The 57,671-nt window shown below is 60.8% G+C and carries 42 protein-coding genes (1 of these 42 only partly in view); 24 read left to right on the top strand and 18 right to left on the bottom strand.

Annotated features, from left to right (window positions below):
- The 7 genes from KZ772_RS12555 to KZ772_RS12525 all read left to right on the top strand — a co-directional run.
- Positions 1-1,526: the 3' portion of a DUF262 domain-containing protein gene (locus tag KZ772_RS12555; RefSeq protein ID WP_290536885.1), read on the top strand. The gene continues 409 nt to the left of window position 1, outside the view; only the last 1,526 of its 1,935 coding nucleotides appear in the window; its start codon lies beyond the left edge, outside the window; the stop codon is at positions 1,524-1,526.
- Between the two features lie 10 nt (positions 1,527-1,536).
- Positions 1,537-2,295, top strand: coding sequence for an ATP-binding protein (locus KZ772_RS12550; protein ID WP_290536884.1), 759 nt, complete (start codon positions 1,537-1,539; stop codon positions 2,293-2,295).
- Positions 2,296-2,533: 238 nt separating this feature from the next.
- Positions 2,534-3,280 carry a carotenoid oxygenase family protein gene (locus tag KZ772_RS12545; protein WP_290536883.1) on the top strand — a complete coding sequence of 249 codons (747 nt, stop codon included), beginning with the start codon at positions 2,534-2,536 and terminating at the stop codon, positions 3,278-3,280.
- A gap of 97 nt (positions 3,281-3,377) precedes the next feature.
- Positions 3,378-4,103 (top strand): hypothetical protein, encoded by a 726-nt coding sequence (locus KZ772_RS12540; protein ID WP_290536882.1) that lies wholly within the window; start codon positions 3,378-3,380, stop codon positions 4,101-4,103.
- Between the two features lie 481 nt (positions 4,104-4,584).
- Positions 4,585-7,875 (top strand): carboxyl transferase domain-containing protein, encoded by a 3,291-nt coding sequence (locus KZ772_RS12535; RefSeq protein ID WP_290536881.1) that lies wholly within the window; start codon positions 4,585-4,587, stop codon positions 7,873-7,875.
- A 323-nt stretch (positions 7,876-8,198) separates the two neighbouring features.
- On the top strand, positions 8,199-8,621 hold the full coding sequence (locus KZ772_RS12530) for a hypothetical protein (protein ID WP_290536880.1): 423 nt from the start codon (positions 8,199-8,201) through the stop codon (positions 8,619-8,621).
- 255 nt (positions 8,622-8,876) lie between these two features.
- On the top strand, positions 8,877-10,202 hold the full coding sequence (locus tag KZ772_RS12525; RefSeq protein ID WP_290536879.1) for a Na+/H+ antiporter NhaC family protein: 1,326 nt from the start codon (positions 8,877-8,879) through the stop codon (positions 10,200-10,202).
- On the opposite strand, the gene msrB is transcribed toward KZ772_RS12525, so the two are convergent.
- Positions 10,185-11,246 (bottom strand): peptide-methionine (R)-S-oxide reductase MsrB, encoded by a 1,062-nt coding sequence (msrB, locus tag KZ772_RS12520; protein WP_290536878.1) that lies wholly within the window; start codon positions 11,244-11,246, stop codon positions 10,185-10,187. The two genes, KZ772_RS12525 and msrB, sit on opposite strands and share 18 nt — an antisense overlap.
- A gap of 151 nt (positions 11,247-11,397) precedes the next feature.
- On the opposite strand from msrB, the gene KZ772_RS12515 reads away from it, so the two are divergent.
- Complete coding sequence (locus KZ772_RS12515; protein WP_290536877.1) at positions 11,398-12,288, top strand: DNA ligase; 891 nt, start codon at positions 11,398-11,400, stop codon at positions 12,286-12,288.
- Here the strand turns inward: KZ772_RS12515 and KZ772_RS12510 are convergent, their stop codons facing one another.
- Positions 12,289-14,289: a bifunctional 2',3'-cyclic-nucleotide 2'-phosphodiesterase/3'-nucleotidase gene (locus KZ772_RS12510; RefSeq protein WP_290536876.1), complete on the bottom strand. Its 2,001-nt coding sequence runs from the start codon at positions 14,287-14,289 to the stop codon at positions 12,289-12,291.
- A 66-nt stretch (positions 14,290-14,355) separates the two neighbouring features.
- The gene (locus KZ772_RS12505; protein WP_290536875.1) at positions 14,356-16,221 is read right to left on the bottom strand and encodes a hypothetical protein; all 1,866 of its coding nucleotides are present in this window, start codon (positions 16,219-16,221) and stop codon (positions 14,356-14,358) included.
- Positions 16,222-16,434: 213 nt separating this feature from the next.
- Between KZ772_RS12505 and KZ772_RS12500 the strand changes: the two genes are divergently transcribed.
- Both KZ772_RS12500 and KZ772_RS12495 read left to right on the top strand, forming a co-directional pair.
- A complete protein-coding gene (locus tag KZ772_RS12500; protein WP_290536874.1) occupies positions 16,435-17,829 on the top strand; it encodes a phospholipase D family protein in 1,395 nt (464 codons plus the stop codon).
- Positions 17,830-17,991: 162 nt separating this feature from the next.
- A complete protein-coding gene (locus KZ772_RS12495) occupies positions 17,992-18,435 on the top strand; it encodes a thioesterase family protein (protein ID WP_290536873.1) in 444 nt (147 codons plus the stop codon).
- Positions 18,436-18,703: 268 nt separating this feature from the next.
- On the opposite strand, the gene pta is transcribed toward KZ772_RS12495, so the two are convergent.
- From pta to KZ772_RS12475, 4 genes are all read right to left on the bottom strand, one after another.
- The gene (gene pta, locus KZ772_RS12490; RefSeq protein WP_290536872.1) at positions 18,704-20,779 is read right to left on the bottom strand and encodes a phosphate acetyltransferase; all 2,076 of its coding nucleotides are present in this window, start codon (positions 20,777-20,779) and stop codon (positions 18,704-18,706) included.
- Entirely contained in the window at positions 20,779-21,984 is a 1,206-nt protein-coding gene (locus KZ772_RS12485; RefSeq protein WP_290536871.1) for an acetate kinase, read from the bottom strand. Before KZ772_RS12485 ends, pta begins: the two co-directional genes overlap by 1 nt.
- 177 nt (positions 21,985-22,161) lie before the next feature.
- Positions 22,162-23,142 (bottom strand): NADPH:quinone oxidoreductase family protein, encoded by a 981-nt coding sequence (locus KZ772_RS12480; RefSeq protein WP_290536870.1) that lies wholly within the window; start codon positions 23,140-23,142, stop codon positions 22,162-22,164.
- A 243-nt stretch (positions 23,143-23,385) separates the two neighbouring features.
- Positions 23,386-26,475 carry a penicillin acylase family protein gene (locus KZ772_RS12475; RefSeq protein WP_290536869.1) on the bottom strand — a complete coding sequence of 1,030 codons (3,090 nt, stop codon included), beginning with the start codon at positions 26,473-26,475 and terminating at the stop codon, positions 23,386-23,388.
- Positions 26,476-26,683: 208 nt separating this feature from the next.
- On the opposite strand from KZ772_RS12475, the gene KZ772_RS12470 reads away from it, so the two are divergent.
- On the top strand, positions 26,684-27,625 hold the full coding sequence (locus tag KZ772_RS12470) for an IS5 family transposase (RefSeq protein WP_290536472.1): 942 nt from the start codon (positions 26,684-26,686) through the stop codon (positions 27,623-27,625).
- 365 nt (positions 27,626-27,990) lie between these two features.
- On the opposite strand, the gene KZ772_RS12465 is transcribed toward KZ772_RS12470, so the two are convergent.
- The 3 genes from KZ772_RS12465 to KZ772_RS12455 form a co-directional block, all read right to left on the bottom strand.
- Entirely contained in the window at positions 27,991-28,836 is an 846-nt protein-coding gene (locus tag KZ772_RS12465; protein WP_290536868.1) for a MerR family transcriptional regulator, read from the bottom strand.
- 395 nt (positions 28,837-29,231) lie between these two features.
- Positions 29,232-30,977 carry an SDR family oxidoreductase gene (locus KZ772_RS12460; RefSeq protein ID WP_290536867.1) on the bottom strand — a complete coding sequence of 582 codons (1,746 nt, stop codon included), beginning with the start codon at positions 30,975-30,977 and terminating at the stop codon, positions 29,232-29,234.
- Positions 30,977-31,663, bottom strand: a complete 687-nt coding sequence (locus KZ772_RS12455) for a hypothetical protein (RefSeq protein WP_290536866.1) — start codon at positions 31,661-31,663, stop codon at positions 30,977-30,979. Before KZ772_RS12455 ends, KZ772_RS12460 begins: the two co-directional genes overlap by 1 nt.
- A gap of 242 nt (positions 31,664-31,905) precedes the next feature.
- Here KZ772_RS12455 and KZ772_RS12450 point away from each other — a divergent pair, with 242 nt between their 5' ends.
- Entirely contained in the window at positions 31,906-34,203 is a 2,298-nt protein-coding gene (locus KZ772_RS12450; RefSeq protein ID WP_290536865.1) for a mechanosensitive ion channel domain-containing protein, read from the top strand.
- Between the two features lie 206 nt (positions 34,204-34,409).
- Here the strand turns inward: KZ772_RS12450 and KZ772_RS12445 are convergent, their stop codons facing one another.
- Positions 34,410-35,255, bottom strand: coding sequence for a metal-dependent hydrolase (locus tag KZ772_RS12445; RefSeq protein ID WP_290536864.1), 846 nt, complete (start codon positions 35,253-35,255; stop codon positions 34,410-34,412).
- Positions 35,256-35,341: 86 nt separating this feature from the next.
- Here KZ772_RS12445 and KZ772_RS12440 point away from each other — a divergent pair, with 86 nt between their 5' ends.
- The gene (locus KZ772_RS12440; protein ID WP_290536863.1) at positions 35,342-36,322 is read left to right on the top strand and encodes a hypothetical protein; all 981 of its coding nucleotides are present in this window, start codon (positions 35,342-35,344) and stop codon (positions 36,320-36,322) included.
- A 154-nt stretch (positions 36,323-36,476) separates the two neighbouring features.
- Here KZ772_RS12440 and KZ772_RS12435 read toward each other — a convergent pair whose 3' ends face one another.
- Positions 36,477-39,356 carry a GGDEF domain-containing phosphodiesterase gene (locus tag KZ772_RS12435; protein WP_290536862.1) on the bottom strand — a complete coding sequence of 960 codons (2,880 nt, stop codon included), beginning with the start codon at positions 39,354-39,356 and terminating at the stop codon, positions 36,477-36,479.
- A gap of 183 nt (positions 39,357-39,539) precedes the next feature.
- Between KZ772_RS12435 and uvrD the strand changes: the two genes are divergently transcribed.
- Positions 39,540-41,702 carry a DNA helicase II gene (gene uvrD, locus KZ772_RS12430; protein ID WP_290539479.1) on the top strand — a complete coding sequence of 721 codons (2,163 nt, stop codon included), beginning with the start codon at positions 39,540-39,542 and terminating at the stop codon, positions 41,700-41,702.
- 155 nt (positions 41,703-41,857) lie between these two features.
- On the top strand, positions 41,858-43,003 hold the full coding sequence (locus tag KZ772_RS12425) for a TRAP transporter substrate-binding protein (protein WP_290536861.1): 1,146 nt from the start codon (positions 41,858-41,860) through the stop codon (positions 43,001-43,003).
- 234 nt (positions 43,004-43,237) lie between these two features.
- Here the strand turns inward: KZ772_RS12425 and KZ772_RS12420 are convergent, their stop codons facing one another.
- The 3 genes from KZ772_RS12420 to KZ772_RS12410 all read right to left on the bottom strand — a co-directional run bounded on the left by KZ772_RS12420 (position 43,238) and on the right by KZ772_RS12410 (position 45,621).
- On the bottom strand, positions 43,238-43,633 hold the full coding sequence (locus KZ772_RS12420) for an acyl-CoA thioesterase (RefSeq protein WP_035249705.1): 396 nt from the start codon (positions 43,631-43,633) through the stop codon (positions 43,238-43,240).
- 72 nt (positions 43,634-43,705) lie between these two features.
- Positions 43,706-45,076 carry a TRAP transporter large permease subunit gene (locus KZ772_RS12415; protein ID WP_290536860.1) on the bottom strand — a complete coding sequence of 457 codons (1,371 nt, stop codon included), beginning with the start codon at positions 45,074-45,076 and terminating at the stop codon, positions 43,706-43,708.
- The gene (locus KZ772_RS12410) at positions 45,076-45,621 is read right to left on the bottom strand and encodes a TRAP transporter small permease subunit (RefSeq protein WP_290536859.1); all 546 of its coding nucleotides are present in this window, start codon (positions 45,619-45,621) and stop codon (positions 45,076-45,078) included. Before KZ772_RS12410 ends, KZ772_RS12415 begins: the two co-directional genes overlap by 1 nt.
- Positions 45,622-45,918: 297 nt before the next feature.
- Between KZ772_RS12410 and KZ772_RS12405 the strand changes: the two genes are divergently transcribed.
- From KZ772_RS12405 to arsH, 9 genes are all read left to right on the top strand, one after another.
- Entirely contained in the window at positions 45,919-46,965 is a 1,047-nt protein-coding gene (locus tag KZ772_RS12405) for a substrate-binding domain-containing protein (protein WP_290536849.1), read from the top strand.
- A gap of 138 nt (positions 46,966-47,103) precedes the next feature.
- Positions 47,104-48,492, top strand: coding sequence for a phosphate ABC transporter permease subunit PstC (pstC, locus tag KZ772_RS12400; RefSeq protein ID WP_290536858.1), 1,389 nt, complete (start codon positions 47,104-47,106; stop codon positions 48,490-48,492).
- Positions 48,493-48,508: 16 nt separating this feature from the next.
- The gene (pstA, locus tag KZ772_RS12395) at positions 48,509-49,777 is read left to right on the top strand and encodes a phosphate ABC transporter permease PstA (protein ID WP_290536848.1); all 1,269 of its coding nucleotides are present in this window, start codon (positions 48,509-48,511) and stop codon (positions 49,775-49,777) included.
- Between the two features lie 25 nt (positions 49,778-49,802).
- Complete coding sequence (gene pstB, locus KZ772_RS12390) at positions 49,803-50,696, top strand: phosphate ABC transporter ATP-binding protein PstB (RefSeq protein ID WP_290536847.1); 894 nt, start codon at positions 49,803-49,805, stop codon at positions 50,694-50,696.
- 15 nt (positions 50,697-50,711) lie between these two features.
- Positions 50,712-51,425, top strand: coding sequence for a phosphate signaling complex protein PhoU (gene phoU, locus KZ772_RS12385; RefSeq protein WP_290536846.1), 714 nt, complete (start codon positions 50,712-50,714; stop codon positions 51,423-51,425).
- A 367-nt stretch (positions 51,426-51,792) separates the two neighbouring features.
- The gene (locus tag KZ772_RS12380; RefSeq protein WP_290536857.1) at positions 51,793-52,113 is read left to right on the top strand and encodes a metalloregulator ArsR/SmtB family transcription factor; all 321 of its coding nucleotides are present in this window, start codon (positions 51,793-51,795) and stop codon (positions 52,111-52,113) included.
- A gap of 1 nt (position 52,114) precedes the next feature.
- Complete coding sequence (locus KZ772_RS12375) at positions 52,115-52,612, top strand: arsenate reductase ArsC (protein ID WP_063508446.1); 498 nt, start codon at positions 52,115-52,117, stop codon at positions 52,610-52,612.
- A complete protein-coding gene (arsB, locus tag KZ772_RS12370; RefSeq protein WP_290536856.1) occupies positions 52,612-53,640 on the top strand; it encodes an ACR3 family arsenite efflux transporter in 1,029 nt (342 codons plus the stop codon). Before KZ772_RS12375 ends, arsB begins: the two co-directional genes overlap by 1 nt.
- 143 nt (positions 53,641-53,783) lie before the next feature.
- The gene (gene arsH / locus KZ772_RS12365) at positions 53,784-54,494 is read left to right on the top strand and encodes an arsenical resistance protein ArsH (RefSeq protein WP_063508448.1); all 711 of its coding nucleotides are present in this window, start codon (positions 53,784-53,786) and stop codon (positions 54,492-54,494) included.
- A 129-nt stretch (positions 54,495-54,623) separates the two neighbouring features.
- Here arsH and KZ772_RS12360 read toward each other — a convergent pair whose 3' ends face one another.
- The 3 genes from KZ772_RS12360 to KZ772_RS12350 form a co-directional block, all read right to left on the bottom strand.
- Positions 54,624-55,544 carry a glutathione S-transferase family protein gene (locus KZ772_RS12360; protein WP_290536855.1) on the bottom strand — a complete coding sequence of 307 codons (921 nt, stop codon included), beginning with the start codon at positions 55,542-55,544 and terminating at the stop codon, positions 54,624-54,626.
- Positions 55,545-55,613: 69 nt separating this feature from the next.
- Positions 55,614-56,168 carry a YaeQ family protein gene (locus KZ772_RS12355; protein ID WP_063508450.1) on the bottom strand — a complete coding sequence of 185 codons (555 nt, stop codon included), beginning with the start codon at positions 56,166-56,168 and terminating at the stop codon, positions 55,614-55,616.
- Between the two features lie 187 nt (positions 56,169-56,355).
- A complete protein-coding gene (locus KZ772_RS12350) occupies positions 56,356-56,910 on the bottom strand; it encodes a TMEM165/GDT1 family protein (protein ID WP_290536854.1) in 555 nt (184 codons plus the stop codon).
- Positions 56,911-57,671 lie beyond the last annotated feature (761 nt).

Raw genomic sequence — 57,671 nt, 5'->3', positions numbered from 1 at the left:
CGGAGAAAGAACCGACGAAGCGAATTCTTTTTAAGAAACGAAGAGAGATAGTTGAGGAGAACCTGAGCACACCGAGCGTCTGTATCGGTAAGGGGCTTTTCCCTCTCGCGCTTGATCCTAATGTGGACGGTCTTTTCGCACAATGGCTAAATTATACGGAGGCTGTGAGTGACCCCAAAAACTATCCCGGTAATGAGTTGCCGAATGCAGAGGAGCTAGCAAACAGAAAGACTGTTCTTCGCGAGGCATTTAACGGCATCAACTCTACTAAAATGGCTGTATATGTCGTACCAAGCTCATATAGGCTTGATGAAATTTGTGAAATATTTGAAACACTAAACACAACGGGCACGAAGGTATCAACTGTAGATTTGATACATTCCACGTTATATGCAGAAACTCAGGCTGCAGGGGGTGGTGGCATTGACCTCAGGGATTGGATTGACGACTTGGGTCAGCATGATGGAGCCACAGGTTGGGCGAGTCGTAACAAGCGGCCCGAGTTGATAGCTCAAATGGTAACCGCCTGCTATGTCGCACTTGATGAAAAGCCCGAGCCACGAAAAAGGTCTGGCTCTCCAGTGAAAGGGAGCGCTTCAATCTCCTCGGTTAAGTCTGCTGACCTCTTAGCAACTCCAGCTACTCACTGGCGCAATGTTATTCAAAACGAAGAAAGGCTGGCCGAATTTCTAGGCGATTTCCAGAAGTGCGTTGCCGAGGGTTACTTCCCAATGGAAGCATGCCCTTATCCAATCTCCAGCTCAATTTATGTGGGGCTGCGTTGGAGAAAAGCATTTGAGCCGCAAGCTTGTCGTTGGAGTATTGATGATCTTGATGCTCTGTACAGAGCTTTCTTTTGGCGAAATGCACTCACTAATCGTTATGACCAGGGCTTTCTCACGCAGCTTGGAACAGACCTGAAGAGCCTTAGAGGGATACTTGACGAGCGAGAGAACTACCCTTCTGCGATGAGCTGGGTGGATTTTGCACAGGGAAAACTAACCGATTTGATGGAAACTAAAGGCCCTAGCAATGAAGATTTGAAAGCGTTGGCTTTGAAAGGGCGATTGTCTGGAGCATTGCAGAAAGCACTTCAGCTACCGTTCATTGGACGTGCAACAAAAGATATTTTGAGCGCTCAAACCATAATCTCATTTCCAGAATCCGACAACTTCGAAATGCATCATATATATCCTCGGGCCTGGTGTGCTAGTAATAAATCGGGAGACTTGAAAGATGTGCTTGACCCACAGGTTGCTGAATACGATTACAAAGAATCTATCGCAAATTTAACTCCACTTTCCCGAGTTTCCAACAACAAATGGAAGGCAAAGGTACCGGGTCAGGCGATATTAGATGCCGGTTTGAAATTTGACCACCTTTCAAAGACGCTGGAGCGTTACTTTATTGACAAGGAAAGCTTTGAAATTCTTGTGGCCAGACAGCCTGATCCCCTTTCTTTCTGGGATCATAGGGCTACGCTGATTGCAAATTACTTTGAGCGAAACCTTGTTATTACCTTATAGGACGCCTCTCATGGACGAGAAGGCTAAACTAATTCATACCGCATATAGAGGTATAGAAAAATCGATCCCCGAGCTGGCGGAGATTTTTCAGATCGAAGATGGTCATCCGTTTGATGTGGCACCTGCCGTCGGAAAAGAGCTGGCTTTGCTCGGATTAATAATATCTCCGCCGATTAATGCAGGAGAATTTGAGCAGAAAAGAGTTGTTTCAGTCTCGGATAAGGTGCCGGATTCTTATGTTAGGGATGAGATATTAAAGGGTGAGGGCGCTCATTTAGAGTTTAAATCTACGTTGCTGCACGATATTAAGCAAAGCAAATCAAGGCCAGATACGCCTATTGGCCAGATCAGCCCAGAAAAAGTGGTTCATTCATGTCTGAAAACGGTCTGTGGTTTTCTTAATGCTGAAGGAGGGGTTCTTTATGTTGGCATTGAAGATAACCTAAATATTTTTGGCCTTGATAAAGATTTTGAGTTTCTTGGTCCTGGTGGGGACTTTGACAAATGGGAGCTTCGTTTTCGATCTCTAGTTGAGGGAAGATTCTTGGATGGGAAAGTCGTACTTCATCATCTAAAAATAACATCCCACACGATAGACTGTAAGTTGGTAGCAAGGGTCGAAGTGGCTAGGCGTGAAAAAGAAAGCTTTCTAAAAGATGGTAAAAACTACCGTTTTTATATTCGCACGGGCAATCGAACAGATCATATTTCCATTGAGAATTTGCCGAGTATAGTTCGCCGGCGCGATCAAAACAGGCCTGACTTCTGAAAAATGCAGAAGATGCGGGATCAGATCTTGTCCCGTGAGGTTTCGAAACCAGAAGGCGACTAACCGGAGCATAACGAACTCCAACTTTCCTTGTGTCCAAAAACAGAGCCGCTTATCTCCAAGCCCCATCATCCACATAGTGAAACACCAAACAATTAGCTGTTTAACCCTCCTTGCACGCCACCACACCAAGGCTTAGAAAGGGATCTCTGACAAGAACAAATGCAGGGGTTATCCCATGGCTGCAGAAGTGATTTCGCTGCGGACGTATCCCGGTAAGCCGGTAACGCATCACGGTGGTTTTGAAGCGCTCAACGAAGGGCTGGAATACCTTGTTCCTTTCAACGCAGTGAAAGGGACGATCCCGGATGCCGTCAGCGGCACCTTTTTCCGTATCGGTCCGGGGCGCAACAAGATCGGTGGGCAGGAGTTCGGTCACTGGTTTGATGGCGATGGCATGCTGCATTCCGTGTCCTTTACGAGTGACGGTGTGGTCTACCGCAACCGTTATGTGCGCACGCCCAAGTACCTGGCGGAAACCAGGGCCAACAAAATCGTCATGCGCAGCTTCGGCCACAATGCGCCCGGTGGCATCCGCAAAAACATCGGCCGCCTGCCGGCAAACTGCGCCAATACCAACCTGATCTATCACGGCGGCAAGCTGCTGGCGTTATGGGAAGGGGGCCGCCCCTGGCAACTGGACTCGGCCACCCTGGATACCATTGGCGAGTACGATTACGACGGCAAGCTGGGCAAGTTCAATACCTTCAGTGCCCACGGTAAGGTGAATCCACGCACCGGGATTTATTACAACTTCGGCATTCGTCCGTCGTTCAATCCGAAGGGAGCGCTGACAGGCAAAGGCGCCATTGATCTCTACAAGATCGCTCCCTCCGGGCATCTGGTGGAGAAGGGGTCCTTTGTAATGAGATCCTGGGTCAGGTCTCCCATTTCCCAGGCAAGATTATATGGTGTGAGAATTTAGAGACCTGACTCTCTAAAGTTGCGCATATCTCATGTTGTATGACCTGTTTTTAATGTTCACATTATTCCTGCGGGAATTGTTCGCCACCTGAGGCTGTATGGACAAACGCTTGCACAAAATCGATTACACTGGCTGGGGTTCCAATATTTTTGGAGCTTCAAGTTACCCAAAATTTGGAGTTCGACCTAGTGAACCAGCCAGCTTTTGGATACATATTGTTGATCGCAGTTTCGTCAGCAAGCCCTGCTGGGAAGCATTGGTGGAGTCAAGCACCCAACATACACTGATTGAAACCATATTTTGCCGAGACACGCACTTTGACGATGAGACTTGCGAGGTCACGGAGCTGTTAGAACATGTTGAATGCCACCGTTTTGTCTTTGAGGATCCCCAGCAAGCGAAGAAGCTTGCAATGCGCGTCATGAAAAGCGCCAAGGACAAAAGAAGAGAGAAAGAGAGGAAGGCCCGTGAAGCACAAGCCGAGGGGTTCCACACCAATGCCTGTATTGACCGAATTTTCGAAATTCAGCAAGGCCGATGCTATTACTCCGGCGAGCCATTGATCCGTGATCCCATTAACTTTTCCAGGGACCACATAATGCCGATCCGGTTCGGCGGCACGGATTGGCCCGGAAATATCGTATTAGCCCTGAAAGGCATTAATAGCTGGAAGGGCGCCACGAAGACCAAAGAGATGACTCTAAATTGGCTGGCCGGCGAGAGGGGGACAAATTGGATGTTCGATCAGATCGATTTTTGTGATGAAGTTGACCGATTGCGCGCTGAATATGATCAGCAGTTTAGGCGCCAACTCGAAGAGTGAGACTTATAGTCAAACAACTAATCGGGGACATGCATGAATTGGGCAGGAGTCAACTTTGAGACAATATACATATTGTTGGCTGTTATCTTCTTCAGGCTGACAATTTATGCGGGCCTTGAGCATGCGTTACAAAGAGGCAGAAAGTGGGCGTGGCAGCTGCTTTTCTTGGCAAACGCTTTGTTTGCTGGATTTTTAATATCTCTTCTTAGAAGCGAGGCTGTTGAGCACAACTGGTTTAATCTGTTCGCGGTTTACGGCGCTGTTCTGTATCTGGGATTTAAGCTGACTCGGACTGGCAGTAACCAGGGACACGCATGAATTACCAAGGATCACGGGGGTCAGGTCTTTCCCCGTGGCCTTTATCCCGACAAACCAGCATTAACCCAATGCATATCCCTCCATGCACCCCGATCAATGCCATCGATAACCCCAACTGGCTACACTGTGGTCTTTGCCGTCGAATCTAAGACTGGAGTGCGCCGTGCCCGTCCCGTTTTCTGCCGTCCTGATTGCCAACCGTGGCGAGATTGCCATTCGTATTGCCAATGCCTGTGCGGATCTGGGGATTCGTTCCGTGGGGGTGTTTGCGGAGGATGACCAGCACTCTCTGCACACCCGCCAGGTGGATGAGGCGGTGGCGTTGCCGGGGCGGGGGGTGCCGGCGTATCTGGATGGGGCGCAGTTGATCGCGGTTGCCAGGGAGCAGGGTTGTGAGGCGATTCATCCCGGGTACGGTTTTCTGGCCGAGAATGCGGACTTTGCCGAGCAGTGTGCCCGGGCCGGGCTGACGTTGATCGGGCCGGGGGCGGAGACGTTGCGGTTGTTTGGCGACAAGGCCTCGGCCCGGGCGTTGGCGGCCCGGTGCCAGGTGCCGTTGGTGCAGGGTACCGAGCAGGCGGTGACGCTGGAGGAAGCCCGGGCCTTTATGGCGTCGCTGGAGGTTGCGGGAAGCGGGGTGATGATCAAGGCCTTGAGCGGCGGTGGCGGGCGCGGTATGCGAGCGGTTACTGACCTAGCAGAGCTGGAGGCGGCCTTTCAGCGTTGTCAGTCGGAGGCGAAGGCCGCCTTTGGCAACGAGGCGGTGTATGTGGAGCAGCTGGTGCCCGCCGCCCGCCATATCGAGGTGCAGGTGCTGGGTGATGGCAGCGGGGCGGTGAGCCATCTGTGGGAACGGGACTGCACCCTGCAGCGTCGCCACCAGAAGCTGGTGGAGTTTGCCCCGGCGCCGGGGCTCGACGCCGACCTGCGCGACCGCATCATCGACAGCGCCCTGACGCTGGCCAGGTCAGTGAACTATCTGGGCATCGGCACCTTCGAGTTTCTGGTGGAGCCGGAACAGAACCGTTTCTACTTTATGGAAGCCAACCCCCGGGTGCAGGTGGAGCACACGGTCACCGAGCAGGTCACCGGGCTGGATCTGGTGCAGAGCCAGATCTGGCTGGCGGCCGGGGCGAGCCTGGCCGACCTGAACCTTGAAACCGCACCGGCCTGTGAGGGCATGGCGGTGCAACTGCGCCTCAACCTGGAGACCCTCAAGGCCGATGGCAGCACCGCGCCGTCGGCAGGCACCCTCACCGCCTATGAGCCCGCCAGCGGGCCGGGGATTCGGGTGGATGGTTATGGCTATGCTGGTTACCCGGTCAGCCCGGCCTATGATTCCCTGCTGGCCAAATTGATCGTCACTGGGGCGGACTATGACACGGTGCTGCAGCGTGCCCGCCGGGCCCTGAAGCAGACTCGTATTGAGGGCGTGCAAAGCAACCTGCCGCTGCTGCAGGCCTTGCTGGCCAGTGACGCGGTGCAGGCCAACGCGGTGACCACCCGCTATGTGGAAACCCACCTGCCAGAGCTGTTGCGGGCGCTGCCCACTGACGTGACCCCGGACTTGCCGTCTGCCGATTCATCACCACAGGCTCAAACCCTTGCCACTCCAACTGGATGCGAGGCGCTGACCAGTCCCACCACCGGCGTGCTGGTGTCCCTGCTGGTGCAGCAGGGCGACACGGTGCAGGTGGGCCAGGTGGTGGCAGTGCTGGAAGCCATGAAGATGGAATTCGAGGTGCGCGCCGCCATTGCCGGCCGGGTGCACAGCTTGGCCGCGCAGGAAGGCGATGCCCTGAACGAGGCCTCGCCGCTGTTGTTTGTGGAGCCCGGTGAGGTGGCAGGGGATGCCATCGCCACGGAAGAAAGCGTGGACCTGGATCATATCCGCCAGGATCTGGCGGAAGTGCTGGATCGCCATCAGGCCATCAGCGATGCCGGTCGCCCCCAGGCGGTGGAAAAACGCCACAGCAAGGGCAAGCGCACCGCCCGGGAAAATCTCGATGATCTGCTTGATGCGGACAGCTTCCAGGAATACGGCGCCATGGCCTTGGCCGCCCAGCGCCGTCGCCGCAGTGCCGAAGAGTTGCAGGCCATGAGCCCGGCGGACGGCCTGATCGGTGGCACCGGCACCGTCAATGCCGAACAGTTCGGTGACGAGGCCGCCCGAGTGCTGGCCATGAGCTACGACTACACCGTGTTCGCCGGTACCCAGGGGATGATGAACCACAAGAAGACTGATCGCCTGCTGCAGCTGGCCGGCCAGTGGAAGATGCCGCTGGTGCTGTTTGCCGAAGGTGGTGGTGGGCGACCCGGCGATACCGACTTTGTTGGCGTGGCCGGGCTGGATTGCCATACCTTTGCCGCCATGGCCCGGTTGTCCGGGCAGGTGCCGCTGGTGGGTATCGGTTCCGGTAGGTGCTTTGCCGGCAACGCGGCCTTGCTGGGTTGCTGCGATGTGATCATCGCCACGAAAGACGCCAGCATCGGCATGGCCGGCCCGGCCATGATCGAAGGCGGCGGCCTGGGCCGGTTCACCCCGGAGCAGGTGGGGCCGGTGACGGTGCAGGGGCCCAATGGGGTGGTGGATGTGGTCGTGGAGGACGAGAGGGAAGCGGTGGCGGTGGCCAAGCAGTACCTGTCCTATTTTCAGGGTCAGCTGTCCCATACCCGGGTCAGCGACTGGCAGGCTGCCGACCAGCGCGAACTGCGCCACCAGATTCCGGAAAAACGCACCCGGGTTTATGACATCCGCCAGGTCATCGACACCCTGTCGGACCGCGACTCGGTACTGGAACTGCGCCGTGAATTTGCCCCGGGGATGATCACTGCGCTGGTACGGATCGAAGGGCACCCCTTTGGGTTGATTGCCAACAACCCGGGCCACCTGGGCGGCGCCATCGATGCGGTGGGCGGCGACAAGGCCGCTCGGTTTATGCAGCTGTGCGAGGCCTTCGGCCTGCCCATGGTGTCCCTGTGCGATACCCCCGGTTTCATGGTGGGGCCGGAGGCGGAGCAGCAGGCCACGGTGCGCCATGTGTCACGGATGTTCGTCACCGCCGCCAGCCTGACGGTGCCGTTCTTCACCCTGGTGCTGCGCAAGGGCTACGGCCTGGGCGCCCAGGCCATGGCGGCGGGCAGTTTCCATTCGCCGCTGTTCACCGCCGCCTGGCCCAGCGCCGAGTTCGGCGCCATGGGGCTGGAAGGGGCGGTGCGCCTTGGCTTCGCCAAGGAGTTGGCGGCTCAGCCCAGCGCGGAGAAACGGCAACGCCTGTTCGACAAACTGGTGGCCAAGGCCTACCAGCAGGGCAAGGCCCTGAACATGGCCAGCTTCCTGGAGATCGATGCGGTGATCGATCCCATGGAGAGCCGGCAGTGGTTGCTGCGCGGGTTGAATGCGTCCGGGCACCGGGGCGGGAATGGCGGTCGGCCGTTTGTGGATACGTTCTGAACCAGCTACTAGCTACGAGTGTCGAGCTGGCGGCGCGATAACCCAACGTCGATAAGAATGACGCTTACCACAACCGAGCACAGAGATCACTGAGGAAAAGAAAGCAGCAATCTTTTCGGTGTGCTCTGAGCCCTCTCCCTGATCGCCCTGCGGTCGATTCTTTTACACAAGCGGTTCGGAATCGCGCCGCCAGCGACGCTCCTACAGCGGCTTCGAGACACCTTCTGGCTTTCGCTTGCAGGTAAGCTCCTACAGGTGCGGCAGGTACCGCCTCCGGCCGGGAATCTCTACACTGTCCGAAATTACTGCTGATCCGGACATCCATGACTCAAGCCCCTGCCCGCGCCTGGCCTTTGCTGCCGCTGCTGCTGTTTTTATGGCGGTGTTTTTCGGTAGCGGGATCTACTTACAGCCTGCAGGGCACCGAGTTCGCCTTTTACCAGATCAAGGCGCCGGTGGTGGCCGTGGCGGCGATCGTGCTGGCTTTTGTGCTGGCGCGGCAGACGCTGAACCGCAGTGTGGAACGCCTGCTGGTGGGGATCGGCCACCCCAACATCATCCTCATGTGCCTGGTGTTCCTGCTGGCCAAGGCCTACCAGCAGGGCAAGGCCCTGAACATGGCCAGCTTCCTGGAGATCGATGCGGTGATCGATCCCATGGAGAGCCGGCAGTGGTTGCTGCGCGGGTTGAATGCGTCCGGGCACCGGGGTGGGAGTGGCGGTCGGCCGTTTGTGGATACGTTCTGAACTAGCCGTAGGAGCGTCGCTGGCGGCGCGATAACCCAACGTCGATAAAGAATGTATTACCACAGAGGGCACAGAGATCACTGAGGAAAAGAAAGGGTTTGCTCGGTGTGCTCTGTGCCCTCTGTGGTGAGAATGCTTTTAAACAAGGGTGGGAATCGCGCCGCCAGCGACGCTCCTACGGCTAGGGGGGATAGGTACCGCCTCCGGCCGGGAATCTCTACACTGTCCGAAATTACTGCTGATCCGGACTGATCCATGACTCAAGCCCCTGCCCGCGCCTGGCCTTTGCTGCCGCTGCTGTTTTTTATGGCGGTGTTTTTCGGTAGCGGGATCTACTACAGCCTGCAGGGCACCGAGTTCGCCTTTTACCAGATCAAGGCGCCGGTGGTGGCCGTGGCGGCGATCGTGCTGGCTTTTGTGCTGGCGCGGCAGACGCTGAACCGCAGTGTGGAACGCCTGCTGGTGGGGATCGGCCACCCCAACATCATCCTCATGTGCCTGGTGTTCCTGCTGGCCGGGGCCTTTGCCAGTGTCAGCGACAGCATCGGCAGTGTGGATGCGACGGTACAGTTTGGTCTGCGCATCATTCCCTCTGACTGGGTGCTGCCTGCCCTGTTTCTGATCGCCGGTTTTATTGCCACGGCCATGGGCACCTCCATGGGAACCGTCGCTGCCACCGCGCCGATTGCTGCCGGGTTTGCCCAGGCCACCGGGCTGCCCTTGCCGCTGGCCGTGGGGGCCGTGGTGGGCGGTGCCATGTTCGGCGACAACCTGTCGATGATTTCCGATACCACCATCGCTGCCACCCGCAGCCAGGGCGTCTCGTTGAAGGACAAGTTCCGGGTGAATATCTGGATTGCCCTGCCGGCGGCGTTGGTCACCGTGGCGGTGCTGGTGATGCTGGGCGGGGGTGACCATCAGGTGCAGGCGGAGCCGTTGCAGCCCTGGTTGGTGCTGCCTTACCTGCTGGTCTTTGCTTTGGCCCTGAGCGGGCTGAACGTGTTGGCGGTGCTGATCATCGGCATTGCCGTGGCAGGGGTCACCGGTATGGTGCAGGGGGCGGACTATGGGCTGGCCCAGGTGAACGGGGCGGTCTACAGCGGTTTCGAAAGCATGTTCGAGATCATGCTGTTGTCCATGTTGATCGGTGGTCTGTCGCAACTGATGACCGACCAGGGTGGCACCCGCTGGTTGATCGAACGGATCCACGGCCTGACCCGCTGGCTGAAACTGCCGCTGCAACGGGCCGGGGAAATGGGCATTGCCTTGCTGGTGGTGGTGGCCAATGTGTTCGTGGCCAACAACACCGTGGCCATCGTGCTTACCGGGGAGATGGCCAGAGACATCGCCGAAGACCATGGTGTGGACCTGCGTCGCTCGGCCAGTGTGCTGGATATCTTTTCCTGCGTGGTGCAGGGGCTGATTCCCTACGGCGCCCAGGTGTTGCTGGCCTGTTCCATCGCCGGGCTGTCGCCGCTGGCGCTGATCGGTGCCATCCATTACTGCTGGGCGCTGGCGGTGGCCGGGGTGATCGCCATTGTCATCAACCGGCCACGGCTGCCATTACTCAAACAGGGATAAATACTCCCCGTAACCCTGTTTTTCCATCTCGGCCTTGGGCACAAAGCGCAGCGCGGCGGAGTTCATGCACCAGCGCTGGCCGGTGGGCTCGGGGCCGTCGCTGAACACATGCCCCAGGTGGGAATCCGCGTAGCGGCTGCGCACTTCCGTGCGGGTGGCCCACAGTTTGTTGTCTTCGTGCAGGGTCACGAATTCCTTGTCGATGGGCCGGGTAAAGCTGGGCCAGCCGGTGCCGGACTTGTACTTGTCCGTGGAGGAAAACAACGGCTCGCCGCTGATCACATCCACGTAGATGCCTTCGGCCTTGTGGTCGAAGTATTCGTTCTGGAAGGCCCGCTCGGTGGCGTCTTCCCGGGTCACCTGGTAGACCAGTTTGGGCAAGGATTTTTTCAGCACCGCATCGCTGGGCCGTTGGAACTGCTCCGGGCCCTGCCAGCGCTGGGTGACCTGGTCGGTCAGCCAGGGACGATGCTTCGGGTCGTCCCAGTGTTCCTGCAGAAACTGGTCGCGACCGGAGCGATAGCGGTAGTACTTGTACTTGAGGCTGTGGGTCTTGTAGTAATCCTGGTGGTAGTCCTCCGCCGGGTAGAAGGCATCCAGCTCGGTGATTTCGGTCACCACTGGCTTGTCGAAACGGCCACTTTCCTCCAGTGCCTTGCGTGACGCCAGGGCAGCGCTTTTCTCTGCCTCGGTCTGATAGAAAATGGCGCTGCGGTATTGCTGGCCGCGATCCACGAACTGGCCGTTGGGGTCAGTGGGATCCACGTGCTGCCAGAACCAGGTGAGCAGGTTGTCATAGCTCACCACCGCCGGGTCATAGATTACCTTGACGGTTTCCGTATGGCCGGTGCGGCCATGGGCCACATCCTCGTAGCTGGGGTTCTTTTCGTCTCCGCCGGCAAAGCCGCTGATGGCCTCACTGACGCCATCCAGCTCTTCAAAGTCCGATTCGGTACACCAGAAACAGCCGCCGGCAAAGTAGGCCTCTGCGGCCAGTACCGGGGCGCTCAGGGTGAGAGCGGCTAGCAATAATAGTGTGCGCATGGTTGTTACCTCCTGAAGCTTGGATGCCCGACAAACGGATTTGTTGCAAAACCGGTGATCTCTTACGCACTGGCGCTGCGATTGCGCACAGAGCCGGGTCAGTCCTTCAGGCACAGTCTGGGGCCGTGAGCGAGAATAAAGGGAGAAGACCGTGAAAATACCGGCAAGACAAGGATGTCTGCGGGTTGGCCTGATGGCGTTCATCTGCCTGTTGGTGGCCGTCACCCGGGCCAGCGAGCCCCCTTTGCAGCTGGCCAGGGTGTATCAGCCGGGCATGGATCTGCAGGGCTACTGGGTCAGCGAAAAGCTGGACGGGGTGCGGGCCTACTGGGACGGGCAGCAGTTGCTGTCCCGGGGCGGCAATATTATCGCCGCGCCGGACTGGTTCCTGCGCGATTTTCCCGACCAGCCCCTGGACGGTGAGCTGTGGATGGGGCGCGGCCGCTTTGCCGCGGTGTCGGCGGCGATCCGGCGGCTGCAACCGAAGGCGGAGGAATGGCGGCAGATCCGCTTTATGGTGTTCGACCTGCCGGCCAGTGGCGTGCCATTCAGTGAACGGATGAAAAAGATGCGTGAGCTGGTGGGCAAGACCTCCTCCTATCACCTGGCCATGGTGGAGCAGCGACGGGCCACGGACCACGGTGCCCTGCTGGCACGCCTGGATCGGGTGCTGGCGGTTGGCGGAGAGGGCTTGATGCTGCATCACGGTGACAGCTTCTACAAAGCCGGCCGCACGGCGGCTCTGCTCAAGGTGAAAACCTTTCAGGATGCGGAAGCAACGGTGGTGGGTTACAGCAACGGGAAAGGCAAATACCAGGGCCAGGTGGGCGCCCTGGTGGTGGAGACCGGGGATGGTCGCCGCTTCAAGCTGGGCAGTGGGCTCAGCGATGACGAGCGGGTGGACCCGCCGCCGCTGGGCAGTACCGTGACCTATAAATATTACGGCCTGACGTCTACCGGGTTGCCACGCTTTGCCAGCTTTCTGCGGGTCAGAAACGACGAGCCGGCGGCGCCGACCCGTCGGGTGTCGCAGTCCGATTGATCAGGGCTGCAGGTTCAGCTCGTAGATGGCTTCGTTGCCACTGTCATCCAGCAGGGTGGCCATGAAGTTGCCACCGGCACCGGCTACCGCATCGGCCACGAAGTTTTTGGCGCGGTCGGTGTTGGGTACCCGGAAGACGATTTCAAGATTGCTGGTGTAGCCCAGGATCGGAGCGAAGGACCAGTTGTTGTCGGCGGTAGGCGTTACCGGGCTGTTGGCCTGGATGTAGTTGCCGACCACCTGGCGATTTTCGTCCGGAGATTCGATCACCACATGGTCACCGCCGGTGCCGGCGAACTTGCCGCCCGCGGCGCGGTAGTTGTTGCTGGCGATGAGGAATTCCTGGGCCGGGTCGATGGCGGCGCCTGCAAACTGCAGGTCAACAATCCGGCTACCGTCGCTGACCTTGACGCAGTCGCGGTCATAGCGGGCTGGCTCGGTCACATCGATCTGGTAGGTCACGCCGTCGATCACATCGAAGTTGTAGGTGGGGAAGCCACTGAAATCCACCAGCTCCTGGCGGTCAGTGGTATCGGTGATCTGGAAGAATTGCGAGGCGGAACATTCCAGCCACTGTTCCAGTTCGGCTCCGGTCACCTTCACTGCCATCAGGGTGTTCGGGTAGAGGTACAGGTCGGCGATATTCTTCACTTGCAGCTCGCCAGCAGGGACCACAGTAAAGCTGCTTTCCTCGGCGCAGACCCCGTCACGGTCACAGGCCTTGAACGGGGCCGCAGCAGATAGCACCGGCAGGCCATCCAGCTCGGTGCCGACAATGGCCTCTTCCACATAGGCCTTCTGGGCATCGCTAACGATCTGGATGGAAGGATCGTCCTTCACCACGGCCAGGAAACTGAAGATGTCATCGGTGGACTCGCCGATCACCTGGCCCATGTAGTCCAGGGTGGCGTCGTGGTCGGGTTTGACCAGTGCAGTCAGGGCCGCATCGGCCTCGCCGTCCGGGTCCAGGGCCCGGGCTTCCACCTTGCTGTCCACCACGGTCCAGGTCTCGCCGTCGTCAGCCAGCGCCAGGGTCAGATCGATGATGCCCAGGTGGCTGCCCCAGTAGCCGGGCATGACCGAAGGCACCCCTTTGATAGTGCCTTTATCCAGATCCACGTTGGCGGTGTTGGCAAAGCTGTCCGAGGGGAAAGTCAGGTGGCTGTGGCCGAACATGATGGCGTCGATGCCGTCCACGTCTGCCAGGTACCAGCTGCTGTTTTCCGCCTTGGCCTTTTCCGAGTAGGCGGTGGTATCGATGCCGGAATGGGGAATGGCAACGATGATGTCCGCGCCTTCCGCTTTCATCTGTGGCACCAGCAACTCTGCCGTGGCCTTGATGTCTTTGGCGGTGACCTTGCCCTCCAGGTTTTTCTTGTCCCACTGCATGATTTGCGGTGGCAGGAAGCCGATAAAGCCCAGGGTCAGGTCATGGGGATTGCCGTCCCGGTCGAAGACCGTTTTGGTGATCAGCGTGTACTGGTCAAAATACGGGGTACTGCCGTCGGCGCTGAACACGTTGGCGCTGATGTAGGGAAAGGCGGCGTCATTGACGCTCTCGGCGAGGAAATCCAGGCCGTAGTTGAATTCGTGGTTGCCGTAGTTGCCCACGTCGTAGGCCATTTCATTCATGACCTTGTAGACCGGGTGCACCTCGGCACTGGTGAGCCCCTGCGCCTGGCGCCAGTCGCCCATGGGGCTGCCCTGGATCAGGTCGCCGTTATCGACTAACGCAGAGTTTTCCGGGTAGGTGATTTCGGCACGGGCCTGCTTGACCAGCATGGCGGTGCGTACCAGGCCGTGGCCACGGTCCACGCTGTCGCTGTAGTAGTTGTAGTCCATCACGTTGGCGTGGATATCGGTGGTTTCCATCAAACGCAGATCCACCCGTGGGGTGGTGTCCTGTTGGACGGGGGTATTGTCGTCATCGCCGCCGCAGCCGCTGAGCAGGGCGCCGCCGGCCAGAGACAGGGCCAGCAGGGATCGCAGTGAAGCCTTCATGGTGTTTCCTGTGTTTGGGTTGAAAGAAGGGCGGCGCGAACGCCGCCGGGAAATTTTTAAAAAGAATCAGGGGCAGTTGCTGATCACGGTGAGTGAGCTCACCGATTCCAGGCTGGGGTGACTCATGTACAGGTCGCGCACGCCGTCCACTTCCAGGGTCTGGCCGACCATGGCCGGGTTGTTGGCGGGGCTGTATTCGGCGCGCTGATCGGATTCCAGCTTCACGTAGACGCTGGTGCTGTTGTTCAGGTCGCCCAGCTCCAGGGCGTAGGGGTCGTTAACGCCGCTGATCACTTCGCCCACCACGGTGAGCGGGGTGCCCTGGCTGCTGGCGTAGGCATCGCTCACCGACACCGCGCCGCTGCTGCCACAGCTGCCGCCCCCGGTACTGCCATCCACCAGCTGCATGTCGGTGACGTACTCGATGCTGGGCTCGCCCATGTAGACATCACGCGCACCACTCACTTGCAGGGTTTCACCGATCACTGCCGGGTTGTTCTGGGGGCTGAAGTCGTTGCGGTACTGGCTTTCCAGTTTTACGTAAAGGGTGGCACTGCCGTTGCTGTCCTCAATTTCCAGCGCGAACTCGCCATTGATGGCCTGGGTAATCACCCCTGCCACGGTGACGGTAGTGCCAGTGGGTTCGGCCAGGGCGTCGCTCACGGACAGCACTTCACCGCCGCCGCCATTGTTGCCACCGGGGCCATCCGGAGCACCGTAGGCGCCGTAGTCGAAGGTGCTGGCATCCCAGGGGTTATAGCCGCCGGAGGGCGTATTCCAGGGCTGGCCGTTGTCCGGGTCGTCCAGTTCTTCGCTGGCCATGGGGGTGGGGGTGACGGTGCCGGCCGGGTGGGCGCTGCTGTTGAACTGGGTGTAGCTTTCCGGGGTGGCCAGCCAGTCGATCAGGTTAATGCTGAGCTGGGCGGCGTTACCGGCATCGGTCCAGCCCGGGTAGGTGCTCTTGGTGTTGCCGTTGTCCTGGCGCTTGTACTTGGGCGAGGCATCTTCAATGGGGCTGGAGTCGCCGATAAAGGCGGCCTTGCCGGGGCCGGATTTGGCGATGGCCACGTAGGGGCCTTCGGCGGTGCCGCCGAAGTAGAGCCCGGAGTCCACCGCGTGGGTCCAGCGGCTGGGGCTGTCGCTGGTGGAAAAGTACACCAGGCCCTTGGCCTTATTCGGGTCGGTGATCGCCAGGGTGGCGCCACCGGCCATCAGTACCGGGCCCACGCCGGTGGTCAGTCCTTCCACCTGGCTGGCCGGTTCGATACCGCTGGCGCCGCTGTGCCAGTCGATGGCGTTGAAGCGAAAGCGGATGCCGAACTCCTGGGCCAGCCAGCCACCAGTGGCGACGCCGGGATTACGCAGGTCGCCGTAGCTGCCACCCACATTAAACTGGGACAGGGTGGATCGGTTATAGCCGTTGAACACTTCGGTGCTGTCCCAGGTGTTCAGGTTGCGGTCGGCGTTGTAGTGGTCGGCCACAAAGAAAATGCCCTTGCCGGCGGCCACAAAATCTTCCAGTGCCTGCAATTCTGCCTGGGTAAAGGGACGGTTGCTTTCCGCGAGAACCAGTACATCCGCGTGGCTGATGGCGCTGTAGGTAATCACCGCTTCATTGGCGTTGCTGTTGGCGGTGGTGGGATTGGTGTAGTCATCCACGAACTGGATGACACCATCGCTGTTCTTGTCCACGCCCCGGTATTCCTGCACCGTATAGCCTTCGCCTACCAGCGCATCGGCAAAGTCGGAAAAGGCACCGTCGATCACCCAGTCCGCGTTGCCTTCGGTGCCTCCGTGGGAGACATCGAACAGCACCACCTTGCCGTTATCGTTGGCACCGGGTGTCTTGATGGGGGCGGGGTAGTTCCACTGGTAGGCATGGGCCGATCCCAGTGAGGCGGCCAGCAGGCCGGCGAAGAGCATTCGCTTCATGAGTGTGCATCCCTGAGCAGAAAATGGAGTGCCCAGAGGGTGGCGGTGCGACAAGTCCCGGCGGTAAAAATCCTGTGAATTTTCGGTGAACCCTGTTCGTTTTATGGCAGGGTAGGCATTACGGTCAAAAACAGGAAAATTGTCACGGGCCGGTCATGGCCGGGTCATAGCTACAGTTGATGGAGAGGTGTAGGTGAACAGGGAGATAACAGCGTGAGTGCGGTGACCAGCCCGATGATGCTCTCCTCCCTGGCACTGGTGGCAGACAGCGATCAGGCCTTTACCTTGCGGATAACGCTGGCCCGCCTGGCCCGGCGGACGCTGGATGTGCAGTACTACATCTGGGATGACGACACTACCGGCAAGTTGTTGACCTACCGGGTGCTGGAGGCGGCACGCCGGGGCGTGAAAGTGCGCATGCTGCTGGATCACGCCAACCAGTTGGGCCGGGACGTGAAGTGGGCGGCGCTGGATGCCCATCCCAATATCGAGGTGCGCCTGTTTAACGCTTTCCGGGGGCGCTACAAGCATGTCCTGCAATGGCTTCATCACATGCCGTTGCTGAATCACCGTATGCACAACAAGGCCTGGATCGTGGATGGTGAACGGGCAATCGTGGGCGGCCGCAATATTGCCGATCACTATTTTGGCGTGAACGCGTCCACCAATTTTCGCGATCTGGACCTGTACGCCCGTGGCCCTATCGTCGCCGATACCCAGGCGGCGTTTGACTGCTACTGGGACAGCCCGCTGGCCATGCCCATGAAGACCCTGCGTCGTTACCGGGAGGCGGCGGCGGAGCGTGTCTGGCAGTGGCTGCGACAATGGCGCCGCTCCCTCAAGAACTATCCTTACCTGTTTCCCCAGCACGAAGCCTTCTTTACCGATTACCTGGCGGGGCAGGACCGCCAGTGTGTACAGGCCCATGCGGTGTTGCTGTTCGATAGTCCTGACAAGGCGGCCGGGGTCAAACAGACCCTGATGGGGGATCAGCTCGCCCACCTGCTGGCCAGGGACGATCATCAGGAACTGCTGATGGAGGCCAGCTATTTTATTCCCGGTGATGCCTTTGTGGCGGAACTGGCGGAGATGAAACAGCGCGGTGGTCGCGCGGCGGTGCTCACCAACAGCCTGGCCACCAATGATGTGATTGCCGCCCACGGTGCCTATGCCCGTTATCGTGATGGTCTGCTGGCAGCCGGGGTGGAGCTGCATGAGCTGGCGCCCAACGCCCGTGCCCTGCATCGGCAGGTGCGGTTGTTCAAGGGGCGCTCCCGGGCCAGCCTGCATACCAAGGCCATGGTGCTGGACCGGCGCGAAGTGTTCGTGGGCTCATTCAATATCGATCCGCGCTCGGTGCATCTCAATACCGAGATGGGCTACTACGTGGCGTCTGAGGAACTGGGGCAACAGGTGGCGGCCTTTATCGAAGAGGGGCTGGCGCCGGAAAACAGTTATCGGGTCGATAAAGAGCGGGGAAAGCTGACCTGGGCCGGGGATGGCCATGACGGTCGGCCGGCGGTCCATCACCACGAACCCGACGTGACGGTGTGGCGACGCATGATGGCATGGTTACTGTCGCTATTGCCCATTGAGCGAATGCTGTAAGGCCGGCAAGCTCGAGCAACGCCAATGGCCATCTTATTGCCACTGTAGGAGCCATGCTTGCATGGCGAATGGTGCATTGTTCGCCATGCAAGCATGGCTCCTACAGTCGTTTCGTAGAGAGATCTTCTGGCGGCCCTGCATTGAAAATTTTTGGAGAGTGTCATGTCCCAGCCGTTCTGTTTCCGCTTTCGGGTTCGCTATAACGAATGCGATGCCCAGCAAGTGGTCTTCAATGCCCGCTATGGGGACTACGTGGACCTGGCCATGACAGAATTCATGCGCGCCATGGGCTGTGACTACAACCAGTTGCTGGCAAAAGGGCTGGATAACCAGGTGGTGAAGCTGACTACGGAATGGCAGTCGTCGGCACGCTTTGATGATGTCCTGGACGTGTTGGTGTCACTGACGCACATGGGCAATACATCGTTCACCCTGGCAGCGGACATTCGCCATGCGGATGAAGGGCGCGCCATCGCCCGCGCGGAAGCAGTCTACGTGATGATGACCACGGAACCCTTCGAGAAAACCCCGGTGCCCGACGACCTGCGCGCGCTGCTGCAGGCCGGCGCGCCGGGGGTGGTGATTGATCAGAGTGGGCGAGGCTGACATCTCAGCCGTAGGAGCGTCGCTGGCGGCGCGATAAATCAGTTTCGAGTCACGAAAACCTGAAACTCCCGCTCTTTGCTGTCTTGCCTTTCGAAACTCGCTTCTCGCAACTCGCGACTACTGTAATCGCGCCGCCAGCGACGCTCCTACGAGCGGTGATCATAACGTAGGGTGGATTAGCCGCAGGCGTAATCCACCTTTGTTTCAGGGGGGGAGGACCATGGTGGATTACGCCTTAGGCTAATCCACCCTACGCCATGTCATTGTGTTACAGGTCCGCCGCCTGAATGGCAGTAAGGGCGATGGTGTAGACGATGTCGTCCACCAGGGCGCCGCGGGACAGGTCGTTCACCGGTTTGCGCAGGCCCTGCAGCATGGGCCCGACACTGATGCAGTTGGCGCTGCGCTGCACCGCCTTGTAGGTGGTGTTGCCGGTGTTCAGGTCCGGGAAGATGAACACGGTGGCGCGGCCGGCCACCGGGCTGTCCGGGGCCTTGGCCTTGCCGACGCTGTCGATGGCGGCGGCGTCGTACTGCAGCGGGCCATCCAGTAACAGATCCGGGTTGGCCTCGCGGGCCAGTCGGGTGGCCTCGCGCACTTTTTCCACATCGTTGCCGGTGCCGGAATCGCCGGTGGAGTAGCTGAGCATGGCCACCCGCGGGGTGATGCCGAAAGCCTTGGCCGAGGCGGCGCTCTGCCGGGCGATCTCCGCCAGTTGCTCAGCGTTTGGGTCCGGGTTTACCGCACAGTCCCCGTAGACCAGCACCTGCTCCGGCAGCAGCATGAAGAAGATCGACGACACCAGATGGTATTCCGGGGCGGTCTTGATCAACTGCAGGGCCGGGCGGATGGTGTTGGCGGTGGTATTGATGGCGCCGGATACCAGGCCGTCCACTTCGTCCAGGGCCAACATCATGGTGCCCAGCACCACGGTATCTTCCAGCTGGGCACGGGCCATGGGGGCATTGAGGCCCTTGTTGCGACGCAGCTCCACCATGGGCTCCACGTACTGTTCGCGGATGCTGTCCGGGTCGAGAATCTCCAGCCCTTCCGGCAGGGTAATGCCCTGGGTGCGGGCCACGGATTCCACCGCGTCCCGTTTGGCCAGCAGCACGCAGCGGGCAATGCCCCGTTCCTGGCAGATGGCCGCTGCCTCGATAGTGCGCGGTTCGCTGCCTTCCGGCAGCACGATGCGCTTGTTGGCTTCGCGGGCCCGTTGCACCATGCGGTAGCGAAAGGCCGGTGGGGACAGGGTCAGCTCGCGGGGGCTGCCGCAGCGCTCACGCAGCCATTCGTGGTCCAGATGGCTGGCCACAAAGTTGGTCACCTTTTCCACCCGCTCGCTGTCGTCCACCGGAATTTCCCGGTTCATGCGATTCAGGTTGGTGGCGGTTTCGTAGGAGCCGGTCTCTACCGTCATCACCGGCAGGCCTGCATCCAGCGCACTCTGGCACAGGCGCATTACCCGCGGGTCCGGCTGGAAGCCGGTGCACAGCAGCAACCCGGCCAGGGGCACGCCGTTGCTGGCGGCCAGGCTGGCGGCAACAATGATGTCGTCCCGGTCGCCGGGGGTCACCACCAGTACCCGTGGCTGGAACAGCTCCACGGTATTGGGCAGGGCGCGGGCGCAGAGCACGATCTTTTCCATGCGCCGGTGCTCGTCATCGCCGGCGTGCAGTACGGTGGCGCCGAGCAGCTTGGCCACGTCGCGGGTGCGCGGGGCATTCAGTTCCTCCTGCCAGGGCACGCAGCCGAGCAGGCGCAGGTCGCCTTTCTCCAGGGCCGGGAATTGCTGCTTGAGTTGCTCCGGCAGGCTGTCGTCGCGCACCTTGTTAAGGACCACCCCCAGCACCTTGTCATTGCGACTGCCGCCGAACTGGCGGCAGTGGATTTCCAGGCTGTCGGCCAGGGCGGAGACATTACCGTCCTCCGGTGCCGCCACCAGAATCACTTCTGCCCCCAGGCTGCTGGCCAGCGCCGCGTTCAGGCGCGCGGCATAGCTCACCGTGCGGGTGGGCACCATGCCTTCCACCACCATCACGTCCTTGCCTTCGGCGGCCTGATGAAAGCGCTGCACGATCTGCTCAAGCAGGTCGTCCATTTGCCCTTCGCCGAGATATTTTTCCGTCTGCTCCAGGGGCATGGGCGTGGGCGGCTCGATGGCGAAGGTGCGGGTGATCAGTTCACTGGACTGTTCCGGGCCGGTGTCGCCGGGTTGGTGCTGGGCGATGGGCTTGCAGAAGCCAATCTTCAGGCCGCCCTGTTCCAAGGCGCGCAGCAGCCCCAGGCTGGTGGAGGTGAGCCCCACGCCAAAGCCGGTGGGGGCAATAAAATAGATCTGCATTATGATTCCTCGTCCTTGTCGGCGCCGATGGCGGCCAGGGTTTCCAGGGCGATCTGGCGTTCTTCATTGGTGGGTATCACCAGGATGCGGGGGCTGTTATCGGCCTGGATTTCGCCGCTGGCGCCGCCCACACAACGACGGTTGGCATCGTCGTTGATGGCCAGTCCCATCAGCCGCAGATGGGACACGGTCTTGGCCCGTACCAGGGCCGAGTTCTCGCCGATGCCGCCGGTGAAGATCAGGCCGTCCAGCCGGGTCAGGGCGCAGGCCTGGCCGGCCAGGGATTTGGCCAGCCGATAGCAGAACACCTCGATGGCCAGGGTGGCGCCCTCATGGCCGTCGTTGCTGGCCTGCTCCAGGGTGCGCATATCGTTGGACAGGCCGGACAGGCCCAGCAGGCCGCTTTCCCGGCTCAGTACCTGATCGGTGTGTTGCGCCGACCAGCCCAGCTCCCGTTCCAGAAAGGCGTGCAGGCTGGGGTCCACATCGCCGCTGCGGGTTCCCATCACCAGCCCTTCCAGGGGCGTGAAGCCCATGCTGGTGTCGCGGCTGTGGCCATCCTGTACCGCGCAACTGGAGCAGCCGTTGCCCAGGTGGGCGGACAGCCAGCCACTGGTGTCCACTGGCAAACCGGTGAGGGAGGCTGCCCGGCGGGTGACATAGCAATGGCTGGTGCCGTGGAAACCATAACGGCGAATGCGTTGTTGCTGATACAACTCGATGGGTAGCGCGTAGCGGTAGGCGTGTTCGGGCAAGCTCTGGTGGAAGGCGGTATCGAATACGGCCACCTGGGGCAGGTCGGCAAACAGGGTCCGGGCGGCGTCGATGCCCAGCAGGTTGGCCGGGTTATGCAAAGGTGCCAGCGGGCTGGCGGCACGGATCGCGGCCAGGGCGGCGTCATCCAGCAGTCCGGCGGCGGTGAACTGCTCGCCGCCGTGGACCACCCGGTGACCAATGGCGGCCAGGCGATTGCCGGCGTAGGCCTGCACCCGGGGCAGCAGTGCCTCCAGCGCCTGGCGGTGATCCGCGTCGGCCAGCGGTTGTTCCTGTTGCTCACCATCCTGCTGCCAGCGCAGTACGGCCTCGGGGCTGTTCAGCCTTTCCGCCTGCCCTTCCAGGGGAAACACGCTGCTGTCTTCGTCCACCAGGGCGAACTTGATGGACGAGCTGCCACAGTTGATTACCAGTACCAGCGGTGTGGTCATTGCTGCCTCCTTGCCATAGCGAGCTTCCACTATATACAAGGTAAGGCGGGGCTGTATCACCGGGTTGGTGGCGTTAGTGTAAGGGCGTGAGAGCGGGGAATAACGTGGTGCCGCCGCGATTATCCGTGATGACAATCGCGGTGGAACCACCGCTGCCACAAACGCAGGCTCGGCGTATCAGGCGCCGGCAATATCCAGCACCACTTTGCCTTTGGCGGTGCGAGAGGTGAGCGCGGCGAGCGCTTGTTCGTAGTCCTCGAACTTGAACACCTGGCTGATGCGCGGGTTGATCTTGCCCTGATTGAACAGCTGCATCAGCTCCATGATGTTCTGGATATTGGTCTGCGGTTCCTTCTGGGTGAAGGCGCCCCAGAACACGCCGATGATGGAGCAGCCTTTCAGCAGCGCCAGGTTGGCGGGGATCTTGGGGATGTCGCCGGCGGCGAAGCCGACGATCAGCAGACGGCCGTTCCAGGCCATGTTGCGGATAGCCGCTTCGGTGAACTTGTCGCCCACCGGGTCGTAGATCACGTCCACGCCTTTCGGGTAGCGCTGCTTGAGCGCGTCCTTCAGGTCTTCCTCGGCGTAGTTGATCAGGTCATCGGCGCCGGCCTCTTTGGCCACTGCCAGTTTCTCGGCGCTGCTGGCGGCGGCAATCACGGTGGCGCCCATGGCCTTGCCCAGTTCCACGGCGGCCAGGCCCACGCCGCCGCTGGCACCCAGCACCAGCAGGGTTTCCCCGGGCTGGATGTTGGCGCGCTGCTTGAGGGCGTGGTAGCTGGTGCCGTAGACCATGGAGAAGGCGGCGGCGGTGTGGTCGTCCATGCCGTCCGGTACCGGGATCAGCTGGTTTTCCGGCACCAGAATCTCTTCCGCGAAGGCGCCGTAGCCGGTCAGGCCCATGACCCGCTGGCCGGGCTTGAAACGCTGAACGCCTTCGCCCACGGCCAGCACTTCACCGGCCATTTCACCGCCAGGTGAAAACGGCAGCTCCGGCTTGATCTGGTACTTGCCTTCGATGATCAGGGTATCGGGAAAATTCAGGCCGGCGGCCTTAACCCGCACCTTCACCTGACCCTTGCCGGGCTCGGGGGAAGGGATGTCGTCAATGACCAGCGTATTCGCCGGCCCCAGTTCCTTGCACAAAATCGCGCGCATGCGTTGCTCTCCCGGAAATCTGTTTTTTATGTGTAGCAGACGCTAACGCTGATGGGGGGATTAGACAAATGCATGGGGCGCATTGGGAAGGATAAAGATAACTAATAGCCACTAGTTTCTAGCCACTAGCTGCGAGTGAAAAGACGTTTCCAGCGGAGAGGCGCGGAGAAAAGCCGGGACGAATCCCCGTGCTTTTTCCGCGCCTTGTAGCTAGCAGCTAGCAGCTAGCAGCTCGAAGCTGCGTTACCGATGCCCGGTGAATTCCACCACCTGCTGGAAGGTGGGGCGGTTTTGCCAGTGGATGGCGGGGACGGTGGCCAGGCCGATGGCGCGGTGCTGGATCTGGTCCTGGCTTTCATCCACGTTCCAGTTGTCCATGTTGGCGATGCCGCCCAGTTGCTCAATGGCCTGGTTCAGGCTGTTGGCCAGCGCGCTGCGGCAGGTGGCCAGGTCATTGCTGCCGGCACAACGCAGCGCCCGATAAGGGCTGGCGCTGCTGCCCGCGGCCTGTTGCAGCACCCGCTCCAGGTAGCCGTAGTAGCCGTTGTTGTAGGCGGAGCCGCCGGCGCCGGGCTTGTTGTCACGGCCCATCAGGGACAGGTTCTCACCGTCCACGTCTTCAATGGCAGTGATCTGTGGCAACAGGATGTCGATCATCAGCGGGTACCAGGCATCCATCAGGGCCACGGCGGCTTCCTCGTCGTAGTTGCCGTCACCGTCCCGGTCGCGGCGCAGGGCGCCGTTGGCGACCCAGTTCTGCATCAGGCGGATGGCGCTGTCCTGATCGCCGGTGACCGGCGCACTTCCCAGCAACGCCAGGGCGGCGGGGACGATTTCCTGGCCGCGCAGGTCCACGGTGGCGGCATCGCCCATGGCTTCCACCATACGGGCCCGGGTGACGCTGCCTTCCTCAACCAGTTGCTGCAGGCGCACATCGAGGATGTCGTTGCGGTGGGCGGAGCCATAGGGTGCATGGGCGTCGGCGGCCCACCAGTCCCGGGCCGGACGGTTGTTCCAGCTGGCCAGGTAGCCCCGTGGCGGGTTGCTCTCCTGGGGATGGGCCTGCTGGGGCAGGAAGCCATTCCAGTCGTATTGGCCGTTGCCCCAGCTGGGCAGTTCCGGATGGATGCCGTTGGCCCGTTGCGGGTAGTCGCCGGAATGGAAATAGGCGATATCCCGGTCGTCGATGTAGAACCAGTTGAAGCTGCCGGTGGTGTTGTAGAACACGTCGTAGAAGCTTTCCACATCGTGCACATCATTGCGGCTGGCCTGCAGGAACGGCAGGGCGGTATCCAGTTCGGCAAAGTAGGTGCTGCGCTGGTGGGTCACCGCCACCGGCATGCCGGACACGGTGGCGAAGCCGATTACCGGCCCGTACTCCGCGGTGCGGATCACCCGGCGAGTGACCGCTTCGTTCTGCCCCACCGCTTCTGGATCGGTGGAGGAGGCCAGGTTCCAGCGGGCCACCCACTCATCGTCGATCACATCAAAAGGTTGGCACTGGCCGTTGACCTGGTAACCGCCCTCACCATGGGCCGGTGGGTCGGCCGGCTCGCAGCGCTGCACGACGCGGACGTCTGTCAGGTCGGAGCTGCCGGAGGTGGCGCTCCAGGCAAAGTCCGGGCCGCGCCCGATCACTACATAGGGCAGGCCGGTAAAGGTCATGCCACGGGTGTTCAGGTCGCCGCCATGAACGGCCATTTCCAGCAGCAGCTGGGGTACGAAGTAGCTGGTCTGCGGGCCGAACACGGCCAGGGGCTGGCCACTGGCAGAGTGCTCCGCGTTGAGCAGCAGAGCATTGGACATGACGCTGGGGAAACCGTCGCGCAGCCCCTGGATACCGGTTTCGATAGCGGCGATGCGCTGCATGGCCTGTTGTTGCTGTTGCTCGGAGAGCGTCTCGTGACGAGTCCAGAGTGCGGGCAGTTGGCGAGTCAGGCTGGCCCACTGCTGTGACAGTGCCTGGCCACCATCATCCAGGAACGACAGGGATAGCACACCGCCGAGCAGGTCCCCCACGGTATCCAGCAAACCACCAACCACACCGGTGCCGGGCAGGGCGGGGACATTGCCCAGCGCTTCAGGGCATTCCGGCTGGCCGGGGCGACCACAGGGCTCATGGCTGAGCGGGTCATAGGTCTGGAAGGAGCCGGCATCGAACATCACCGCGCCGGGGAACTGGCCGGCCAATTCGCCGCTGAGCGGGCAGATGTCCGGCAGGGTGGGTGGCGACTGGGTGGCGAAGGATTTTGTGGTGGTCACGGAGGATTCCGGGTCGGTGCCGTGGCGTAGGTCCTTCCACAGGTCGCAGGCGATCTCCTTGCTGCCGGTCTGGGCTTCCAGGGCCTGGAGCAGCAGCACATTGTTGTGTTCGTTGCCGCCACCGCCGGCGAAGATACCCTGGATCAGGGTGGCAATGGCCACCACGTCTTCAATCACAAAGGGTTCCAGTTGCACCCCGAGGGCCACATATTCCACCGGCACTTCCAGCAGCCCGCTGCGGGCGTCGGCCACGTACTGGTTGAGGCCGGCCACATAATTGGTGGCGTCGTCGAAGACCTGGGCGCCGTCGTCGCCGAAACGGGCGATGGTGTTGGCGATCATGGTGGTGCGGTCCTCTTCCCGGTAGGGGGCGCTGACGGCGATGTCCTCATCGAAGGAGAAATCCGCCGGACCCAGGAAGCGGGACAGTTCGCCGCGACCGGCACGGCGCAATACGTCGAGCAGGAACAGGCGGTCGGCGGCGGTCACATAGCCGACACCAAACAGGGCATCGCGACGGGACTCGCCGAAAATATGCGGTACCCCGAAGTTGTCGCGTTTGATATCCACCTGATAGCCGGCGGCATCCAGGGTCAGCTCGCTTTCCCAGTTGCCCGCGTCCGGCGCCAGCAGCGGGGCGGCCTTGAAATAGTCGACCAGCTGCTCATCGGTGAGCCCCGGTTCACTGCGCACCAGGGCATCGTAGAGCCCCAGCTGATCGTCGAAGTGAGGCTCCTTGCTGAGGGCCGGCACCAGCCCGGTTTCCGCCACCAGGTCGTCGAACAGGGTGCTGAGCAGATCCCCCAGGCCGGGAATGTCTGCGCTCAGATTGGCTACCCCGCCGATGTCATCCTGGCCCGGTGGGAGGATGTTGAGCACGGTGCCGTAATCTGCAAAGGGGGCGGTGACATTGGACGGCCGCGGCTCCGGGCCGCCCGGCTCTTCCGGCACAGTGGGGGTGCTGGGGGTGGGGGTGTTGCTGACCGGAGTCGGGTTGCTGGAGCCTCCGCCGCCACAGGCGGCAAGCAGGCTGGCGCTCAGCAGGGTACTGAGTAACAGGCCGGGTTTCATGGTGCTCTCCTCGGGACATTATTATTTTGGCCGGCGAACGATGTTCGCACTAACGTCCCAAGACTGGCATTCCCGCGAGTATGAGGGGAGGCCCGGCAACAAAACAGCAAGAAAAGCCAACCAAACGCAAAATAGCTAGGGAACCTCTGAAAAACTCCCCGACTTTGCCATAATCAGGGCTTTCTATCAGCCACTTTCCGGGAATGCCATGAGCCAGCTGACTTTTGCCGAAGCCGAATATGAACACAAGAAGCGCAAGACCCGGCGGGAAGTGTTCCTTGAGAAGTTGGATCAGTTGCTACCCTGGAAGGCGCTGGAGTCCACGATTGCGGTCTATTACGCCTCTGGCAGCACTGGCCGGCCGCCGTATGCGCTATCGAGCATGCTTCGCATTCATGTCATGCAGATCATCTACAACCTGAGTGATCCGGCGATGGAAGATGCCTTGTATGAGATCGAGTCTATGCGCCGTTTCGCAGGGATTCGGCTCTCTCGGGTTCCTGATGAGACAACGATCCTGAACTTCCGGCACCTGCTGGAGCAGCACACTCTTGGCAAGAAGCTGTTCAAGAAGATCAACCGTCAGTTGGCACGACATGGCCTGATGGTTCGGGAAGGCAGCATCGTTGATGCGACGATTATCGAAGCGCCCAGCTCGACGAAGAACAAAGGTAAGGCTCGTGATCCGGAGATGCACCAGACCAAGAAAGGCAATCAATGGCACTTTGGCATGAAGTGCCATATTGGCGTCGATGACACGGTGGGTCTGATTCATAGCCTTGCCACTACCGCCGCGAATGAGCATGACCTGACGGCATCAGACCAGCTTTTGCATGGCAAAGAGAAACGTGTCTGGGGAGACGCGGGTTATTGCGGTATCGAGAAACGCGAAGAGCACAAGAACCGTAAAGTGGATTGGTTTATCGCTGAGCGTCCTGGTAAGCGCTCCACGATGTCGAAGGTTGCGCTGGAATGCGAAACCATCAAAGCCAGCGTACGTGCCAAAGTGGAACATCCCTTCCGAGTGATCAAAGGCATGTTCGGTTACAGCAAGGTTCGCTACCGGGGTCTGGCGAAAAATACCAACCGGCTCTATCTCCTGGCGGGGCTGCACAACCTGTTGAGGGTGAAACGGGTGCTGCTGCCCTAGGGGCAGTGCGCCTGATTGCCGCTAAAGTGCGGCAATCAGGCGAAAAAATGAACACTCAAGAGTGAATTGTGGCCTGAATTTGATGGCAGAAGCCTGTTGATCATCGTAAAGGCGAAAAAAGCGAGTTATTCAGACCTTCCCTAGGAGCTATGAGTCGCGGGGGAGGGTGTCAGGCACGGACAGGATGTGCCCGCGATTCCGGGAATGAGCCACAAGCCACAAGCTTCAAGCTGCAACGAGGATCAGGCAGGGGATTTTGACAGGCCGTGCCCGCGCACCCAGGTAATTGCGCGGGCACTGAGGCGCAGAACAGGAAAATCTGTCTCGCGCCTTGTAGCTTGAAGCTTGTGGCTTGCAGCTGCTTTTCAGATGTTCTTTTCGATGTGCGCCAGCACGTTGGCGAGGCGGTCGACCAGAATCTTGTTGATGCTCTTCTCCAGTACCCGGCCCAGCTCGTCGCTGACCACCGCGTCGGCCAGCGGGCGGATGCGGGTGATGAAGTCGGCCAGTTTGGGCACGTCTTCGCCTTCCGGCAGGGCTTCGTCACCGTACTTCTCGTCCACCAGGTGGTGGATGATCATGCCGATGAAGCGCTCGGCGAGCTTGTCGACTTCCTCGCGCACCAGGGTCACGTGGGTGAGCACCGCGTCCAGGGGGACACCGGCTTCGCTGAGTTCCTTGCCGGCGTTGTAGATGCGCGGGTAGGGAATGCGCAGGCGCATGCCTTCGGGAATGATGTAGCCCAGCTTCACCGCCTTGGTCATGACTTCCGGGGTGATGTCTTCGCCGAAGTCATCCAGCAGATCCTGGTAATCCAGGTAGGAGGGCACGCTGGGGGTCTGCCAGGAGGTGACCGCCACTTCCAGGCCGAGAATATCGTTGAGCTCACGGCCCTGTTCCCAGGCGCTGAGCAGGTCACGGATATTGTTGAGGGTGTAGCCGCGTTCCAGCAGGGCGCCGATGATTTTCAGGCGCGCCAGATGCACATCGGTATAGATACCGGTGCGTCCGCGTTTTTCCGGTGGCGGCAGAATGCCCCGGTCCTGGTAGGCACGCACGTTACGCACCGTGGAGCCGGCCTCGCGGGCCAGTTCGTCGATGGTAAATTCCTTGTGGTTGCCGGCTTCGGCCTGAAGCGCTCCGGTCACAGGCTGGGTGTATTTCTTCAGGCTGCGCAGGATTGCGGCGGGGTTGCGGTCACTGGTTTTCATGCCCGCGATGATAGCCCGCTTTTTGCACAGGCGCCACAGTCCGCAGTGGCTGTGGATTGATGATTTCGGCCATAAACGTGATGGTTGTCACTTGGCAGAGCGCTGCAATGCCGAGGTAGGAGGTTGCCTGCAAGCGAAACGGCGTTGTTCGAAGCATCTTCGCGAGCAGGCTGGCTCCTACGGGGCTCGGGGTGAGCGTAGTGGAGTAACGCCGCAGGGTGAGAATAGCGAATCAACGTGCATGCATCGCGAAGAGGAGCTCACCGCCAGGCCGATTCGCGATGCAAGCATCGCTTCCCACACACACCTCAAACGCCGGAAGGTATGTGGGAAGTCACATGCTTGCATGACGAAAACGTTGGCACAGCCCTGCTTCTTCAAACGTCCCCTTCGGCTCAGGGGGTGATTTCCACCTGGGCCAGGTTACGGGCCAGGGACGGGGTGAAGCGTCCCAGCCATTGCATGCCCCGTGCTTCCGGGCTCACCGGCACGACCGCACGGTTTTTCTCCACCGCCTCGACGATGGCCTGGGCCACCCGGTCCGGGGTGAAGGCGCGGCGCTGGTAGAGCTTGTGGGCGTGCTGGCGACGGCGGTCCTGCTCTTCATTGTCCACGCCCACGAAGCGGGTGTTGCGGGTGATGGGGGTATCAATGATGCCCGGGCAGATGGCGCTGACGCCGATGTTATGGTCGCCCAGTTCGGCGCGCAGGCATTCGCTGAACATCAGCACCGCACTCTTGCTGGTGGCGTAGGCGGGGAGCATGCGCGAGGGCATGAAGGCGGCGGCGGAGGCCACGTTGACGATGTGGCCGGCGCGGCCCTGATCCACCATCTGGCGAGCAAACAGGCGGCAGCCATGAATCACGCCCCACAGGTTGACGCCCAGCACCTGCTGCCAGTCCTTCACGCTGGTATCCAGCAGGGAGCCGGACAGGCCGATGCCGGCGTTGTTGACCACGATATCTGGTGCGCCCAGTTCCTTTTCCACCCAGTTGGCCAGGGCTTCCATGGAGCGGGTACTGCTCACGTCGCACTTGCGGCTGAGGGCATCGCCGCCTTCGGCAGTAATGATGCGGGCGGTGGCGGCGGCGGCCTCGGTGTTGATATCGGTGCATACCACCAGGGCGCCACGGCGGGCAAAGGCCAGGGCGGTTTCTCGGCCGATGCCGGAGCCGGCACCGGTGATCACCACCCGTTTGCCGCTGTCAGGACCTTTTATCCGCTTGCCGGTGACTTCACTGCGCTGCAGGGGGCCGGAGGCAGGGGCGCCATCAATGTGCTGGATGAACTCGCGGATCCAGTCGGCGGTTACGTCCGGGTGTTGCAGCAGCGGGCCCCAGTGCCCGCAATCCAGCTCCCGGCGCCACAGTTTCTCGGTCCATTGTGACAGGTCTTCCAGCATGGCCGGGCGCACATAGTTGTCCTGGCGGGCAACGATCAGCTGAACCGGCACCTTGGTGTGTCGTTCCCGGGGCTTGAGCAGACAGGGCAGCATGTTGGCCCGATACAGTTCAATGCCGTGGGTGCCATCCTGCAGCTGGGTGGCGCTGGGTTCGCTGTCCAGGTTTTCGGTGCGGCGCAGTACCTGCGGCCAGGCTTTGGCCAGGCCGGCTTTCCACAGGGCCGGGGCCAGTATCGGCAGCTGGAAGGCGCCGATGTACCAGGAATGGGAGAGCTGGTTGAGCACGGCGCCGAGTTTCTGTTCGCGCAGCCGGGCCTTCATCCACTGGCCCACATGGTCCAGGCAGGGGCCGGACAGGGTGGTGTAGGAGGCGATGCGCTGCTCGGCACCCGGGTCGGTGACCGATTCCCAGGTCTGGATGGAGCCCCAGTCGTGGCCTACCAGATGGACCTTTTCATTCGGGCTGACGGCATCCATGACCGCATGCAGGTCGTCGCGCAGTTCGCGAAGCTTGTAGGCGGCCCGACCTTTCGGTACGGAAGAATGGCCGGCGCCGCGCACGTCATAGGCGACCACTTTGAAATCCCGGCTGAGCCGTTCGGCTACCTTTTCCCAGACGTGGTTGGCGTCCGGGTAGCCATGCACCAGGATCACCGTGGGGCTCTTGTCCGCACTCCAGGTGCGTACCGCCAGATCCACGCCATCACGGCTTACTGTTGTATCGCGCCACTGAACCATCAGGCTGCTTCCTCTTGATTATCGTTATCGCTGTTGTCGAGCAGGTGGTCCGGGGTGGCGGTCAGCCAGCGCGGGCCCTGATCATCCATCAGCAAAAATTCACTACAGGCGACGCTGTGCTGGCCATCGTTGAAGGTCAGTTGCCATTGCCATAGCCCGGGGATCAGCGGTTCCTCGCCAATGCAATTGCCCTCTGGCGGGGCGCCGGTGAGCGGTACCAGCCGGTAGTGCTGGCGCAGGCCGGGGAACCGGCGGGCCAGTTGTTGCGGTGTTTCACCCCGGCGCAGGGCTTGTGGTAACTGCTCGCGGAAATCGCGCAGGCGGCTGTGCAACGGCGCCAGCTCGGCACTGGCCGGGCCACTGAGGCTGGCTTTGGCGGCATGGCCGTTCTGCACCGCATCGCATCGCAGTATATAGCTCATGCCGTGCCGGTAGCGGCGCTTTCCCGGTCTGTTCAGGCCAAAGCGACGGCGGGTCGTCTGGCCGGCAAAGCGCACCTTCGGCGGGCGGGCCGGATCGAATAATTGATGGGCACGGAGCCAGTCACGGATCAGCAGCTCGCAATCCTGTTCGCTCATCCCCGGTAGCAGGGAGGCGGCGATAATCTGCAGGCATTTATCCGCCTGTTCCCGGCTGTGGAGATAGGGGGCCAGTGCTTGGGGATTCGGGGTCCAGAATGCGCTCATGAACGCCTCCGCCATGTTGTTATGGAATGGAGTCCGATAATTACAGTGGTCAATGTCATGGTCAACCGATGCGATTGGCATTTCTTTGCCGTCAGCGCCTCCCGGCGGTCAATGGCGGATGACATTTCCGGTACAGAGCGTTCGCGCGATCTTCACATTTTTCCGTTCCTGGCTTGTTAGGCTATGCGTCTGAATAAGCTTCAAATATAGCGGTTGATCCGGCAGAAGCCGGCACTAAGGAGATGAGTGTGCGCCATCAAGCCCAGATTTTGCGGGGCCTGACAGCCCTTCTTTCCCTGTTGTTAGTGATGCTGACGACGGCGTTGCCTGCCCAGGAGGCGCCTCCTGCGGGGCAGAACTATGGTGAGTTGGCGGAGCTGCTGGAAAACGATGCCACGCGCCAGCAGCTGATCGACCAATTACGGGGTCTTGAGGCTGCCGCCAACCCCGCCCCGCTGGGGCTGGAAGGTGAGGTGCCCCCAGCGGAAATCGCCGCCCAGGCCCCCAGCGGACAAACCGCCGAGCAGGTCTCCCTGGCCCGCCGCATGGCGTCGGCCACCGGGAACCTGGCCGGAGACATGGGCCGACAGTTTGCGGCCATGAGCGGCCTGGTGACAGGTTGGTTCGCCAGCGATGACAGCGCTGGCGAGGTGGCTGCCACCACCCCGGTGAACATGAAAGCGGTCACCGCGGCGCTGCTCAATCTGGCCATTCTGGTGGTGATCACCTTCCTGGTGTTCTGGGTGCTGCGTACCCTGGCGAGTTCTGCCTTTGGCCGTCTCAGCCACTGGGCCCGGGCCGGCTCGGAGAAGTTGGCCATCCTGCGCACCACCGTGGCCGTGGCGGTGGCCGCCCTGCTGGATATCATCGTAGTGGCGCTGGCCTACCTGGCCGGTACCCTTGTGGCGCCGATACTGAGCGAGCAGCTGGGGGCGGATGCCACCCGACTGGCGTTGTTCCTGAATGCGTTCCTGATCGTGGAACTGGCCAAGGCCGGCCTGCGCATGTTCTTTTCCTCCCAGTACGAAGGCCTGCGGCTGCTGCCGGTGGCGGCGGAACAGGCGCGCTACTGCAACCGGTTCCTGGCCCGGGAGGCCGGGCTGGTCGGTTACGGCATGCTGGTGCTGGTGCCGGTGCTGAACTTCAATGTGTCCCCGGCGGTTGGCAGTGGTACCGGCACCCTGATCATGCTGGTGGCTCTGGTCTATGCCGCCGTGGTGATTTTCCGCAAGCGCCAGGTACTGCGTGACGCGCTGACCGAGCGTGCCAATGCCAGTTACGGTCCGCTGCGTCTGTCACTGCTGTTGCTGGCGCGCCTCTGGCACTGGCTGGCGCTGGCCTATGCGCTGCTGGTGTTTGCGGTCACCGTGCTGCACCCGGAAACCGCCTTGCCCTATGTGGCGTTGGCGACCCTGGAAACCCTGGTGTACGTAGGCGTGGGGCTGCTGGTGTCAGTGGCCCTGGGGCAGCTGATCGGCAAGGAAATCCAGCTTTCCGAGCGCCTCAATGCCAGCATGCCGCGGTTGCAGGCCCGGGTGAACACCTACGTGCCCACCGGGTTGAAAGTGATCCGCGCACTGATCCTGATTCTGGTGGTGGTGCTGTCGCTGGATGCCTGGGAGTTCTATGACCTGGCCGCCTGGTATGCCACCACCGCCGGTGCGCAGACGGTGTCCGCACTGATCGATATCCTGATTATCCTGGCGCTGGCGGCGGCCCTGTGGATTGCCCTGGCGAGCCTGGTGGAGCACAAATTCAGCCCCGGGGAAGACAGCACCCCCGCTCAGGCGGCACGGGGTGAAACCCTGTTGGGCCTGTTTCATACCACGCTGGCGATCACCATCATCATCATGACCACGATGATTGTGCTTTCCGAGATTGGCATAGAGATCGGCCCGCTGATTGCCGGCGCCGGTGTGTTGGGCCTGGCCATTGGTTTTGGTGCCCAGAAGCTGGTGCAGGACGTGATCACCGGCATTTTCATTCAACTGGAGAATGCCATGAATACCGGCGATTTCGTCAGCGTCGGTGGCAACTCCGGCACCGTGGACCGGGTGGGGATTCGCTCGGTGGCTCTGCGGGACCTGTACGGCACCTACCACATCGTGCCGTTCTCCTCGGTGGATGCGGTGTCCAACTTTACCCGTGAATTCGGTAACCATGTGGGCGAGTACGGTATCGCTTACCGGGAGAGCATCGATGACGCCATCGTCCAGCTGGAGGCGGCCTTCGAGGCGCTGAAAGAGGGCGATCACAAGGATAATATCCTGGCACCCATGACGGTGGCCGGGGTCACTGCCCTGGCGGACAGCTCGGTGAACATCCGCGTGGTGATCAAGACCACGCCGGGCAACCAGTGGGCGGTGGGCCGTGCCTTCAACCGCCTGGTGAAGATCTACTTCGACAAGGCCGGCATCGAGATCCCGTTCCCCCATACCACCCTGTACTTCGGCGAAGACCGGGACGGCAAGGCACCGGCGGGCAACATCCGCCTGACCGACGATCGGGTGGTGTCCACTCAGGATGGCAACGACGGGTAAGACAGGCGCCTGCTACGGCAGGCGTTGTTGGACATCCAGTTTTCACCACAGAGGGCACAGAGTTCACCGCGGAAAAGACTTTTCTCTGTGTGCTCAGTGCACCCTACGTTTGCAAAGCGGTGGGACTCGCAACTCAAAAAAAAGGGCCGGCATCAATGCCGACCCTGAGAGTCACCGGAAAAGGGAGAGCTCGGTGATGAAAATCGTCAGGCGGCCTCCTCCTTGAGGAGGTCGCCCAGCAGGGCGTCAAAGTTCTTCAGCTGTTCGCTGTTGTCATGGTCCCAGGGGTGGAAACCGGGTTTGAACCAGTCGAACCAGGGCTTGGTGATATTGCGGAAAATACCCTTCTTTCCCCAGGTATGCTTGGCCACGGCGCGCCAGCCTTTCAGGTCGGTCATGCCGCCCTTGATGCGCACGTTGTGCAGGTAGAAAGGAATCATCAGGGCAAAGAAGATGCCGGTGGCGGCCACCAGGGTGCCGCTGCGCAGGGCATAGGCGCCCAGATTGCTGTCGTCGCCAATGGCTACCTGGTACACGTCGAAGGCCACGGCCTTGTGCTCGGTTTCTTCCAGGGCGTGCCAGTTCCAGATGGCCTTGTAGCCGTCGTCGGCACCTTCCAGAATTTCCGGCAGATCCAGCAGGCCGCCGCCGAGAATGGCGGTCAGGTGTTCCAGCGCCACGGTGGCGGCCAGCTGGAAGGATTGCGGGGAGTAGTCCTGCACCGCTTTCAGCAGGCGGGCCACAAAGGCTTCCTGGGCGTGCAAGGGAATCCCGGCCTGGGCCACGAAATCGTTGTATTCTTCGTGCTCACGGCCATGCATGGCTTCCTGACCGATAAAGGCGGTGACCGCCTTTTTCAGCTCGGGATCCGTGATCTGATCACGGTAATTGCGTACGCTGTCGATGAAAAAGCGCTCACCCACCGGAAAGAACAGGCTCATGGTGTTCATGAACTGGCTGACATTCAGTCCGTCCCGGTGCCAGGTCAGGGCCTTGGCCGGGTTCAGGTTGAACTTCAGGTTGCGGCGGATGGGGAGAATCGAGATCGCCATGGTGCGTACCTCCGTAACTGTTACATCATTCGATGATACAATTGCTGTGTCATGCAGCAAGGGTTTTCCACCGGGAAATGAAAAAAATGGCTGAAGATAAACAGGAAGTTGCCAATCGTTTACTCGATGGCCTGATCGACCATCTGCTGGCAAAACTGTCGCCAGCGCAGCTGGACGGGCTGATCGAACAGGAGCTGGATTACGCCCTGGATGTGGCCACCCGCTATACCCTGAACGATTGGGTCAGCGCCGAGCAGATTCGCATTACCGCGCAGAAATACGCGGCGGAAATGGACATCAGCGGCGCCATTCCCGAGCTGGTTGGCGACATGGTGGAACAGTTCTACGACCACGGTATCCAGAGCGACCGCCTGATTGGCGATGTGGTGGACGAGGACGTGGTGATGGCGCTGCTGGACAAGGTGCTGGAGATTCCCCTGTCCCGCCAGAGCATGGCCTGGCTGGGCCGTAACCCGGTGCTGCTGGCGTTGCTGGCCGGCGGCGCCCAGCTGGGGCTGAAAACCCTGCTGCACCAGGGCCTGCCCCCGGCGCTTCACGAGCAGCTGCGCAAACGCCTGCCGGCTCGCTGGCTGGGCAGTCTGGAAGTCCGTTTGCAGGAATGGCTGCTCAAGCGAACTGAACAACTGCTCAGCGATCCCTGGCTGTACCGGGATGAAAACCTGGACGAACTGCGCGAACTGGTGCTGGTGGCCTGGCAGGAATTCTCCCAGCGCCCGGTTGCCGAGCTGCGCGAACTGATCAGCAGCGAGGATATCCAGGAGCTGTTCGTGATCGGCTTCGAATACTGGCGCGAGCTGCGCCATACAGACTACTTCATCGCCATGCTGGATTCCGGGGTCAACGCCTTCTTCGACAAGTACGGCGACACCACCCTGATGGATCTGCTGGACGAACTGGGCGTCACCCGCACCCTGATGCTCGACGACGCCCGCCGCTTCCTGCCCCCGGTCATGGAAAAACTGCGCGCCGAAGGCCTGCTGGAGGCGTGGTTGCGCAGGCATCTGGAGGGGTATTTTCGGGCGGCGGAGACGCTCGAACTTCTTTAGTGAACAGTTAACAGTGAATAGTTAACAGCTACGCGATCAGCGTTGGGCTGTATCTGAAACGCAAGAGGCCGCGCCCAGAGTATGGGCGCGGCCTCTTGCGTTTCAGACCCCACGGCGAGAGCGCCGCGCGCTGTTAACTGTTCACTATTAACTGTTAACTATCCAACGCCTTCCTATACGCCTGCGTATGCAACAACTCCACCAGCTCTTTCTCCGGCACCGGGCGGCTGATCAGGAAGCCCTGGATGCTGTCGCAATGCATGTCGCGCAGGATCCTCAGGTGGGCTTCGGTTTCCACCCCTTCGGCGACCACGTTCATCTGCAGGCTGTGGGCCATGTCGATGATGGCGCGGGTGATGGCGGCGTCATCCGGGCTCTTGTCCAGGTCCATGATGAAGGAACGGTCGATCTTCAGGGTGTCCACCGGGAAGCGTTTCAGGTAGCTCAGTGAGGAATAACCGGTGCCGAAGTCGTCCAGGGCCAGTTCGATGCCGCGAGTGCGCAGCTGTTGGAGCAGTTCGATGTTCTGCTCCATGTCTTCCATGATCAGGCTTTCGGTGAGTTCCAGTTCCAGCAGGTGGGCCGGTAGCTCGGTGCTTTCCAGTACCCGGTCGACAATCTCGGCCACATTGCCCTTGCGGAACTGGTGCGCCGACAGGTTCACCGACACACAGATATTGCCCAGCCCCTGTTTGTACCACTGGTGGGCCTGGCGGCAGGCGCGCTCCAGTACCAGTTCGCCGATGGCGGAGATCAGCCCGGTTTCCTCGGCCAATGGAATGAAATCCGCCGGCGGCAGCAGGCCCATGGTGGGATGCTGCCAGCGCACCAGGGCCTCCACCGAGGTAATGCGGTTGCTGGCAAGATCCATTTTCGGTTGGTAATAGACCACGAATTCGTTCTTGAAGATGGCCTTGCGTAGGCTGGTCTCCAGGGCCAGCTGCTCTACCGAGGCCACGCGCATGTTGCCGCGGTAGAACTGGAAATTGTTGCCGCCACTGCGCTTGGCCTGGTACACCGCCATATCCGCCTGATTGATCATGCTCTGGGCCTCCTTGGCGGTGTCCGGGAACACGCTGATGCCAATGCTGGCCCCAAGTAGCAGTTCGTGGCCATCAATCATGAAAGGCTTCTTCATGGCGTTGATCAGTTTCTGGCAATGCTGGCTGATGGCACCTTCGCCGCCGGGGTTTTCCAGCAGCAGGGTAAACTCGTCACCACCCACCCGGGCCAGGTTTTCTTCACCCCCGGCATGCTGGCCAATGCGTTCGGCGGCGGCTTTGAGCAGGCGGTCACCGATTTCATGGCCCAGGGATTCGTTGATCGGCTTGAAGCGATCCATGTCGATCATCAGTAGTGCCACCTTTTCCCGGTTCAGTCGCGCCAGGGTCAGGGACTTGTGCAGATGCTCGCGGAACTGGGTGCGGTTGGCCAGGCCGGTCAGGCGGTCGTAATTGGACAGGAACTGCAGTTGCTGCTCGGTTTCCTTGCGAGCGGTCAGGTCGGACATCATGCCCACATAGCGAATCACCCGCTTCTGTTCATCGCGAACCGCACTGACCTGCAGCCATTCGGGGAAGGGCTCGCCATTACGGCGGGTCTCGTTGATTTCCCCTTCCCAAAAACCGTTCTCTCGCAACGCGGCGGTAATCATCTTGTAGGTGTCGCGGTTGGCGGCGGTTTCCTGATGATCCAGCACCTGCTTGCCCAGCACCATGGATTCGCTGTAGCCGGTAATCTGTTCGAAGCGGGCATTCACCGCCAGGAAACGGAACTTGTGGTCGAGGATGAAGATGCCTTCCGGGGCGTTGTCGAATACGGTGGCAGCCAGCCGCAGCTGTTCCTGGCTCTGGCGGTCTTCGGTGATATCCCGGCGGGTGCCGATCATGCGCAGGGCGCGGCCCTGGTCGGACCATTTCACCACCCGGCCTTCGTCCTCGATCCAGCGCCAGCTGCCATCCGCATGGCGCAGCCGGTATACCGCATGGTAACGATCATTCTGGCCCTTGAAGTGGGATACCATGGCGCGGCGGATGCGGGTCAGATCATCCGGGTGAACCAGGGTTTCCAGATCGCCGAAGAAGTTCTTGAAGTAGGCGCCGTCGTAGCCCAGCAGGCGGTCGAAGTTGGTGTGGTAGTTGCGGCCGGTATCCAGCATCCAGTCCCACAGGCCGATATTGCTGGCTTCCAGCGCCAGTTCCAGCCGTTCACCGGTGGCCGCCAGGGCCTGGTTGGTTTCGCCCAGGGCCCGGGTGCGTTCCTGCACCATGGATTCCAGCCGCTCGTTGGTTTCCTGCAGGCGCTGGCGGGCTTCCTTGCGTTCATAGATTTCCTGGGCCAACTTCTCGTTGAGCGCTTCCGCGTCGCTGCGTGCGCGGTTCAGGTAGTCGATCAGCGACCGGTTGCTGGCCTGCAGCATCATGGCCTGGTGGCCGGTCTGGTTGATGCGTCGGGCGGCAAACAGGAAGAACAGGCTCAGCAGTGACATCAGCAGCATCAGTGATAGCTGGCCATGGGCCTGGGTTTCCGACAGCCGCAGCACGCCGGGACCGAGCAGCATCAGCAGATACAGGAAAACGGTGGGGAAGTGGCTGCTGTAGGCGGCCAGGGCCATGGTGCTCAGCCCCAGTCCCAGGCAGGCAATGGTCAGTTGGGCGGCCAGCATGTCGCTGGCAAACAGGGTGTCCAGAGGATTGAACAGATAGCCGGCCGCGCCCAGGATCAATGGGGAGCTCAGGGCAATGACAGAGAGAATGCGGCGGCAATGGGGTGTGGCCATATCGTTGCGCAGGCGCCGATGGCACAGCGGCAAGGCGACCATCCTGCCGACCTGCACGGCACCCACCAGCCCCAGCCAGAGCAGTAGATGCTGTCGGGAAGTCGGTGTATCCCAATAGGCCCATACCAGAGTGATGGCACTGGCTATTTCCAGCAAAATCAATACCGCAATGCCACTGAGTAACAGTTGGCACTGTTCAGTGACCACGCCATTGAACGGCGGAGCGGTTCGGGTTTGCGGAGACTGCGAAGACACCTTGATTATTATCCTCTGGCGTTTAGCCGAGTGTTTTTCTTTGTCAGTTTACCTATCGTCGATGCCAAGGGAAACCGCCATCTCACTATCGATAGTGGCGTATTGCCATGTCATATGGATTCCTCTGACCGGATTCAGTATGCAGGCATCGCGCCAGCGGACATTCTGCTAAACTTCCGCGCCATGGATGACGTAACTTCCCTTATTGATGGTTTGAACCCGGCCCAGCGCGATGCGGTGGCTGCCGATGACCGACATTTGCTGGTGTTGGCCGGTGCTGGCTCGGGCAAGACCCGGGTGCTGGTGCACCGCATCGCCTGGCAGATCGCCACCGAGCAGGCTTCGCCGTTCGGTATTCTGGCGGTGACCTTTACCAACAAGGCCGCTGCCGAAATGCGCGGGCGCATCGAGCAGTTGCTGGACATGTCCGCCGACGGCATGTGGGTGGGTACCTTCCACGGCATTGCCCATCGCCTGCTGCGCGCCCACTGGCAGGAGGCGGGCCTGCCCCAGGGCTTCCAGATCATTGATGCGGATGATCAGATTCGGCTGATCAAGCGGGTGATCAAGGAGCTGGGGCTGGACGAGCAGCGCTGGCCGGCCCGTCAGGCCACCTGGTTTATCAATGGCCAGAAGGATGAGGGCCTGCGTGCCAAGCACATGGACGCCAATGGCGACCTGTTCGTGCAGACCATGCAGAAGATCTACTTCGGCTACGAAGAAGCCTGCGAGCGCAGCGGCCTGGTGGACTTCAACGAAATGCTGTTGCGGGTGCTGGAGCTGTTCCGCGACAACGATGGCCTGCGCGGTCACTATCAGCGTCGCTTTCGGCACATCCTGGTGGACGAGTTCCAGGATACCAACAGCATCCAGTACGCCTGGCTGCGGTTGCTGGCCAACGACGATAACGCCGTGACCATCGTCGGTGATGATGACCAGTCCATCTACGGTTGGCGCGGCGCCAAGATCGAGAACATCCACAAGTTCAGCCGCGACTTCCCGGATACCCGCACCATCCGCCTGGAGCAGAACTACCGCTCCACCGGCACCATCCTGAAAGCGGCCAACGCCGTGATTGGCAACAATGCCGACCGGCTTGGCAAGGAACTGTGGACCGAGGGCAGCGACGGTGACCCGATTCGTCTCTATGCCGGCTTCAACGAAGTGGACGAAGCCCGCTTTATCGCCGGGCGGGTGGAGAAGCTGTTCCAGGAAGGGACCGCGCGGCGGGAAATGGCGGTGCTGTACCGCTCCAACGCCCAGTCCCGGGTACTGGAAGAAGCCTTTTTGCAGGCCGGCATTCCCTACCGCATTTACGGCGGTCAGCGCTTCTTCGAGCGGGCGGAAATCAAGAACGCCCTGGCCTACCTGCGCCTGCTCAGCCATCGCGATGCGGATGCCGCCTTCGAGCGGGTGGTGAACACCCCCACCCGGGGTATCGGCAACAAGACCCTGGAAAGCCTGCGTGAGCTGGCGCGTCAGCGCGGCGTGTCCCTGTGGGCTGCCGCCCAGGCACTGATTAGTGAGCAGTTACTTACCGCTCGTGCCACCAATGCCCTGGCGGTGTTCCTGAACCTGGTGACGCAACTGGACAAGCAGTGTGAAGGCCTGTCGCTGGCGGAAACCACCGAGCATGTGATCGAAGCCAGTGGCCTGGTGGACTTCCACGGCAAGGAAAAGGGCGAGAAGGGCCAGCAGCGTCTGGAGAACCTGCGCGAGCTGGTGTCTGCCACCCGGGAATTCGGCGACGAGGATGAAGAGTCCGAACTGGATTCCCTGACGGCGTTTCTGGACCACGCGGCGCTGGAATCCGGCGAGGGCCAGGCCGACGCCCACGAGGACGCGGTGCAGATGATGACCCTGCACTCCGCCAAGGGGCTGGAATTCCCGGCGGTATTCATTTGTGGCATGGAGGAAGGTCTGTTCCCCCACCAGATGTCCAGTCAGGAGCCGGGCCGGATGGCCGAAGAGCGACGCCTCTGCTACGTGGGTCTGACTCGCGCCATGCGCGAGTTGTACCTGACCCATGCGGAGAGCCGCCGCCTTTACGGCAATGAAAACCACAACCCGCCCAGTCGTTTTCTGCGCGAAATTCCCGCCGAGTTTCTTGAAGAAATCCGCGCCCGGGCCGGCTTCAGCCGCCCGGTGGGCGGCGCGGCGCGACCGATTCGCGAAACCGAATCCAATGGCATCAACCTGGGGGCGCGGGTATTGCACCCGAAATTTGGCGAGGGCACCGTATTACATTTCGAGGGCCAGGGCCCCAATGCGCGGCTACAGATCAATTTCGACGGCGCCGGCACCAAGTGGCTGGTCAGCCAGTACGCGCGGCTGGAAGTGATTTGAAAACAGTCTGACGTCGGACGACGGACGTCTGACGCGGAGATAACAATTTGGTACGGGATGTGTTGTTGCGTCTGACTTCCGTCGTCAGACGTCCGACCCGTAGACAAGAACAATGGGGTGGCCGTTTACTGCTGCCCAATGATGGAGGATGACTCTTGGATCGTCGTAAATTCGTGTCCGCCCTCGGACTGGGGCTGGGCGGCCTGGCATTGGCCGGTTGTGAAAAGAAAGATTGCCCGCCCACCGAGGGTGGCGCGACGGTAACGCCGGAACCGGAAAAGAAAGGCCCGGTCCAGCAGACCTACGAATGGAAGATGGTCACCACCTGGCCGAAGAACTACCCGGGCCTGGGTGCTGGCGCCAACCGCTTTGCCAAGCGCGTGGAAGAAATGTCCGCCGGGCGGATCAAGATCAAGGTGTACGGCGCCAAGGAACTGGTACCCGCCTTTGAAGTGTTCGATGCGGTCCGCCAGGGTAGCGCCGAAATGGGGCATGGCGCCGCCTACTACTGGAAAGGCAAGCACCCGGCCACGCCCTTCTTTACCGCCGTGCCCTTCGGGCTCACCGCCCAGGAAATGAACGGCTGGTTGCACCATGGCGGTGGTCAAAAGCTGTGGGACGACCTGTACGCCCAGTTCAACCTGAAGCCTTTTGCCTGTGGCAATACCGGCACCCAGATGGCCGGCTGGTTCAACAAGGAAATCAACAGCATCGAGGACCTGAAAGGCCTCAAGATGCGCATGCCCGGGCTGGCCGGCGAAGTGCTGGGCAAGGTCGGCGCGACCCCGGTGCAGTTGCCCGGTGCCGAAGTGTTCACCTCCCTGCAGACCGGTGCCATTGATGCGGCGGACTGGGTAGGCCCCTACAACGACCTGACCTTTGGCCTGCACCGGGTAGCCGAGTACTACTATTACCCGGGTTGGCAGGAGCCGGGCCCGACCCTGGAGCTGACCATCAACAAGACGGTATGGGACAGCCTGCCGGCGGACCTGCAGGCGATCATCCGCTACGCCGCCCAGTCGGAAAACCAGGACATGCTCGACGAGTACACCGCCCAGAACAACGCGGCGCTCCAGGAGCTGGTCAACAAGCATGGGGTGAAACTGCGTCGTCTGCCGGATGATGTGCTCAAGGCCCTGAAGGAGGCCAGCGACGAAGTCATCGACGCCCTGGTGGCGGACAACAGCGACGCACGCAAGGTGTACGAGTCCTACCGCAAATTCCGCGACGAATCGGTGGAATACATGGAGGTGGCAGAGCAGTCGTATATGAACATCCGCAGCGAACTCGCCAAGGGCTGAGCGGAGCCGCTGTAGGAGCTATGCTTGCATGGCGAACCGCGCTTGCGCGGAAATCGCCCGCAGGGCGATCAGGAATATCAGGGCTCGACAGGTCAATCCAGAAACGGCGGCAGAAGTAGAATCTTCGTCGCCTCGCTACGCTCGGTTCGCACCTCAAGCGGTGCTCCTACAGAAAGCCGAACCCCAACCGTAGGAGCGTCGCTGGCGGCGCGATAACCAAACGGCAGGCCTCGGCTAATCCCTCGGCACCGCCCGGGTCCGCCCGGTGTCATCAATGGCCACGAAGGTGAAATGCCCTTCGGTCACTTTCGACAGGGTGCCGGTGTCTTCGCGGATCCATACTTCCACCAGAATCTGCATGGAACTGCGACCCACATCCTGCAACTGGGTATAGCAGCTGACCACGGCACCCACGGGCACCGGGCGCAGGAAGGCCATGGAATCAATGGCCACGGTGGCTACCCGGCCACGGGCTTTCTTGCGGGCGGTGACAGCACCGGCCAGATCCATCTGCGATACCAGCCAGCCACCAAAGATATCGCCATTCCAGTTGGCGCTCTGCGGCATGGCAATGGTCTGAATAGCCAGGGTGCCGATGGGCTGGGGCATGTCGTCGGTGTTATCGGTCATGTTTGTTATCCGTAATATTTTGAGCCGGTGTTAGAGCCTGCTGGGGGTCTATTCACAGCCTCCGTAGTTCATTTACCCGTACAGTTGATCGGGGAGCCAGGTGGCCAGTTCCGGGAACAGCGCCAGTATACCCAGCATCAGCAGCTGGATAAGGATAAAAGGTATCACGCCCTGGTAAATTTGCGTGGTTTTTACCTCTGGCGGTGCCACGCCGCGCAGGTAAAACAGGGCAAACCCGAAGGGGGGAGTCAGAAAGCTGGTTTGCAAGTTCAGGGCGATCATTACCCCCAGCCAGATCGGGTCCAGCCCCATGGCCAGCAGTACCGGGCCGACAATGGGCACCACCACAAAGGTAATCTCGATAAAGTCGAGGATAAAGCCGAGCAAGAAGATCAACAGCATCACCAGCAGGGTGGCGCCGATCACCCCGCCGGGCAGGCTTTCGAACAGGGCATGCACCGCTTCCTCGCCGCCGAAACCGCGAAACACCAGGGAGAACAGGCTGGCGCCGATCAGGATCATGAACACCATGGCGGTGACCCGACTGGTGGCGCGCACCACCTGGCCGAGAATCTGCCCGTTCAGGTGGCGGTTGCCGGCGGCCAGCAGCAGGGAACCGAAGGCGCCGACACCGGCGGCTTCAGTGGGGGTGGCCTTGCCGGTGAGAATGGAGCCCAGCACCGCCGCAATCAGCAGTAGCGGCGGAATCAGGCCGCCCAGCAGGGGCCGCCAGCCGTGCGGTTCGCCCTCGCGGGCCTGAAACGCCGGCGCCCATTCGGGTTTCAGCAGGCTGATGGCCACAACATACAAAAGATACAGACCCACCAGAATCAGGCCGGGAATCAGCGCGCCCACAAACAGATCGCCCACCGAGACCGTATCCAGCGACCATAGCCCCTGTTTGAGCTGGGCTTCCTGATAGGCGTTGGCGAGCACATCACCCAGCAGCACCAGGGCAATGGAAGGCGGGATGATCTGCCCCAGGGTGCCGGTGGCGCAGATCAGCCCGGTGGACAGTTGCGGCTGATACCCCTGGCGCAGCATGGTGGGCAAGGACAGCAGGCCCATGGTCACCACGGTAGCCCCGACAATGCCGGTGCTGGCGGCAAGCAGGGCGCCCACCAGAATGATGGCCACGCCCATGCCGCCGGGCAGGCCGCCGAATACCTGGCCCATGCTGGCCAGCAGCTTTTCCGCCACCCGTGATTTCTCCAGCATGACCCCCATGAACACGAACAGGGGCACCGCCATCAGAGTGGTGTTGTCGATGATGCCGAACAGCCGGTTTGGCACAAAGGTCAGATCCGCCGGACTGAACGTGCCGGTCACCATGCCGGCGGCGGCGAACAGCAGCGCGGTGCCGCCCAGCACAAAGGCCACCGGGTAACCGCTGAGCAGCACCAGGCATACCACCACAAACATGAGCAGGGGAATCCATTCCATCACAGGCCCTCCCCGGGGTGGTCCTGGGAAGCAGGCGGAGCCACCCCCAGCAGGGTCAGGCCGTGGCGCAACAGTTCCGCCAGGGCCTGCACGGTGAGCAGGCCAGGCAGGATCAGCAGCAGGGTTTTCAGTAGATAGACAAAGGGCAAGCCGCCATTGGCGGAGGCTTCCTGCTCGCGCCAGCTACTGGCCACATAGTCCAGCGACAGCCAGAAAATCGCTGCACAGACCGGCAACAGCAGAAACAGGGTGCCCAGCAGATTGACCCAGGCCCGGCCCCGGGGGCTGAAGCGTTGATATAGCACATCCACGCGCACGTGCTCGTCCTCGGCCAGGGTATAGGCAATTCCCAACATAAAGAGGCTGCCGTGCAGGTAGGTGAGTGATTCCTGCAGGGCGATATTGCCGATGCCGAAGCCGTAACGCAGCACCACCACCAGTACCATGCCCAACACCAGTAGCAGGGCCAGCCAGGCGCTGCTGCGGCCCACCAGGGTGGTAAAGCCGGTAAGGCGTTGCTGCCAGCGTAATAGTTGTTGTGTCATACAAAGCCTGTGGGCCTCAAAGGGGCCTTGGTGCCGGTTCCAGAATGGGGAATCCCGAGAAAACGGGCATTATACGGGGCCTGCCGGGCAGGGCCAGCCTGTAGCGATGGATGATGGGGCGCCCTGGATCACAGGGGGGCCATATTCCTGTAATGTTGCTGTCACAAACTCTCTCTAGCATGCGCGGTGCTGAAACATGAACTGGTTTGCAAAGATTGCAAGAACAAAACCGGGGTGGGGTCTTACCTGACAAGCGCCGGTGCCATGTAACTAGGAGGCTTAACTGTGAACTTCAAGATGAAAGCAACTCTGGCAGGTGCCGCTGCTGCACTGGCCATGGCCAGCGTACCGGGCACCGCCATGGCGCGTGACACTATCTCCATTGTGGGTTCTTCCACGGTGTATCCGTTCGCCACTGTGGTAGCCGAGCGTTTCGGTCGCACCGGTAACGCCACCCCGAAAATTGAATCCACCGGTTCCGGCGGCGGCATGAAGCTATTCTGCCAGGGCGTGGGCACCCAGCACCCGGACATCACCAATGCCTCCCGTCGCATGAAGAAGTCCGAGTTCGAGCTGTGCCAGAGCAACGGCGTGAAAGACATCACCGAAGTGAAGATCGGTTACGACGGCATCGTGATTGCCAACTCCGTAAAGGGCGAGCACATTGATCTGGCCCTGCGTGACATCTTCCTGGCCCTGGCCAAGGACGTACCGAACCCGGATGGCAGCGAAGAGCTGGTAGCCAACCCCTACAAGACCTGGAAAGAAGTGAACCCGGCTCTGCCCAACGTGAAAATCGAAGTGCTGGGTCCGCCGCCGACCTCCGGCACCCGTGATGCCTTCAACGAGCTGGCCATCGAGGGCGGCTGCAAGACCTTCCCCTGGTTGAAAGCCATCAAGGACGAAGACAAGTCCAAGTACAAGGCCATCTGCCGCAGCGTTCGTGAAGACGGTGCTTATGTGGAAGCCGGTGAGAACGACAACCTGATCGTGCAGAAGCTGGAAAAGAACCCGGCTGCCTACGGTGTGTTCGGTTACTCCTTCCTGGATCAGAACCGCGGTGTGGTACAGGCTGCCAACGTGGGCGGTGTTGAACCCACTTTCGAAGCCATCGGTTCCGGCGACTACCCGGTGTCCCGCTCCCTGTACTTCTACGTGAAGAAAGCCCACGTGGGTGTGATTCCGGGCATCGAAGGCTATGTGAAAGAGTTCACCAGCGAGAAAGCCTGGGGCGACCAGGGCTACCTGGGCGAGAAAGGCCTGATCCCGCTGGGTGACGATCTGCGCAAGAGCATGGCCAAGCAGGCCCGCAGCCTGAAGTCCATGACGGGTGAAGAGTTGTAAGGGAAACAACAAAAAAGCAGGGACGCTTTTAGCCCGGTGGCGTTTGCCACCGGGCTTTTTCGCCACTGAAAAACCGGTGTTTGTTCCACCAAGATCATTGCGGTGATCTTGTTTGAGCAAATCCGATCGGAGTACTACATGCAAACCGGAAACCTGCTGTTGCTGCTGGTGGTAATGGTGGCGGTCGCCTACTTCGTGGGGCTTCGTCGCTCCTACGCGCTGGCCCGCCCCCTGGGGGGCATTCGTCACCTGCACTCGCTGCCGTTTTACTTCGCCATGCGTTCAGCCATGTGGTGTGCGATCCCCGCCCTGGTGGTGCTGGGCCTGTGGTTGGCCTTTGATGACAGCATCATCCGTCAGCAGGTGCTGGCCAGTTTGCCGGCAGAGCTGCAGCCGACGGATGCGTCCAGCTACAACCTGACACTCAGCAAGATTCAGAACGTGGCAAGCGGGGCTCTCCCGGTCGGCTTTGTGGAGCCCCCCATTGCGGCGGCGGCCGAAAATCTGAAGTCCCTGCGCCAGACCAGCGCCATGGCCCTGACCGTGGTGATTATCGTGCTGTGCATGTTCGGCGGCGCCTGGGCCTGGCTGAAAGTATCACCGCAGTTGCGCGCCCGCCAGCAGGTGGAGCGGGTGCTGCAGACCCTCTTTATGCTGTGTGCCACGGTGGCGATCCTGACCACCGTGGGCATCGTGCTGTCGGTCCTGTTCGAATCCATCCGCTTCTTTGGCAAGGTGCCGGTTACTGACTTCCTGTTCGGGTTGCAGTGGAGCCCGCAGACTGCGCTTCGGGCTGATCAGGTGGCCTCCGGTGGCGCCTTTGGTGCCGTGCCATTGTTCGTGGGTACCATGCTGATTTCCGCCATCGCCTTGCTGGTGGCGGTGCCGGTGGGGCTGATGTCGGCCATCTACCTGGCGGAATACGCCAGCAACCGGGTCCGCACTGTGGCCAAGCCGGCACTGGAAGTGCTGGCCGGGGTGCCCACCGTGGTGTACGGCTTCTTTGCCGCCCTGACGGTGGCGCCGTTTATTCGCGGCCTGGGTGAATCCATCGGTTTGAATGTGGCCTCGGAATCCGCCCTGGCCGCCGGCCTGGTGATGGGCATCATGATTATCCCGTTCGTGTCTTCCCTGGCGGATGATGTGATTACTGCGGTACCCCAGGCCATGCGTGATGGCTCCCTGGGGCTGGGCGCCACCAAGAGCGAGACCATCAAGAAGGTGATTTTCCCGGCGGCCCTGCCGGGCATTATGGGTGGCATCCTGCTGGCCGCTTCCCGGGCCATCGGCGAGACCATGATCGTGGTGATGGCCGCTGGCCTGGCCGCCAATCTGACCGCCAATCCGCTGGAAGCGGTGACCACCATCACCGTACAGATCGTCACCCTGCTGACCGGCGATCAGGAATTCGACAGCGCCAAGACCCTGGCGGCCTTTGCCCTGGGCCTGATGTTGTTCATCACTACCCTGGTCATGAATATCTTCGCGCTGCATATCGTGAAGAAATACCGCGAGCAGTACGACTAGGAGCCGGAGAGAAACCATGAGCGAAACCACGGAAAAAGTCCGCAAGACGCTAGCCCGGCGCTACCGGGCCGAGAAGCGCTTCAAGGCGTTTGGCATCGGCTCCATCGGCATTGGCCTGATGGCCCTGGTGCTGCTGTTCACCGACATTATCGGCAAGGGTTACAGCGCGTTCTTCGAGTATGAAATCCAGCTGCCGATCACCTTCGACGCCGAGGTGCTGGATGTCAGCGACCCCCGCGACGAGGATGAACTGAACTACGGCAACTATCAGGGGGTGATCCGCGACGCCCTGGCAGAACGCTTCCCCACTGTGGAAGGCCGTCAGGACACCCGGGCACTGAATCAGCTGGTGAGCACCGGCGCCGGTTATGCCCTGCGCGATATGCTGCGCGAAGATCCCTCCCTGCTGGGCAAGACCCGCACCCTGTGGTTGCTGGCCGATGACGATGTGGACCTGTTTCTCAAGGCCAGTGAAAAGCAGCGTGAAGACAGCCGCCTGAATGCCAAGCAGCAGCAGTGGGTGGCCGAGCTGGAAGCCTCCGGGGAAACCCGCATGGTGTTCAACCAGTCCCTGTTCAGTTACGGCGATTCCCGTGAGCCGGAACAGGCGGGCATTCTCGGTGCCATTCTCGGCTCCCTGTTCACCATGATCGTCACCCTGGTGTTGAGCTTCCCGGTGGGCGTGGCGGCGGCCATCTATCTGGAAGAGTTCGCCCCCAAGAACAAGTTCACCGACTTCATTGAAGTGAATATCAACAACCTGGCGGCGGTGCCGTCGATCATCTTCGGCTTGCTGGGCCTGGCGGTGATCATTGGCCTGTTCGGCCTGCCCCGTTCGGTGCCGCTGGTGGGCGGTATCGTACTGACGCTGATGACCCTGCCGACCATCATCATTTCCAGCCGCGCCGCCATCAAGGCGGTACCGCCCAGCATTCGCCAGGCGGCCATGGGGCTGGGGGCATCGAAGATGCAGGTGGTATTGCACCATGTGCTGCCGCTGGCCCTGCCGGGCATGCTCACCGGTGCCATCATCGGCATGGCCCAGGCCCTGGGTGAAACCGCACCGCTGCTGATGATCGGCATGGTGGCCTTTATCGTCGATCTGCCCGCCGGCCCCATGGATGCTGCCACGGTGTTGCCGGTACAGATCTACCTGTGGGCGGACAGCCCGGAGCAATCTTTTGAAGCGTTGGCGTCCGCTGCGATCATGGTGCTGCTGGCGTTCCTGATCACCATGAACACCCTGGCGGTGGTACTGCGCAAGCGCCTTGAGCGGCGCTGGTAACGGACCGGTAACGAGGATTTGAGTGATGGAAACCGCACAGCAACTGGACAAACCGTCCCTGGGCAACAATGATGCGGCCAAAGACAAGGCCATTAACGAGCGTGACGCAATGACACAAGACACTCCCTATCCCGATCAGACCGTGGGTAAGCCCTTTGTGGACAACCCGAAAATGCGCCTGCGTGATGTGGAGGTGTTCTACGCCGATAACCAGGCCATCCATGGTGTCAGCCTGGACATCGGCAAGAACGAAGTGGTGTCGCTGATTGGTCCGTCCGGTTGCGGCAAGTCCACCTTTCTGCGCTGCCTGAACCGCATGAACGACACCATCGATATCTGTCGGGTAAAGGGCGATCTGCATCTGGAAGGGCAGGATCTCTATGACCCGAAACTGGATGTGGTGGAGCTGCGTGCCCGGGTGGGCATGGTGTTCCAGAAGCCCAACCCCTTCCCCAAGTCGATCTACGACAACGTGGCCTATGGGCCGCGTATCCATGGTCTGGCCAACAAGAAATACGACCTGGACGAGATCGTGGAAAACAGCCTGCAGAAAGCCGGCCTGTGGAACGAAGTGAAGGACCGGCTGCACTCGCCGGGTACCGGCCTGTCCGGCGGTCAGCAGCAGCGTCTGTGTATTGCCCGCACCATCGCGGTGAGCCCGGAAGTGGTGCTGATGGATGAGCCCTGCTCCGCGCTGGATCCCATCGCCACCGCCAAGATCGAGGAGCTGATCTCCGAGCTGAGCGAGTCCTACACCATTGCCATCGTCACCCACTCCATGCAGCAGGCCGCGCGGGTATCCCACCGTACCGCCTACTTCCACCTGGGGCGGTTGATCGAAATGAATGACACCGACACCGTGTTCACCAAGCCGGAACACGATCTGACGGAAGCCTATATCACCGGCCGCTTCGGTTAAGGGGAGCAAGACACAATGGATCGCATGCATTTTGGTGAGCACAGCTCAACCCAGTTCAATGAGGCGCTGGAATCCATCCGCAACAATCTGATGGAGATGGGCGGCTTGGTGGAAAAGCAGGTGGTGGATGCCTTGCAGGCATTGCTGCATGCGGATTCCGACCTGGCCCAGAAGGTGCTGGATACGGAAGACAAGGTCGACAAGCTGGAAATGCTGATCGACGAGGAATGCACCCGGGTGCTGGCCCTGCGTCAGCCCGCCGCGTCGGACCTGCGTCTGATCATTGCCGTCACCAAGGCGGTCTCCGATCTGGAACGGATCGGTGATGAATCCGCCAAGATTGCCCGCATGGGCCAGCAGTTGGCGGAAGAGGGCGAGTCTCCGCGTGGTTACGTGGAAGTGCGCCACATCGGCAACCATGTGCGCAACATGCTGCGCGACACCCTGGATGCCTTTGCCCGCTTCGATGCCAAGAAAGCCCTGGCCGTGGCCGCCGAGGATAACGAGGTGGACCTGGAATACCGCAGCGCCATGCGCTCGCTGGTCACCTTCATGATGGAAGACCCGCGCTCCATTACCCGGGTGCTCAACATCATCTGGTCCCTGCGTGCACTCGAGCGAATCGGTGACCATGCCCGCAACATCGGCGAGCAGGTTATCTACCTGGTGGAAGGCAAGGATGTACGCCACATCAGCGTGGATGAGATCGAAGCCAAGCTGAAGAAGTAAAGGACAGCTGCGAGCTACGAGCTTCCAGCTACGAGGAAAACCTGCTACGAAGCCGCTGTAGGAGCTATGCTTGCATGGCGAACCGCGCGTAGCGCGGAATCGCCTGAAAGGCGATCAGGCATTTCCGAACGTGACAGGTTTCTCCAGAGGAGAGGGCGAGTAAACTGCACCGCTTTTTCCTCGCCAAGGCTCGGATTCGCCATGCAAGCATAGCTCCTACAGCATCCTTCAAAGGCCGTGCCTGACTTTCAGGCGCGGCCTTTTTCGTTTCGGGGATTGTCACAAAACTTTCCCGCGTTGCAGCTTGAAGCTTGTCGCTTGCAGCTTTAATATCCGTATTTCCGAATATACGAATACAGGGCGAGCCATGCTCACTCCCACCCAGCTGTGCAAATGCCTCGGCGATGACCTTCGCCTGAGCCTGGTCTGCCTGTTGCACGGTCAGGGCGAGGTCTGTGTCTGTGATCTGGTGGAGGCCATCAGTGCGCCGCAGTCCACCGTGTCGCGACACCTGGCCCAGCTGCGCCAGTGCCAGCTGGTGGTGGCGCGGCGGCAGGGTACCTGGATGCATTACCGCATCAATCCGGAGTTGCCTGACTGGGCCCAACAGACCCTGGCAAGCCTGGTCCCGCCGGCCTGCCAGGCGTTGTCCCTGACCCTTCCCGTTTCTGCCTGCTGTGAGAACTGACATGCCACTACAACCCATGACGATTCTGGTGCTGTGCACCGGCAACTCCTGTCGTTCGATCATCGGCGAAGCATTGATCAATGCGCTGGGCCAAGGCCGCTTTCGGGGTCTCAGTGCCGGTAGTCATCCTACCGGTCAGGTCAATCCGGGTGCGCTGGCAGTGCTGGCCCGTCACGGCATTACCGCGGCAAACCCGGCCTCCAAGTCCATGGACGATCTGGCCGATGAAGAGATTGATCTGATTATTACCGTCTGCGACAGCGCTGCCGGGGAAGCCTGCCCGGTGTGGCTGGGCGATGTGCCGAAACTGCATTGGGGGCTGCCGGACCCGGCGCATGCGCAAGGCACAGACGAGGAGATTGCCGCGGCCTTCGAGGCGACCTACCAGCAGCTGGAGCAACGTCTTCAGGCGCTGTTTGCCGTGTCCCTGGATGAACTCAATGAGAACGGCTTGGTGGCCTGCGGCGAAAAAATCCACCGGGAACTGGGTGGCCACTGATGCCGTTTTTCGAACGTTACCTGAGCGTCTGGGTGGGGCTGGCGATTATCGCCGGGGTTGGCCTGGGGCTGGCGGTGCCGCCGCTTTTTCAAGCGGTGGCGGCGTTTGAGTACGCCCATGTGAACCTGGCGGTGGCGGTGTTTATCTGGGTGATGGTCTACCCGATGATGATCCAGATCGACTTCACCGCCATCAAGAAAGTGGGTCAGAACCCACGGGGATTGCTGCTCACTCTGGTGATCAACTGGCTGATCAAGCCGTTCACCATGGCGGCGCTGGGCTGGGTGTTCTTCAAGGTGCTGTTCGCCGGCTGGGTGGACCCGCAGACCGCCACCGAATATATCGCCGGCATGATCCTGCTGGGCGTGGCGCCCTGTACCGCCATGGTGTTTGTGTGGAGTCACCTGACCAATGGCGACGCCAACTACACCCTGGTACAGGTGTCGGTGAACGACATCATCATGGTGTTTGCCTTCGCGCCCATTGCCGCTCTGTTGCTGGGCGTCAGCGATATCACCGTTCCCTGGGATACGCTGTTGTTGTCCGTGGTGCTCTATGTGGTGCTGCCCTTGATCGCCGGTTTCCTCACCCGCCAGATGCTGGTGGCAAAAGGGGGGGAGGCGAAAGTGGAGAGCTTCGTCCACACTCTCAAGCCGATCAGCGTGATGGGGCTGCTGGCCACGGTGGTGTTACTGTTTGGTTTCCAGGCGGAAACCATTCTCGCCAAGCCCCTGGCCATCGTGCTGATCGCCATCCCGCTGCTGATCCAGACCTACGGCATTTTCGTGATCGCCTACTGGGCGGCCCGCCGTCTGCGACTGAAGCATAATGTGGCCGGCCCTGCCTGCCTGATCGGCACCAGCAACTTCTTCGAGTTGGCGGTGGCCGTGGCCATCAGCCTGTTCGGCCTGCACTCCGGCGCCGCTCTGGCCACGGTGGTGGGCGTGCTGGTGGAAGTGCCGGTGATGCTGACGCTGGTGGCGATCGTGAATCGCACCCCCCACTGGTTCGAAGAAAATCCTGCGTAACCCTGTAGGAGCCCATGCTTGCATGGCGATCAAGTTGCGAGGATCGAGTAACACGGTTTGAACCCCGGTTTTCGCAACCCGAAACTCGCTCCTCGCTACGGTCTTGCCCCAGGCATGGGCTCCTACAAACAATGAGAGCGTCGATGAAAGATCTACCCAATCTCGATAACGATTGTTTCCAGGTCCCCACCACAGAAAAGGTATTCCGGGATCAGCCGTCCACTCACAAGCCGCGCATCCTGTTGTTGTACGGTTCATTGCGCCAGCGGTCCTTCAGCCGTCTGGCGGTGGAGGAAGCTGCCCGTCTGCTGGAGGCCATGGGGGCCGAACCGCGGATTTTTCATGCCGACGGCCTGCCGCTGCCGGACAGTGAGGATGCCAGCCACCCCAAGGTGAAGGAGCTGCGTGATCTGGTGACCTGGAGTGAGGGGATGGTGTGGTGTTCGCCGGAGCGCCATGGCGCCATGACCGGCATCATGAAAGCGCAGATCGACTGGATTCCCCTGTCGCTGGGGGCGGTGCGTCCTACCCAGGGCAAGACCCTGGCGGTGATGCAGGTGTGTGGCGGCTCGCAATCCTTCAATGCGGTCAACCAGCTCCGCGTGCTGGGCCGCTGGATGCGCATGCTCACCATCCCCAATCAGTCGTCGGTGCCGAAAGCGTTTCTTGAGTTCGATGAAAACGACCGCATGAAACCATCCGGTTTCTATGATCGTATTGTCGATGTGATGGAAGAGCTGGTGAAGTTTACCCTGCTTACCCGTGACCGCAGCGACTACCTCACCGACCGTTATTCCGAGCGCAAGGAAAGCGCTGAAGAATTAATGAAACGGGTGAATCAGCGCAGCCTGTAAGGGGATCCTGATGGCAGGACGTTCCCGTTGGAGCTTTGCTCGCAAAGCGAAAGATCAGCCGTTGGCACGGCGTCAAAATAAAGCCTGTCGCCTGGCAAGCAAGGCTCCAACGGTTGAATGAGTGATCCGTCAGACCGCCCGGATCACAAATCCCTGACGTGGCAGGTGTACATGCACCCGGCCCACGGCGTCCTCGTCCCGCGCCACGATCCAGCGCTCATCGGTGCTGGCCACCAGAGTGCCTTCCACCGGAATGCGGCCGTAGTCGTTCGGCGCCACGCTCACGGTCTTGCCGAGCAGTGCCTCGTCCTGGGTGGAGTCGGGCAGGGCACGGGGGCTGGCGGCACGGGCCTGTTCCAGGGCCTGGTCGGCGCTGATCGGGGTGCTGTTGCCCTGCCCATAGGCCTGCAGGCGATCCAGCCAGGCACTCACTTTCGGGTAGCGTTTGAAGCGGGGCTGTTCCGCCAGATCACGCTGGAACCACAGGCTATGGTAGGCGGAAAAATCGCCGGCGTTGGGGCTGTCGCCAAACAGGAAGGACTGGGATTCCAGCTTCCCCTCCAGATCGGTCAGGTGGGCTTCGACCATCCGCTTCATCTGTTTCGGGCTGTTGGTTTTCACCTTGGCCTTGCTGCCCATGGCGATGCGGTCCCACAACAGGCGACCGAGATCCAGCAGCGAGGATTCCTTGAGCACCTTGCGCAGCAGGGTCAGGTTGCCGGCGGAAATAATGCAGGCCAGAAAGATGTCCAGATCTACCCGGGCGACAAATTCCTGCACCTGGGCGTCACAGTTGTCGGCGACCAGTTCCGGCTTGTTGGCCAAGCGGGCAATTTCCTGGCTGATGATGCGGGTATCACAGAATACATCGGCGCCGCTCTGTGCCACCGGGATTTTCCGGTAACCCCCGGCCAGGGGGGCCAGTTGTGGCCGCGGCGGCATTTCGCGCACGGTGACCGATTGCCAGTCCAGACCGGCGTAGCCGAGCATGGCCCGCACCTTTTCGGAAAAGGGGGACAGGGCGTAGTGGTGCAGAATCAGGTCTGACATGGGGTCTCCGTTGTCAATGAAATGGCGGCTGCACTAGTAACACGAAGGCATTGGACGCAGCGTGAAGATTTAGTGATGGGGGCTGACGCCAAACCAGGTTGTCAGGCCCATCTCCATGGATTGTTCGGTGCTGCCAAACCAGATTTGGCCATCCTGGATCATGCATTGCAGTTGCATGGTGCGTTGCATCAACGGGGCCAGCGTCGCTTCGCTGTCCGGGTCTACGTGAACAATGTGCAGGTTGCTGAAGCGGGTCACCTTGTTCTTCATGGTGTCCCACCACACCTGGGGTGCGCGGGCGCCATAGGTGTAAATCGTCACCTGCCGGGCCAGGCCGCACGCCTTGCGGAGGCGTTTCTCGTCGGGCATGCCCAGTTCGATCCAGTGCTCCAGGGTGTCGTCCGGGTTGCGCTGCCACAGGTCCGGCTCGTCGGTGCTGGACAGGCCGCGGGTAAAGGCCAGGTCTTCGTGGGCATTCAGGGCAAAGGCCAGCAGCCGCAACATCATCCGCGATTCGGTTTCCGACGGGTGCAGCGCCACGGTCAGATTATGGGTGGCGTAGTAGTCCCGGTCCATGTCGGACACGGTCAATTCGGCTTTATAAATGGTGGCGGTCAGGGCCATGAATTTGCTCGCTAACAGGCGTACATGCAACACGCATGTACGCAAGGTCGGTGGGATTGTAGCAGGCTTGGTCGGATAGCCCACTGTGAGAGTGGTCGCTGGACCGTGCCAGGCGTCGCGCGTGACGAGTTTCTAAGCACAAACCCTGCATGAGAGTTTTCGCGGCCACATTCTTGGGGGGAGTCCATCAACCGAGCAGCGCGAAAACGCCAAACCCGATAAAGAGTCCGGCACTGATCCGGTGGGCCCAGGTTTCCAGTTTGTCGCCGCCAAACTGGTGCGCCAGCCAGATGACGGGCAAGTTGGCGGCGATCATGCCCAGGGTGGAGCCGCCCAGAACCGGCCAGAACTGATCCTTGAACTGCACCGCCAGAGCAATGGTGGCGAGCTGGGTCTTGTCACCGATCTCGGCAATGAAGAACAGTACCAGCGCGGTCAGGAAGGGGCCGAAGCGGGGATCATCATCCACTTTTTCGTCATGGTCGGGTATCAGCATCCACAGGCCCAGGCCAATAAAGCTGATGCCGAGAATCCAGCGTAGCCAGTCTCCGGGAATGGCCCCGGCCAGCCAGTCGCCGAACCACACGGACACGCCATGGTTGAGCAGGGTAGCAACCAGTACGCCTGCCAGGATCGGCCAGGGTTTGCGGAACTTGAGAATCAGTGCCAGGGATAACAGCTGGGTCTTGTCGCCGATTTCGCCGAGGCCAACCAGCAGGAATGAGCTGAGTAGAGCTTCCATGAACGTTTCCAGAGGGGCGGGATTGCGACACAGAGACACCACCGGTCAATCCCGCCCCTGCGGAATACCAGCGATGTCTCAGGTCTCGTCAGGTGCTGGGGAATTCTTCCGTGGTTGGCCTTTGATGACAGCACCATCCATCAGCAGGCGGCGCTTACCAGGCTGCCGGTGGCAGAGCTGCAGCCGACGGATGCGCTACAACCCACGACTCAGCAAGATTCAGAACGCGCCTCCTGGCTCGGCTTCAGAGCCCCCCATCAAGGGCGGCGCGGCCGAAATCTGAGTTTCTGCGCCAGACCTCAGAAGCCATGGCTTCTGACCTGTGGTGGTGATTATCGTGTTGTGATGTTCGGCGGCGCCCTCGGCCCGGCTGGAAAGTATCACCGCAGTTGCGCCCGCTGGTGGAGGAGGCGCGGGTGCTGTGACCCTCTTTATGTGTGCCATTTAATCCTGACCACCGTGGGCATCGTGCCGGTAGTCCCGTTCGAACCATCCGCTTTTGCAAGGTGCCGGCTACTGACTTCCTGTTCAGTGGAGCCCGCAGACTGCGCTTCGGGCTGATCAGGTATCTGGCGCCTCGGCGTGCCGCGCCATTGTTCGCGGTACCATGCTGACGCCGGTCGCTCGCTGCAGGCGGTGCCGGTGGGCCGGATGTCATTACCCGCCCTGGCATTTAGCAACCGGGTCCGGCACCGTACGCTTCGGCACCGTGGTGCTGGCTGTGCCCACCGTGGTGTACGGCTTCTTTTGCCGCCTCCTGA

Origin of the sequence: Alcanivorax sp. (genome assembly GCF_019431375.1) — a bacterium.
GTDB classification, from domain to species: Bacteria; Pseudomonadota; Gammaproteobacteria; order Pseudomonadales; family Alcanivoracaceae; genus Alcanivorax; species Alcanivorax jadensis_A.
Note: the sequence above shows the minus strand (reverse complement) of the source record. Positions and strands in the feature narration are given on the sequence as shown.

Bases quoted from the DNA above. Each gene is read 5' to 3' on its own strand.
- KZ772_RS12375 (WP_063508446.1), top strand. From the start codon at position 52,115: ATGCCACTACAACCCATGACGATTCTGGTGCTGTGCACCGGCAACTCC.
- KZ772_RS12360 (WP_290536855.1), bottom strand. From the start codon at position 55,544: ATGTCAGACCTGATTCTGCACCACTACGCCCTGTCCCCCTTTTCCGAA.
- phoU (WP_290536846.1), top strand. From the start codon at position 50,712: ATGGATCGCATGCATTTTGGTGAGCACAGCTCAACCCAGTTCAATGAG.
- KZ772_RS12525 (WP_290536879.1), top strand. From the start codon at position 8,877: ATGACTCAAGCCCCTGCCCGCGCCTGGCCTTTGCTGCCGCTGCTGTTT.
- KZ772_RS12510 (WP_290536876.1), bottom strand. From the start codon at position 14,289: ATGAAGGCTTCACTGCGATCCCTGCTGGCCCTGTCTCTGGCCGGCGGC.
- KZ772_RS12495 (WP_290536873.1), top strand. From the start codon at position 17,992: ATGTCCCAGCCGTTCTGTTTCCGCTTTCGGGTTCGCTATAACGAATGC.
- pstC (WP_290536858.1), top strand. From the start codon at position 47,104: ATGCAAACCGGAAACCTGCTGTTGCTGCTGGTGGTAATGGTGGCGGTC.
- KZ772_RS12530 (WP_290536880.1), top strand. From the start codon at position 8,199: ATGACTCAAGCCCCTGCCCGCGCCTGGCCTTTGCTGCCGCTGCTGCTG.
- KZ772_RS12480 (WP_290536870.1), bottom strand. From the start codon at position 23,142: ATGCGCGCGATTTTGTGCAAGGAACTGGGGCCGGCGAATACGCTGGTC.
- KZ772_RS12350 (WP_290536854.1), bottom strand. From the start codon at position 56,910: ATGGAAGCTCTACTCAGCTCATTCCTGCTGGTTGGCCTCGGCGAAATC.
- pstA (WP_290536848.1), top strand. From the start codon at position 48,509: ATGAGCGAAACCACGGAAAAAGTCCGCAAGACGCTAGCCCGGCGCTAC.
- arsB (WP_290536856.1), top strand. From the start codon at position 52,612: ATGCCGTTTTTCGAACGTTACCTGAGCGTCTGGGTGGGGCTGGCGATT.
- pstB (WP_290536847.1), top strand. From the start codon at position 49,803: ATGGAAACCGCACAGCAACTGGACAAACCGTCCCTGGGCAACAATGAT.
- KZ772_RS12355 (WP_063508450.1), bottom strand. From the start codon at position 56,168: ATGGCCCTGACCGCCACCATTTATAAAGCCGAATTGACCGTGTCCGAC.
- uvrD (WP_290539479.1), top strand. From the start codon at position 39,540: ATGGATGACGTAACTTCCCTTATTGATGGTTTGAACCCGGCCCAGCGC.
- KZ772_RS12455 (WP_290536866.1), bottom strand. From the start codon at position 31,663: ATGAGCGCATTCTGGACCCCGAATCCCCAAGCACTGGCCCCCTATCTC.
- KZ772_RS12415 (WP_290536860.1), bottom strand. From the start codon at position 45,076: ATGGAATGGATTCCCCTGCTCATGTTTGTGGTGGTATGCCTGGTGCTG.
- pta (WP_290536872.1), bottom strand. From the start codon at position 20,779: ATGCAGATCTATTTTATTGCCCCCACCGGCTTTGGCGTGGGGCTCACC.
- KZ772_RS12420 (WP_035249705.1), bottom strand. From the start codon at position 43,633: ATGACCGATAACACCGACGACATGCCCCAGCCCATCGGCACCCTGGCT.
- KZ772_RS12470 (WP_290536472.1), top strand. From the start codon at position 26,684: ATGAGCCAGCTGACTTTTGCCGAAGCCGAATATGAACACAAGAAGCGC.
- KZ772_RS12410 (WP_290536859.1), bottom strand. From the start codon at position 45,621: ATGACACAACAACTATTACGCTGGCAGCAACGCCTTACCGGCTTTACC.
- msrB (WP_290536878.1), bottom strand. From the start codon at position 11,246: ATGCGCACACTATTATTGCTAGCCGCTCTCACCCTGAGCGCCCCGGTA.
- KZ772_RS12380 (WP_290536857.1), top strand. From the start codon at position 51,793: ATGCTCACTCCCACCCAGCTGTGCAAATGCCTCGGCGATGACCTTCGC.
- KZ772_RS12445 (WP_290536864.1), bottom strand. From the start codon at position 35,255: ATGGCGATCTCGATTCTCCCCATCCGCCGCAACCTGAAGTTCAACCTG.
- KZ772_RS12450 (WP_290536865.1), top strand. From the start codon at position 31,906: ATGAGTGTGCGCCATCAAGCCCAGATTTTGCGGGGCCTGACAGCCCTT.
- KZ772_RS12465 (WP_290536868.1), bottom strand. From the start codon at position 28,836: ATGAAAACCAGTGACCGCAACCCCGCCGCAATCCTGCGCAGCCTGAAG.
- KZ772_RS12405 (WP_290536849.1), top strand. From the start codon at position 45,919: ATGAAAGCAACTCTGGCAGGTGCCGCTGCTGCACTGGCCATGGCCAGC.
- KZ772_RS12475 (WP_290536869.1), bottom strand. From the start codon at position 26,475: ATGAAACCCGGCCTGTTACTCAGTACCCTGCTGAGCGCCAGCCTGCTT.
- arsH (WP_063508448.1), top strand. From the start codon at position 53,784: ATGAAAGATCTACCCAATCTCGATAACGATTGTTTCCAGGTCCCCACC.
- KZ772_RS12440 (WP_290536863.1), top strand. From the start codon at position 35,342: ATGGCTGAAGATAAACAGGAAGTTGCCAATCGTTTACTCGATGGCCTG.
- KZ772_RS12545 (WP_290536883.1), top strand. From the start codon at position 2,534: ATGGCTGCAGAAGTGATTTCGCTGCGGACGTATCCCGGTAAGCCGGTA.
- KZ772_RS12485 (WP_290536871.1), bottom strand. From the start codon at position 21,984: ATGACCACACCGCTGGTACTGGTAATCAACTGTGGCAGCTCGTCCATC.
- KZ772_RS12540 (WP_290536882.1), top strand. From the start codon at position 3,378: ATGGACAAACGCTTGCACAAAATCGATTACACTGGCTGGGGTTCCAAT.
- KZ772_RS12460 (WP_290536867.1), bottom strand. From the start codon at position 30,977: ATGGTTCAGTGGCGCGATACAACAGTAAGCCGTGATGGCGTGGATCTG.
- KZ772_RS12550 (WP_290536884.1), top strand. From the start codon at position 1,537: ATGGACGAGAAGGCTAAACTAATTCATACCGCATATAGAGGTATAGAA.
- KZ772_RS12505 (WP_290536875.1), bottom strand. From the start codon at position 16,221: ATGAAGCGAATGCTCTTCGCCGGCCTGCTGGCCGCCTCACTGGGATCG.